Origin of the sequence: uncultured Friedmanniella sp. (genome assembly GCF_964244005.1) — a bacterium.
GTDB lineage: Bacteria > Actinomycetota > Actinomycetes > Propionibacteriales > Propionibacteriaceae > Microlunatus.
In genome coordinates, this window is the sequence record NZ_CAXTHG010000015.1 from 55,647 (window position 1) to 100,067 (window position 44,421).

Genomic DNA, 44,421 nt, shown 5'->3' on the forward strand with positions numbered 1-44,421 from the left:
GGCGGCCGTGCACAGCTACGCCGTGGCGTACGCCTGGGGCGCCAGCTTCTTCGCCTTCGGCGCGGTGCTCGCGGCGTGTCTGTTCCGGCGCCGCGGTCAGGGGCTGTCGCTGGGGAGCCCCGTTGAGCCGGCGGCCGCGCAGGTCGAGCAGCGCGAGCCGGTCGCGGTTCACCAGTAAGCCGGAGAAAGTGCCCACGCGCGCGGCAGTCGACTTGATCTGGCGCAGCGCGTGAGGGACGGTGGAAACCAGCGTCACACCCATCCTCCCGAACACATCTGAGGTCACTCTTCTCCATGTCAGAAAACGAACGCACCGAGCAGGTCGACAACACGACCCGCGAAGCCCACATGAACGACGAGCAGGCGGCCGGCTGCCCGGTCGGCTTCGGCCGGATCAGCCACCCCACCGAGGGCGGCAACAGCAACCAGCGGTGGTGGCCGCGGTCGCTCAACCTGGCGGTGCTGCGCAAGCACGGTGCGTCCTCGGACCCGATGGACGCCGACTACCACTACGGCACGGCGTTCGCGAGCGTCGACCTCGACGAGCTCCGGCGTGACGTCGGCGAGGTGATGACCACCTCCCAGCCCTGGTGGCCCGCCGACTTCGGCCACTACGGCCCCTTCTTCATCCGGATGGCCTGGCACAGCGCCGGTACCTACCGGGTGACCGACGGTCGCGGCGGCGCCGGGGCGGGCATGCAGCGCTTCGCCCCGCTCAACAGCTGGCCCGACAACGCCAGCCTCGACAAGGCCAGGCGGCTGCTGTGGCCGGTCAAGCAGAAGTACGGCGCCCGGCTGTCCTGGGCCGACCTGATCATCTTCACCGGCAACTGTGCGCTGGAGTCGATGGGCCTGCCGACGTTCGGCTTCGCCGGCGGCCGCAAGGACGTGTGGGAGCCCGACCAGGACGTCTACTGGGGCCCTGAGGACACCTGGCTGGGTGACGAGCGCTACACCGGCGACCGCGAGCTCGAGCAGCCGCTCGCCGCGGTCCAGATGGGCCTGATCTACGTCAACCCCGAGGGACCCAACGGCAACCCGGACCCGGCGGCGTCGGCCCACGACATCCGCGACACGTTCGCCCGGATGGCGATGAACGACGAGGAGACCTTCGCCCTGATCGCCGGCGGCCACACGTTCGGCAAGACCCACGGTGCCGCCGACCCGCAGCAGTATGTGGGTCCGGAGCCCGAGGGCGCCGAGATCGAGCAGCAGGGCCTCGGCTGGTTCAACAGCTTTGGCACCGGCCGGGGTCGCGACACCATCACCAGCGGCATCGAGGTCACCTGGACCTCCACCCCGACCCGGTGGAGCAACAGCTACCTGGAGAACCTGTACGGCCTGGCCTGGGAGCTCACCAAGGGCCCGGGCGGCGCCTGGCAGTGGCAGCCCACGAACGGCGCGGCGGCCAACACCGTGCCCGACCCCGAGGACGGCTCGCTGACGCGGTCGCCGACGATGCTCACCACCGACATCGCGCTCAAGGTCGACCCGATCTACGCCGAGATCGGCCAACGGTTCCTGGCCAATCCCGACGTCTTCGCCGACGCGTTCGCGCGGGCCTGGTTCAAGCTCACCCACCGCGACATGGGCCCGATCCAGCGCTACCTCGGCCCTGAGGTGCCGCAGGAGGCGCTGATCTGGCAGGACCGGGTCCCCGACGTCGACCACCCCCTGGTCACCGCCGAGGACGTGGCCGCGCTCAAGCAGCAGGTGCTGGCCACGGGGCTCAGCGTCCCCCGCCTGGTCGCGACCGCGTGGGCGTCGGCCTCGACGTTCCGCAGCAGCGACAAGCGCGGCGGGGCCAACGGCGCCCGGGTGCGGCTCGAGCCGCAGAACGGCTGGGAGGTCAACGAGCCCGAGGAGCTCCACCGGGCCCTGCAGGCGCTCGAGGGGGTGCGGGCCGAGTTCAACGCGGCCGGACCGACGAAGATCTCCCTCGCCGACCTGATCGTCCTGGCCGGCGACGCGGCGGTGGAGAAGGCGGCCGTCGACGGCGGTCACCCGGTCCAGCTGCCGTTCACGCCCGGCCGGACCGACGCGTCGCCGGAGCAGACCGACGTCGAGTCGTTCGTGCCGCTGGAGCCGACGGCGGACGGGTTCCGCAACTTCCTGGGCAAGGGCCACCGGCTGCCGGCGGAGTACCTGTTGGTGGACCGCGCCAACCTGATCGGCCTCAGCGCGCCCGAGATGACCGTCCTGGTGGGCGGGCTGCGGGTGCTCGGCGCCAACTCCGGCGGCTCCACGCATGGTCAGCTGACGACGCGGGTCGGGACCCTGACGAACGACTTCTTCGTCAACCTGCTCGCCTTCGGCACCGACTGGAAGCCGGTCGAGGGCGACCCGGGAACCTACACCGGTCACGACTCCGCCACCGGTGCGGTGAGGTGGACCGGAACCCGGAACGACCTGCTGTTCGGGTCCAACTCCGAGCTGCGCGCCGTGGCCGAGGTCTACGCCAGCGACGACGCCGCGGCGAAGTTCGTCCGGGACTTCGCTGCCGCCTGGACCAAGGTGATGATGGCCGACCGGTACGACCTCGTCTGAGGCCGACCCTCAAGACTTGTGTGGAGAAACCTCTCGACTACGCGGGGTTTCTCCACACACGATCTGAGATCAGTCGGCTCGGAGGTTGCGTTCCCACTTCTCCTCGACCCGTCCCCAACGCCAGACGGCGAGGGCGACGGCCCAGGTGAGGACGAAGAGTCCGACGATGACGAACCCGACCTCGTTGAGGTCGAGGTGGGCCACCGCGGCCAGCGGGCCGGTGGTGATGCCGACCCGGTCCGTCAGGATCGAGAGCAGCTCGATCGTGCCGATGATCAGGGCCACCGCGACCGACAGGCCGGTCACAGTGATGTTGTAGTAGACCTTGCGGACGGGCCGCGAAAAGGCCCAGCCGTACGCGAAGTTCATGAAGCAGCCGTCGATGGTGTCGAGCAGGCTCATCCCGGCCGCGAACAGGACCGGCAGCGTCAAGACGGCGTACCAGGGCAGGCTGAACGCGGCCGCGCCGCCGGCCAGCACGAGCAGCCCCACCTCGGTCGCCGTGTCGAAGCCCAGGCCGAAGAGGACGCCCACCGGGTACATGTGCCACGGCTGCCGGACCGCCTTGGTGACGCCGGAGAGAAAGCGGTTCATCAGGCCACGGTTGGCCAGCTGTGCCTCCAGGGCTGCCTCGTCCAGCTCGCCGTGCCGCATCCGCCGGAACACCTTGACGATGCCGACGAGGATGACCAGGTTGAGGATGCCGATCAGGTAGAGGAACGTGCCCGACACCGCCGTACCGACCACGCCGGTCACCCGCTGCAGGATCGACGAGTCGTCCTCGACCTGACCAGCCAGCGCGCGGACGCCGAGGGCCAGCAGGCCGACGAGCACGAAGACGATCGTGGAGTGGCCGAGGGAGAACCAGAAGCCGACTGACACCGGACGTTTGCCCTCGGCCATCAGTGAACGGGTGGTGTTGTCGATGGCGGCGATGTGGTCGGCGTCGAACGCGTGCCGCATCCCCAGCGTGTACGCGGTGAGGCCCAGTCCGATCCCGAAGACTCCGGTGGTGCTGACCTGGTAGTTCGCCGGGGCGACCAGCCCGACCAGGACGCCCCAGCCGACGACGTGCAGCAGCGCCACGAAACCCGCCATCGCGATCACTGAGCGCCACTCCTGACGGCTCAGCAAGCGCCGGAGCCGGGTCAGCCGGCCGACCGGCAAGCCCTTGCTGCGCTGCTCTGCCATCGGGTCCCCGCTCAGCTGCTTGACTCTTGCCCACGGGCACCTGCCCTAGATGCGACGCTATCGCATCTGGTGCGGCGTCCCGCGAGGCTCCCCCGAGCCGCGCCGGCGGGCGACCGAGCCTTTCGGGTCCGTCGGACCGCCTCGTCGACCGCGGTGAGGTTCCCTTCCGCCCCCGGAGAGCTCACGGGGTGACCACGAGCGGCCGGACCGGCCGCCGCATCCATCGGCCGCCAGCGGTGGGAATGACCTCGTGCCCGTACTCCCCACCCCTCCGGCTGACCTCGACGCCGTCACCGCCTGGGTCGGTGAGCACCTCGGTGACCTGACGCTGGAGGGTCCCGACGCGATCGCGGCCGGCGGCTTCGCGGGCGGTCAGGCCGCGGCGGACGCCGCACTGGCTCAGCTCGACATCACCGGGTACGCCCGCAAGCGCAGCACGGTGCTGCCCGAGTCCCAACGCGGGGCGAGCCGGATGTCGCCGTACATCCGGCACGGACTGCTCACCTTGCCCCAGGTCTGGGCTCGGGTGTCCGACGCCCCCGACCAGGACCGGAAGCGCTACCGGGACGAGCTGCTCTGGCAGGAGTACGCCCGCCACCTCTACGCCCGGACCGGACCGGCGCTCGGTCGGGCCCTGCGCCGCGACCAGCCCCGCTCCTCGACCTGGACGCGTGAGCCGTGGCCGGCCGAGATGGCCTGCCTGGAGTCGGTGGTCAGTGAGCTGCACCACGACGGCTGGGTGGTCAACCAGACCCGGATGTGGCTCGCGTCGCAGTGGGCTGTCCGGGCCGGGGCCGACTGGCGCGACGGTGAGCAGGAGATGTTCGCGCACCTGCTCGACGGGTCGCGGGCGGCCAACCGGCTCGGCTGGCAGTGGACGACGGGGACGGGCAGCGGCAAGGCGTACGGCTTCAGCCGGTGGCAGGTCGAGAAGCGAGCCCCGCAGCTGTGTCGTCGGTGCCCCCTGCGGCAGGCCTGCCCGATCCAGGACTGGCCGGACGCCGACCTCGGGCCGGCGGTCGACGGTCCCGACCTCGGCACTGGTCCGACTCCGGCCGGTCCCGTGGAGGTGGAGGGCGGGGGCGGGGAGGTCACCTGGCTGACGGCGGAGTCGCTGGGGACCGGCGACCCCGCCCTGGCAGCCGAGCCCGACCGGCCCGCGGTGTTCGTCTTCGACGAGCCACTGCTGAGTCGGCTGCGGCTGTCGGGCAAACGGCTGGTCTTCTTGGCCGAGACCCTCGGCGAGCTGGCGCAGGCCCGGCCGCTCGAGGTACGGCGCGGCTCGCCGGTGACCGAGCTGGCGGGATACCGGCTGGCGACGACGTACGCGCCGGTCCCTGGCTGGGCCGCCCGGGCCGCCCAGCTCACCGTGGCCGAGCTGCACCCCTGGCCGTGGCTGCGTCGGCCGGGCAACGCCTCGCTGCGCTCCTACAGCGCGTGGGTCTCCGGCGGTGCGCGCCGCCGCTAGGGGGGTGGTGCACCAGCCCACGCAACCCCTTCGGGGCCCTCGACCATCTCGGGACGCGTAGATCCGGCGTCCGCCGGACAACGCAGGCAGACTGGTCCCATGTCCCAGCAGACCGACGGCAGTGCGCGGGTGGCGGCGGCGGTCGCGCTGCTGCGCAGCCGGCACGAACGGGTGACGCCGGCCCGGCTCGCCGTGCTCGGCGTGCTCGACCGGACCGACGAGCACCTCGGCGCCGAGGACGTCGTCACCCGGGCGGCCGAGCGGGCGCCGCACGTGCACCGGGCGACCGTCTACCGGGCGCTGGCCACCCTCGGCGACCTGGGGCTGGTCGCCCACATCCACCTCGGCGGTACGGCCACCGTCTACCACCTGACGGTCCCAGAGCCCGCAGCCGGCGACGCCAGGCCGCACGTCCACCTGCAGTGCACCCGGTGCGGGACCGTCCTGGACGCCCCAGCCGACACGATGACGGCTCTGCAGCAGCGGCTGGAGGAGGAGTTCCGGTTCCGGCTCGACCCCGGCCACAGCGCGCTGCTCGGAGTCTGTGCCCCCTGTCGCTCCACCGCCGGCTGACCAGCCCTACGATCCGGCTATGCCCACCCCCACCACCGTCCGCCGGACCGGCTCCATCGCCGCCCCGGTCGAAGCGGTCTTCGAGGCGACGCTGTCGTTGCCCCTCCCCCAGCTCTACGCCCGCCGGTACGGCCCGATGCCGCCGATCGTCGAGGTCCGCGACCAGCAGGGTGCGTGGGAGACGATCGGCCAGACCCGGGTCTTCGTCACCGCCGACGGGGGCACGATGCGGGAGGAGATGCTCACCCTCGACCCCCCGCGTGAGTTCAGCAACCGGCTCACCGTGCTGTCCGGACCGTTCAAGCCGGTAGTAAGGGCGATCGAGGAGTCCTGGAGCTTCCGGGCGGTCGGCGCCACGACCGAGGCCACCTGGGAGTGGAACCTCCACGCCCGGTCGGCCCCCGCCCGGCTGCTGGTCCCGCTCGTCGGACGCCTCTGGCGGGGTTACGCCGGCGGGGTGCTCGCCCAGCTGTCGGAGGAGGTCGGCCGGCCGTAGCCACCAACGTGATCAGGCCGGGCGCACCTCGAACGTCGTGCCCAGCTCGGCGGTCGAGTCGCCACCCACCCAGACGTCGAAGGTGGACGGGTCGAGCACGAAGTCGCGGACGGCCGCGTTCCAGTAGCGCCGGTGCTCCGGACCGACCGGGAAGGTGAGGGTGCGGGACTCCCCGGCCGCCAGCGTGACCCGGGAGAAGCCCTTCAGCTCGCGGATCGGCCGGGAGGCGGTGCCGTAGCGCTGGTGCAGGTAGAGCTGCACCACCTCGTCGGCTTCCCGCTCGCCGCTGTTGGTGACCTGGACCGAGACGGTGACCGTCTCCTCCGGACCGACGGTGTCGCGGTCCACGCTGAGGTTGGCGTAGGCGAAGGTCGAGTACGCGAGCCCGTGACCGAAGGGGAACAGGGGCGTGCTCGCCTCGTCCCAGTAGCGCTGGCCCTGCTTCTGCGGGTCGTGGGAGACGGTGTGGCTGTAGATCATCGGCACCTGGCCGACGGTCCGCGGCCACGTGAACGGCAGCTTGCCTCCCGGCGAGACGTCGCCGACGAGCAGGTTCGCGGCGGCGGTCCCGCCCTGGCTGCCGGGGTACCAGAGGTCGAGGATCGCCGGTACGTGCTCGGTGGCCCAGCGGAGGTCGAGCGGGCGGCCGTTCAGCACCACCAGCACCACCGGCGTGCCGGTCGCGACGACGGCCTGCAGCAGCTCGAGCTGGCCGGCCGGCAGGTCGAGTGAGGACCGGGACGAGTTCTCCCCGATCATGTTCTGCCACTCCCCCACCACGACGACGGCCACGTCGGCCGCCCGGGCCAGCTCGACGGCCCGCAGTTGCTCGGCCTCGTCGTCGAAGTCCTCGGGGTCCTCGGGGGCGTTGCCGGGGAACATGTCGAAGAGCGAGGGGAAAGAGCGCTGACCGGGGCGGACGCCCGGCGCGTAGCCGACCGCGACCGAATCGCCCAGCTTGTGCTGCAACCCTTCGAGGACCGTGACCGTCTCCTCGAGGTCGAAGTCGAAGACCCACGGACCGAGGGTGTCCCGCTTGGAGTCCGCCATCGGCCCGATCAGCGCCACCGAGCCCAGGGCGGTGGGGTCGAGCGGCAGCAGCCCGCCCTCGTTGCGCAGCAGCACCGCCGACCGCTCCGCCGCCGTCCGGGCGACCTTGCGGTGCTCAGGGTCGGCGAGCACGGTGCGGGCCCGCTCCTCGTCCACGTAGGGGTCGTCGAGCAGGCCGAGCCGGATCTTGGCCTCGAGGATCCGGCGGACGCTGGTGTCCAGCGCTTCCAGCGCCACTGCGCCCGACTCGACCGCCTCGGGCAGGTGCGCGTACGCCGGGTCGACGATCGCCATCTCCATGTCGACGCCGACGGTCACCGCACGGACGCCCGCGTCGGTCGGGTCGGCGGCAAAGCCGTGCGTGTGCAGGTCGCGGACGGCGTTCGCGTCGCTGACCACGAAACCCGTGAAGCCGAAGGTGTCGCGCAGGATCTCGGTGAAGAGCCAGCGGTTACCGGCCGCCGGCACACCGTTGAGGTCCATGTAGGCGGTCATCACGTTGCGGGCGCCGGCGTCGATGGCCGCCTGGAACGGCGGGAAGACGACGTTCCACAGCTCGGCGTCGGAGATGTTCGACTCGTCGTAGTCACGGCCGCCGAGGGCGTAGCCGTAGCCGGCGAAGTGCTTGGGTCCGGCAATGACGCGGTCGGCGGTGCCGAGCGCCGGGCCCTGGAACCCCCGTACCTGCGCCGCAGCGACCGCGGCCCCCAGGAACGGGTCCTCGCCGGCGCCCTCGATGATCCGGCCCCAGCGCGGGTCGCGGGCGATGTCGACCATCGGCGCGAACGACCAGTGGATGCCGACAGCCCGTGCCTCGCGCGCGGCGACTGCCTGGCCCCGCTCGATGGTCGCGGGGTCCCAGGAGGCCGCCAGCGCGATCGGCACCGGCAGAATGGTCCGCAGCCCGTGGATGACGTCGAAACCGAAGAGCGCCGGGATGCCCAACCGGTGGCCCTCGACGGTCAGCCGCTGCAGCCGGTTGCTCTCAGCCGGGTCGGTGACGAAGAGCAGCGAGCCCACCTCGCCCCGGCTCAGGGCCGACTCGACGATCGCCCCCTGGGCCGGCGTGCCGTCGGCCATCGCCTCGCCCGGTGCTCCGAAGTAGAAGTACTGGGTGAGCTGGCCGGCCTTCTCGGCCGTGGTCAGCTGCGCGAGCAGCTCCTCGACCCGTTCCTTGACCTGCTCGTCACTGATCTGGTCCTGCGCGTCGACCATGGTTCCTCCTCCGGCCACCCTGCCGGTGTGCCTTCTGCCGTGACCGCTCTGACCCGGCCCAGTCTCCCGGACGGGTCCCGGGCCGACGCGGGCGGTCCTCTGTGGCTATCGTGCCGCTGGTGCAGACCGCGTAGCACGCTGCCGATGATGCTGCCGGCGGCAGCTCGGGCTGGCCGGAACTGTCGGAGGGTCCACCTAGCCTGTGCGGATGGCGAAGGTAAAGGCGCAACCCACCCCGGCTCCCCACGACCTCTACCCCGGGCTGCAGCCTGAGCGGGTGCAGCTGCTCAACGACGACCCGGTCCGCGAGGACGGGCACTACGTCCTGTACTGGATGCAGCAGTCCCAGCGGAGCGAGCTCAACCACGCCCTCGAGTACGCCATCCATCGGGCGAACGAGCTCGAGCAGCCCCTGCTCGTGGCGTTCGGTCTGATGGACGGCTATCCCGAGGCGAACCTGCGGCACTACCACTTCCTGCTGCAGGGGCTGGCCGACGTCGAAGCCGCGCTGGCCAAGCGGTCGGTGCCGTTCGTCGTGCAGCGGGGCGCCCCGGACGAGGTGGCGCTGCGGCTCGCCGCCGACGCGGCGCTGGTGGTGTGCGACCGCGGCTATCTGCGGCCGCAGCGACAGTGGCGCGAGCACGTGGCCGCGGCGGCCGGCTGCGCGGTCGTCCAGGTCGAGAGCGACGTGGTGGTGCCGGTCGAGCTGGCCAGCGACCACCAGGAGCACGCCGCCCGCACCATCCGGCCGAAGATCACCCGCCACCTGGACCGCTTTCTCGTCGACCTGCCGCAGACGAAGCTGAAGGACACCGCTGCACCTGAGGTCGAGGGTGAGGATCTGTCCGACCTGGACACGCTGCTCCTTAGTCTTGACCTCGACCACACGGTGCGACCCGTACCGCTGTTCACCGGCGGGACGTCCGCGGCGACGGCGGTGCTGCAGAGATTTCTGCGCGACCAGTTCGCCGACTACGCCGCCAACCGCAACCAGCCGCAGACCGACCACGTGTCGCACATGAGCAAGTACCTGCACTTCGGCCAGATCTCCCCCATCGCCATCGCGCTGGCCATCAGCGAGCAGGGCGAGGACGAGAACGTCTCGACCTACCTCGAGGAGCTGATCGTCCGGCGCGAGCTGCCGATGAACTTCGTCTACCACCAGCCCGACTACGACCAGTACTCGTGCCTGCCGGCCTGGGCGCGGACCACCTTGGCCGAGCACGCGGGCGACCCGCGCGAGCCCGGCTACACCGCCCGCGAGCTCGAGGACGCGGCGACCGACGACCCGTACTGGAACGCGGCCATGACCGAGATGAAGGAGCTCGGCTACCTCCACAACCACATGCGCATGTACTGGGGCAAGAAGATCCTGGAGTGGTCGGCGACCCCGGAAGAGGCGTACGCGACCACGCTGCGGCTCAACAACACCTACTTCCTGGACGGACGCGACGCCAACTCCTTCGCCAACGTCGCCTGGGTCTACGGCCAGCACGACCGCGGCTGGGGCGAGCGCGCCGTCTTCGGCAAGACCCGGTCGATGACCGCCGGCGGGCTCGAACGCAAGACCGACCCGAAGGCGTACGTGGCCAAGGTCGAGCGCGAGGTCGAGGAGGTCCGCCGGGCGGCGAACGCCTGAGCGCGGCGGCGGGCGGGCCGTGGTTGAGCGCGGCCCGGCGACGCCGTTTGCTGTGCGTTGGCCTGGGCAGCGTACGATCACCCATCCGTCCGATCCGTGGCGGGACGTCCCGATCCCGACGGCGGAGGTGAGTCAGCGTGTCTGGTCCGTCCCTCGACCTCACCGCGGTGACCACCCTGCTGTCCGACGCCGACGGCACCCTTTTCGGGTCCGAGGAACCGGCGTTCGACGCGTCGGTGGTCGTGGCCAACCGGTGCCTGGAGCGGCTCGGCGTGTCGAAGCGGTACAGCGCCGACGAGCTGCGGCAGGCGGCGAACGGTCTGAGCTTTCGCGCTTCCATCGTCCGCCTGGCCCAGATGCACGGCGCTGACGTCGTCGCCGAGCCCTTCCGCAGCGACGTCGAGCGCTGGGTCGTCGAGGAGAACGAGGCGGTCATGCGGCACCTCAGCGCCGTGCTGCAGCCCGATCCCGAGGTCAGCGGGCCGTTGCGCCGACTGGCCCGCAGGTTCGGGCTGGCGGTGGTCAGCTCCAGCGCCCGCAGCCGGATCGACGTCAGCCTCGCCAGCACCGGCCTCGCCGACCTGTTCCCCGCCGACCGGCGCTTCAGTGCCCAGGACTCCCTGCCCGTTCCCACCAGCAAGCCCGACCCGGCGGTCTACCGGTGGGCCGTGCACCGGCTTTCGCCGGCGCCCGGGACGGCGATCGCGGTCGAGGACGCCGTACCCGGCGTGCAGTCGGCCGTCGCGGCCGGTCTGGTGACCGTCGGCATGCTGGGCTACGTGCCCGCCGCGGAACGGGCGCAGCGGATCGCTGAGCTCGAGGACGCCGGCGTGTCCGTCCTGGTCGACTCCTGGTCGGAGCTGGAACAGCTGCTCGACCACTCCCAGCCGTCCCCCGTCGGTTCTGGCGTCACCAACCCCACCCCGAGGAGGGCATCATGAAGATCGTCTACGACTCATTCGAAGGCCGATACAGCGACAACCCGCGGGCCCTCTACGAGCGCTGGTCGCGGGCCAACCCCACCGACGAGCACGTCTGGCGCTGCGACCCGCGGCACGCGGACAGCTTCCCGGCCGGCGTCAGCACCGTCCCGGTCAACGGGCCCGAGACCCGCGCCGCGCTGGAGCAGGCCGACCTCATCGTCGCCAACAGCCACCTCGAGCTCGACTGGGACAAGAAGCCGGGCGCGGTCTACCTTCAGACCTGGCACGGCACCCCGTTGAAGCGGATCCACAACGACGTCCTCTGGGCGCCCGAAGGAGTGCTGGCCAACCTCGACCGCGACGTCGCCCGCTGGGACTACCTGCTGTCGCCCAACGCCGAGAGCACCCCGCGGCTGCGTGATGCGTTCGGGTTCACCGGCGAGATCCTGGAGGTCGGCTACCCGCGTAACGACATCCTGTCCTCCCCCGACGCCGACGAGGTCCGGGCCCAGGTCCGGGCCTCCCTCGGCATCGCCGACGACGTCACCGCCGTCCTGTACACCCCCACCTGGCGTGACGACGAGTTCTACGCCGACGGCACGCCCAACGTGGAGCTGGCCCTCGACGTCGACGACTTCATCGCCACCCTGGGACCGACGTTCGCACTGCTGCCGCGGCTGCACTACAAGGTGACGCACCGGGCCGACCCGATGCAGCGGTCCGGCGTCGTCGACGTGTCGCGCTACGCCGACGCCCCCGACCTCTACCTGGCCGCGGACGTCATGATCACCGACTACTCCTCGACGATGTTCGACTTCGCGATCACCGCCAAGCCACTGATCTTCTTCGCCTACGACCTGGAGAGCTATCGGGACTCCCTCCGCGGCTTCTACTTCGACCTCGAGCCGCTCGCCCCCGGCCCCGTGCTGCGGACCAGCCCGGAGGTCATCGCCGCGTTGCAGGACCTCGACGGCCTGGCGCGGCGCTTCGAGCAGCCGCACGCGGAGTTCCGCCGCCTCTTCAGCCACCGCGAGGACGGCCACGCCGGGGACCGCTTGCAGTGGGTCTACGACACGGTCAGCAGCCGGCAGCCGCAGCTGTCTGGTCGGGACTGAGCCGGGCGCCAGCGTCGGGACCGCGTCGTGTACGTCCAGGACCCTGACGAGGACACCAGAGGCCGGCCGGTCAGCCAGCTCGAGAGCTATCGCGGGTAGGTGCCGTCTACGCTCGGGCCATGGCACTCAGCACAGGCGACCTCGTTCACTGGAACACCTCCCAGGGACAGACCACCGGCAAGACGGTCGAGAAGAAGACGAAGAGGTTCACCTTCGACGGGCAGCACTTCAACGCCTCCGAGGACGAGCCCTTCTGGATCGTGGAGTCGGAGAAGTCCGGCTCGAAGGCCGCGCACAAGGAGTCGAGCCTGACCAAGGCCTGAGGGCACCGACATGGGTGCCGCGGGCGGCCTGCTGACGGAGAAAGGCGGGTACCCGAAGTCTGAGCACCGGGTCAGGGTCCTCAGGCATCGGCGGCCGCCCGGTCGCGGTCCGACGGACCGAGCAGCTCCAGCAGCGCGACCAGGTCGGCCTGCTCGAGCTCGCGGGCCCAGGCCAGCGGGGTCGCCCCGTAGCGGTGGTCGCGGACGGCCGGGTCGGCGCCGAGGGTGAGCAGCAGCGCGGCGAGCTCGAGCTTGCCCTCCCCCGCCGCGTGGTGCAGCGCCGTCTCCCACGGCTGCTCGAGCGGCAGGTCCTGGCGGCCTCGCGCGTTCACGTCGAAGCCCAGCCCGACCAGCAGCCGGACCCCCTCGAGCTGGTCGGCCACAGCGGCGCGCAGCACCAACGACGGGTACCGCTGCTGCAGCCGGTCGACGTCGGTCCTGTCGAGCTCGGTCAGGTCCCCCGTCAGCAACCGGCCGAGCTGCCGACTTTCCGCGTCCACCTCCTCAGCGACGCCCAGCTCGGCCAGCAGAGCAGCGACCTCGGTCCGGCCGGACCGACGAGCGAGCGCGAGCGGGGTCCGGCCGAGCGAGGTCGGCAACCAGCTGCCGGTCACCGGTCCGACCAGGTCGACGTCGTAGCCGGCGAGCAGCCGAATCCGCTCCACCAGGCCGTGCACGACGGCCCAGCCCAGCTGGCTGGCGAGCAGCTGGACGGGTGAGTCGGTGAGGTCGGGCAGCAGCCGCCGCCAAGGACCGCCGTCGCCGGTGCCGAGTCCGGCGGCCAGCAGCAGCTCGAGGTGGGAGTCGTCGACGACGAACATCCGGTTGTAGAGCGCCTGGCCGTCGTTCGGGTCCGCTCCGCGGTCCAGCAGCAGCCGGGCCAGGGAGCCAGCGTCGGGGTGCGCCGGCTGCTCGGCCGTGGCGCTGCCGAACACACCGGTCAGCGCGGTGAACGGGGTGGGCAAGCCCTGCCACAGGAAGCCGGCGTCCGGATCCGCACCGGCGTCCAGCAGCAGCTCGGCGCAGCCGACCGGATCACCGGAGCCGAGTCGGGCGTACGTCAGGTAGAGCAGGGGCGGCCAGCCAAACGGCCCACCCTCGCGCCCGGCGGCACTCGGGTCGGCGGCCAGGTGCCGACCCAGCGCACCGAGGTCCGCCGCCGCGGCCGCCACCCAGACGTTCGTGGCGGGCAGTCCGGGCTGCTCAGCCAGCAGCTGCGCCGCGGTAGCCCACCGCGCCGGACCGTCGGGTGGGCCGAAGAGCAGCACGGCGTGCCGGAGCAGGTCCGTGCTGGGCTCGGCTGCCGGATCGTCCAGCCCGGCCAGGGGATCGCGGGCGTACTGCGCCGAGACCTCGTGCGGCACGTCGGGCTTCGCGGCTGCAGACATGCCCTACGGTAGGCCGATGCTGGCTGACGATCGCTACCTGCCCGCCCGCGACGTGGAGATCAGCCACCCGCAGTGGTGCCGGAACGCGACCATCTACCAGGTCAACACCCGTCAGTTCACGGCCGTCGGCACGTTCGCCGCGGCCGCCGAGCACCTGCCGCGGTTGAAAGAGCTGGGCGTCAGCATCCTCTGGCTGATGCCGGTGCACCCCATCGGCGAGAGCCACCGCAAGGGCGGCCTGGGGTCGCCGTACTCGGTCCGCGACTACTACGGCGTCAACCCCGAGCTCGGGACCGCGGACGACCTGCGCGCCTTCGTCGCATCGGCTCACGAGCTGGGCCTCCGCGTGATCCTGGACTGGGTCGCCAACCACACCGCCTGGGACTGCACGCTGCTCGCCGAGCACCCGGAGTGGTACGCCCGCGACTACAAGGGCGACGTCACGCCGACGCCGTGGTGGGACTGGGACGACATCATCGACCTCGACTACCGGGTGCCCGAGCTGCGCCAGTACATGACCGAGGCGATGGTGCACTGGGTACGCGAGTACGACCTCGACGGCTTCCGCTGCGACGTCGCCGGCTTTGTACCGACCGACTTCTGGGAGACGGTCCGTCGCGAGCTGGACCAGGTGAAACCGGTCTTCCTGCTGGCCGAGTGGGAGTCGCGAGACCTGCACCGGGCCGCGTTCGACATGAGCTATGCCTGGAGCTGGAACGAGGCGCTGCACGCGATCGCGATGGGTGAGGCCGACGTGGAGCTGCTGCGCATCTTCTACTCCTGGGACCGCAAAGCCTGGCCGGACGACAGCATCCGGATGATGTTCGTGGCCAACCACGACAAGAACGCCTGGGAAGGCACCGAGTACGAGATGTTCGGCGACGCGCTCGAGGCCGCCATCGTGCTCTCGGTGGTCGGGCGCGGCATGCCGCTGGTGCACAACGGCCAGGAGGCGGGACTACGGCGGCGGCTCAAGTTCTTCGACCGCGACCCGATCGAGTGGCGCAACGACCCGATGGCCGACTTCTACCGGCGGCTGATCGCGCTGCGGCGCGACACCCCCGCGCTGTGGAGCGGCGGCTGGGGCGCCCACATGGTGCCGGTGCCCAACGACGCGCCGAGCCAGGTGCTGAGCTTTGTCCGCAGCGACGAGCGGTACCGGGTGCTGGCCCTGTTCAACTTCTCCGGCTCACCCGTCGAGACGGCCCTGGGCGAGGACCTCTACCCCGGTCACTACCGCGACTTCGCCAGCTCCGAGGTCGTCCAGCTGACCGCCGGTGAGCCCGTCGTCCTGGCGGCCTGGGGCTGGCAGGTCCTGATCGCCACCGGCCCGCCGTACGTCGCCTGAACCCACGATGTTGCGACATCGTGCCGCGAGTACGCGGCACCATGTCGCAACGTCTTTCCTGGTCACGGCTCAGGCCGCGAGGGCCTCGAACCGTTCGGGGTCGCCGGCGCCGACCCGGGTGATCACGGCCGTGCCGTCGGAGAAGTCGACGACCGTGGTCGGCTCCTCGCCGCAGTCGCCAGAGTCGACGACGGCGTCCAGGACGTGGTCGAGGGTGTCCTTGATCTCCCAGCCCTGGGTCATCGGCGCGTCCTCGCCCGGCAGCAGCAGGGTGCTGGAGACGAGCGGCTCACCCAGCGCGCGGACGATCGCGAGCGCGGTGGCGTGCTCGGGGATCCGGACGCCCACGGTCCGCTTCTTCGGGTGCAGCATCCGGCGCGGCACCTCTCGGGTCGCGGGCAGGATGAACGTGTACTGGCCCGGCGTCGCCGCCTTGACCGCCCGGAACACGGCGTTGTCCAGGTGCACGAACTGGCCGAGCTGGGCGAAGTCGGCGCAGACCAGCGTGAAGTGGTGGGAGCTGTCGAGGTGACGGATCGAGCGGATCCGGTCGAGCCCGTCGCGGTTGCCGAGCTGGCAGCCGAGCGCGAAGCAGGAGTCGGTCGGGTAGGCGATCAGGCCGTCGGCCCGCAACAGCTCGACCACCTGGCTGATCGTCCGCGGCTGCGGGTTGACCGGGTGCACGTCGAGGTAGCGGGCCATGGGGCGAGCCTAGTAGTTTGTCGCCGCTAAGCCTTGTGGTTTGGCGGCGTCCAGGTGCGTGCATCGCAAGGCCGACGAGGAAGGGCTACCGGGTCGTAGCACGACGAGGAGAACGCCGCGAGGTGCGTGCCTGGGCGCCGCCAAGCCCAAGACTTAGCGGCGACAGACTACTGGTGTTCGCTCTCCCTTAGGCTCATGACCATGGTCACCAAGGTCGCTCTCCTCACCGCCGGCGGTTTCGCCCCCTGTCTCTCGTCCGCGATCGGAGGGCTGATCGAGCGGTACACCGCCCTCGCCCCGGAGGTCGAGATCATCGCCTACCGCTACGGCTACCAGGGCCTGCTGCAGGGCGACTCGATCGTCGTCACCCCCGAGATCCGGGAAAAGGCTGGTCTGCTGCACGCGTTCGGCGGCTCCCCGATCGGTAACTCGCGGGTCAAGCTCACCAACGCCGCAGACCTGGTCAAGCGTGGTCTGGTGGCCGAGGGCGTCGACCCGTTGCAGGCCGCCGCCGACCGGCTCACCGCCGACGGGGTGGACGTGCTGCACACCATCGGCGGCGACGACACCAACACCACCGCGGCCGACCTGGCCGCCTTCCTCGCCGCGAACGACTACGCCCTTACCGTGGTGGGCCTGCCCAAGACCATCGACAACGACGTGATCCCGATCCGGCAGTCGCTCGGCGCGTGGACCGCGGCCGAGCAGGGCGCCCGGTTCGCCGAGAACGTGGTCGCCGAGCACAACTCGGGGTCGCGGATGGTGATCGTGCACGAGGTGATGGGCCGGCACTGCGGCTGGCTGACCGCCGCCACCGCGCAGGCGTACCGCGACTGGCTGGACACCCGCGAGTGGCTACCCGAGATCGGGCTCAGCCGCGAGGCGTGGGACGTCCACGGGGTCTATGTCCCGGAGGCCGTCTTCGACCTGGAGGCCGAGGCCGAACGGCTGAGCGCGGTGATGGACGCCGTCGGCTCGGTCAACCTGTTCGTCTCCGAGGGGGCCGGGCTGGACACGATCGTCGCCGAGCTCGAGAGCAGCGGCGCGGAGGTCGACCGTGACCCGTTCGGGCACGTCCGGATCGACAAGGTCAACCCGGGTGCCTGGTTTGCGAGCAAGTTCGCCGAGCGCCTCGGCGCGGCCAAGGTGCTCGTGCAGAAGTCCGGCTATTTCTCCCGGTCCGCGGCAGCCAACCAGGCCGACCTCGACCTGATCCGCTCGATGACCGACTTCGCGGTCGACTCGGCTCTGCGCGGCGAGCCGGGCGTGGTCGGTCACGACGAGGAGCGCGGCGACGAGCTGCGGGCGATCGAGTTCGACCGGATCCGCGGTGGGAAGCCGTTCGACATCACCGTGCCTTGGTACGCCGACCTGCTCGCCGGGATCGGCCAGCCGCCCGCGCAGGCCGCGGCCGCTCACTGAGCCTGCGGAGGCAGTGGGGCCAGGCCGGCACCGGCGCCCCGGTCCGGTCCCCATCCCCCCGGTTACCGAGTTGTCAGCGCCGGTGGTCGCCGGGGCGACCATGGACGCTGACAAGTCGGGTTCGGGAGCGGAGGGGGAGAAGCTCGAGGCGCGCCGGAGTCGACCACGGCGGCCTCAGCAGGGGTGTCCGAACCTCGCTTGGGGTGCCTGGTCGTCGAAGACCTCAGCCCGAGACCAGCCAGAGTGCGGTCACCGCGCTGACCAGGAGCAGGGGTACGAGCACCAGGCCGCGCAGGGCGAAGCGACCCCAGGAGACGTCGACGCCGGCGCTGCGGCAGCGGGCGGCCCAGAGCAGCGTGGCCAGGCTCGCCCACGGCGTGACCAGCGGTCCGGCGTTGACGCCGACCAGCAGAGCGGCGAGCCGGACCGGCGAGTCGGCGGCGGCCGGCTCGAGGGCGAGATAGCTGGGCAGGTTGTCGACCACGTTGGCGCCGAGCGCGCCGAGTCCGGCCAGCCGCAGCAGGGCCGTCCAGCCCTCGCCGCGGCCCGCCGCGGCGTCGAGCAGCGTACCGAGCCCGTGGTCGTGGGCGTACTGGACCGCGACGAAGAGCAGGCTGACCCCCAGCACCAGCGGCCAGGGCAGCAGCCGCCAGCGCAGCAGGTCCGGCCGCGACACCGCGCACGCCAGCACGAGCACCCCGGCCGCGACCGCAGATCCGACGAAGACGTCGACCCCGAGCAGGAACGCCGGACCGAGCAGGGTGCAGACCGTCATGCCGAGCACGAGCAGCCGGCGGTCCGCCACGGGCGCAGCCGGCCCCAGTGCGTAGCGCCCCCGCAGCGAACGGCGGTGCAGCAGCGCCAGGACCGCGACCGTGACGACGACCGCCGCCACGGCGGCCGGCCAGGTCAGACCGGCGAACCGGACGGCGTCGTAGCTGGGGAGTCGGCCGACCGCCAGGAGGTTGGTGAGGTTCGAGACCGGCAGCAGCAGCGAGGCGGTGTTGGCCAGCCAGACCGCCGTGTACGCGAACACGGCACGGTCGAGCTGAAGCTGGGCAGCCAGCGCCAGCACCACCGGCGTCAGCAGGACGGCCGTGGTGTCCAGGGACAGGACGGCCGTCGCCAGCACCGCGACGGCGACGACGAGCAGCCACAGGGCGAGGACCGAGCCGCGGGCCAGCCGAGCGGCCCCCCGCGCCAGCGTGGTGAAGACGCCGATCCCGCTGGCCAGCTCGGCGACCACCGTGATGCAGACGACGAAGCCGAGGATCGGACCGACCCGGTCGACCAGCGCCGCGAGGTCCACGCCGCTCACCCTAGCCAGCCCGTCGCGCCCTGAGTCTGCGAGGCCTCGAAGACGTGCCCAAGGCTGTCGAGCCCCTCGAGAACGGGTCCTCGTCCAGCCGCCAAGCTGAGGGTTCGAGCTGCTTCGAGGTCGGCCTAGCGGCTGGTGAAAAGATTGAGAAGACTTGAGCCGTGTAGTCGCGGCTCAAGTCTTCGCGATGATCCCGTACTCAGCGCAGAGCTCGGGTCGCGTGCCTGGTGGGGTGGCTATTCGAAGGCTTCGGGCGGCGGGCAGGTGCAGACCAGGTTGCGGTCGCCGAAGCCGCCGTCGATCCGCCCGACCGGGGGCCAGTACTTGTCGTAGCCGTCGGCGTAGAGCGGACCCGTGTGCAGGCCGGCCGGAAAGGCGGCGGTCCGGCGGCTGTACGGGTGGGTCCACTCGTCGGCGGTGACCACGGCCTGGGTGTGCGGCGCGTGCACCAGCGGGTTGTCCTCGGCCGGCCACTCACCGCTCTGCACCCGGTCGATCTCGGCCCGGATCGCGATCATGGCGTCGCAGAAGCGGTCGATCTCGGCGAGGTCCTCGGACTCGGTCGGCTCCACCATCAAGGTGCCGGGCACCGGGAAGCTCATCGTCGGCGCGTGGAAGCCGTAGTCGACCAGCCGCTTGGCCACGTCGTCGACGGTCACGCCGCTGGCCTTGGTGATCGGCCGCAGGTCGAGGATGCACTCGTGGGCGACCCGGGCGTTACGGCCGGCGTAGAGCACCGGGTAGTGACCACCGAGGCGCTCGGCGACGTAGTTGGCGGCCAGCAGCGCGTGCTTGGTCGCCGCGGTCAGGCCGTCGGCGCCCATCATCGCGATGTAGGCGTAGCTGATCGGCAGGATGCCGGCCGAGCCGTACGGGGCCGCCGAGACCTCGCCGGTGCTGTCGAGGCCGTGCTCATGCAAGAATCCGTGGCCGGGCAGGAACGGCACCAGGTGCTCCCCCACCCCGACCGGACCGACGCCGGGACCGCCGCCGCCGTGGGGGATGCAGAACGTCTTGTGGAGGTTGAGGTGGCTGACGTCGGCACCGAACTTCCCCGGCTGGGCCAGACCCAGCAGCGCGTTCAGGTTGGCGCCGTCGACGTAGACCTGGCCGCCGGCCTCGTGCACGAGGGCGCACAGGTCGGTGATGCCCTCCTCGAAGACGCCGTGCGTGGACGGGTAGGTGACCATGACCGCGGCCAGCGCGTCGCGGTGGGTCTCGATCTTGGCCCGTAGGTCGTCGAGGTCGACCGACCCGTCCTCTTCTGCCCCGACGACCACGACCTTCATCCCGGCCATCACCGCCGAGGCCGCGTTGGTGCCGTGTGCCGAGGACGGGATCAGGCAGACCCGACGGTCGACGTCACCGCGGGATCGGTGGTAGCCGCGGATCGCGAGCAGCCCCGCGAGCTCGCCCTGGCTGCCGGCGTTCGGCTGGAGCGAGACCCGGGCGTAGCCGGTCACCTCGGACAGCCAGCTCTCCAGCTCCTCGATCAAGGTGGCGTAGCCCTGCGCGTCCTCGAGCGGGGCGAACGGGTGCAGGTTGGCGAAGCCGTCGTAGGAGATCGGCTCCATCTCGGTGGTCGCGTTCAGCTTCATGGTGCACGAGCCGAGCGGGATCATGCCGCGGTCGAGGGCGAAGTCCCGGTTGGCCAGCGCGCTCAGGTAGCGCAGCATGGCGGTCTCGCTGTGGTGGGTGTTGAACACCGGGTGGGTCAGGTAGGCGCTCTGCCGCTCGCTGCCGGCCAGGTCACCCGCAGTGCTCGCGCCGGCCGAGGCCCCGAAAGCCCGCCGGACAGCGTCCAGGTCGGCCGCGGTGACGTCCTCACCGACGGCGATCCCGACCTGGTCGGCGTCGACGTGACGCAGGTGGACGCCACCCTCGCGGGCTGCCGCGACGACGGCCGCCGCCCGACTCGGGACCCGGGCGAGCACGGTGTCGAAGAACGAGCGGTGCACGACCTCCACCCCAGCCTCGACCAGGTCCCCGGCCAGGGCCGCGGCCTGGGCGTGCACGGTCCCGGCGATGCCGCGCAGGCCGTCGGGACCGTGGTAGACCGCGTACATGCTGGCGGTCACGGCCAGCAGCACCTGGGCGGTACAGATGTTGGACGTCGCCTTCTCGCGGCGGATGTGCTGCTCACGGGTCTGCAGGGCCAGCCGGAACGCGGGCGTCCCCGCGGCGTCCTTGGAGACCCCGACGAGCCGGCCGGGCAGTGTCCGCTCCAGGCCCTTGCGTACCGACATGAAGCCGGCGTGCGGGCCGCCGTAGAAGAGCGGGACGCCGAACCGCTGGCTGGAGCCGACGGCCACGTCAGCGCCCCACTCCCCCGGCGGCGTGGTCACCGTCAGCGCCAACAGGTCGCAGGCAGCGATCACCAGGGCGCCCTGCGCGTGGGCGGCGTCGGCCACCGCCCGCAGCTCGTCGGTCCCGGCCAGCCGTCCGCTCGCGCCGGGGGTCTGGACGACCACCGCGAACGCGTCGACCTCGGCCAGCGCCTCGAGCAGCGGCCCGGACGCGACGGTCACGTCGAGGCCGAGCGCGGCGGCGCGGGTGGTCACGACGCCGATCGTCTGGGGCAGGCTGTCGGCGTCCAGCAGCAGCGTCTGGCCGGTCTTCACCGAACGGCGGGCCAGCGTCATCGCCTCCGCCACCGCGGTGGCCTCGTCCAGCAGGCTGGCGCCCGCGGTCGGCAGCCCGGTGAGGTCGGAGACGACAGTCTGGAAGTTCAGCAGCGCCTCGAGCCGGCCCTGGCTGATCTCCGGCTGGTAGGGCGTGTACGCGGTGTACCAGGCGGGGTCCTCGAGCACGTTGCGCCGGATCACCGAGGGAGTCACCGTGCCGGCGTAGCCCAGGCCGATCATGGCGGTCCGGGGCTGGTTCTGCGCCGCGAGGTCGCGCAGCACGTTCAGCGTCTCGGACTCCGTCAGCGCCGGCGGCAGGTCGAGCGGGGCCGTCATCCGGATCCGGTCGGGCATCGCCTGCTGGACCAGCTCGTCCATCGTGGTCAGGCCGAGGGCGGCGAGCATCTTGTCGCGCTCGTCGGGCTGCGGGCCGATGTGCCGGCCGACGAACGGGGAGGGGGGAACGGTCGGCGGCGTCGGGACGGTCAACGTAGTGGCGGGCAGCGGTGCGGCGTCGGGCACAGGGAGGGCTTCTTTCGCGCGTCCTGGAGATGCGGCCCACGGCTCGGACGAGCGCGGTCCACTCCCCCTCTGTCACCCGGTGGGTTCCAGAGCTGCCAGGCGGACGCGGTCTGGGTGCCTGAGAGGTTCCGGGGATGTTGCCCCTTCGGCGCCACCGGTCATCGCTGATCCGGCGAGCTCTCCCGCGTCGTCGTTGCGGCGTGTCCGACCTTACCTGGCCGACTGGTCAGAACCCAGTTGTCCCGGGGGTCAACTCACGTCGGGCAGCTCTGGCGGCGGGCAGCTCAGCCGGCAGCGCGGGCGCGGCGGCGCTGGGAGAACTCGTCAGAGGTGGCAGCCATCGGATCTTCCGTGACCGCCTTTTCCGACGGCAGTGCGGCAAGGGTGCCTTCGATGTCGCGCCAGACCCCGCCCAGGGCGATGCCGAAGACGCCTTGGCCGCCGCGGAGCAGGTCGATGACCTGGTCGTCGGAGGTGCACTCGAAGACCGAGACGCCGTCGCTCATCAGCGTCACCTCGGTGATGTCGTCGACGCCGCGGGCGCGCAGGTGGTCGATGGCGGTCCGGATCTGCTGCAGCGAGATGCCGGCGTCGATGAGCCGCTTGATCACCTTGAGGATGAGGATGTCGCGAAAGCTGTAGAGCCGCTGGGTGCCCGAGCCGGTGGCGCCCCGGACCTCGGGCACGACCAGCCCGGTCCGGGCCCAGTAGTCGAGCTGGCGGTAGGTGATGCCGGCGGCGCTGCAGGCCACCGGGCCGCGGAAGCCGAGGTCGCTCGGCATCGGAGAGAAGTCGCCCTCGAAGAGCAGACCCTGGGCAGCGCCGAGCGCCTCCCCGTCCTCGTCGGACCGAGGATGCACCGCCGCGTCGACGGGTCGTTCGGTGCTGCTCACGTCTGGCCTCCGGGTCTCGTGCCGACCGGGCAGATCTTCGCCCGACTTCTCCGTGCGTAATTCCATGGTCGGCATTACCCGGCTGACGCTACGGGCCGCTGCTCGGGCCGGTCAACGACACGCCGCGAGACTCGGGACTTAGGTCCCAACTCTCGACTCCAACCTGAGGTTCGTCGCAGGCAGGCCCGCGGAGACTCTCGACCAGTGGTCGAGGGTCAGGACCTGGGCTCCTCGCCGGTCACGAAGTCGTCCGGGTTGACCTGGTCGAGGAACTCGCGGAACTTCTCCACCTCGTCCTCCTCGGCTTCGGGGATCTCGATGCCAGCCTCGTCGAGGACGTCGTCGGCGCAGTAGATGTCCGAACCGACGCGCAGGGCAAGGGCGATCGCGTCGGAGGGCCGGGCGCTGACCTCGACCCCGTCGACCAGCAGCACGGCGTAGAAGGTGCCGCCCTCGAGCTCGGTGATGTGCACCTCGGTCAGCCGGTGACCCAAGGTGGACAGTGTGTCGACCATCAGGTCGTGGGTGAGCGGACGCGGTGGGACGACGCCCTCCTGGGCGTTCGCGATGGCCGAGGCCTCGCTCGCGCCGATCCAGATCGGCAGGTAACGGCTACCGCCCACCTCGCGCAGCAGCACCATCGGCGCATTCGACGGCATCTCCACCCGGACACCCACCACATCGAGCTCGCGCATGCTTCTCACCCTACGTCCCAGATCCTCCAGGAACCGTCGGGGCCAACGACCAGACTCGGGTGGCACGGATCGCGCGCCTCTGTCGAAAGGAGGAGCCGGTGAACACGCTTTTCGTTCACCGGCGATGACGTCGACGGAGGGCCAGAGCGCGATCCACGCCCGAGCGGAGCGAGGGCAAAAGGCACAGTTACCTCTCCATCGCCGTACGGACCAGGGCGGCGTGGAAGCTGATCACCAGCTGGGTGACCTCGCCCTGGACGTCTCGGTTGCCGCCGGCGCGACGGACGTGCGGCGCGATGGCTTGCTCAACCAGGCCGACCTCGCGGTCGGCGGACATCTTGAAGGCTCGGAGGTGCCGGCCGTCGATCCCGTACTCAGCCATCCGGCGGGCGGCGATGGCGATGGTCAGGGCGTCGCGGCCGTAGTGCACGGTGCCGCGGCGCGGCTGCACGATCTGGGTGCGTTCGAGCTCCGACAACGCGGCGTCGCTGAGGCCGCTGGCCTCCAGCAGGTCGGACCGGGTCATCCGGACCGGAGCGCGCGGTGGGGTCGGGGCCGGAGCCGGCGGGGTCGGGGCGGGGCGTGTCTCGGTCTCGTCCTCGACTCCGTTCCGGGCCACCGCGGGCAGCGAGGGAGCCGGCTGGCCGCTGTCGATCAGGGCCAGGTGCTCCTTGATCACCCGGAGCGGCAGGTAGTGGTCGCGCTGGACGCTGAGCACGTAGCGCAGCCGGTCGAGGTCGTGGCCGGAGTAGCGGCGGTAGCCCGACGGGGCGCGCTGCGGGGCGATCAGCCCCTCAGACTCCAGGAACCGGATCTTGGAGATGGAGATGTCGGGGAACTCGCCCTTGAGCGTCGCCAGGATCTGGCCGATGCTGCGGGTCACCGAGGAGGCGGGCCCGGCAGGAGCGGGACTCAGCTCGGGTTGGTTCGACACGGGAGGGTTCGTCATCGGGGTCGGTGGCCGCTCGCGCTCAGGCCTGCGTGCTCCCGTAGTAGACCAGCCGGAACTTGCCGATCTGCACCTCGTCACCGGGCTGCAGCAGCATCTCATCGACCAGGTCGCGGTTGACGTAGGTGCCGTTCAGGCTGCCGGAGTCGCGGACCAGGGTGCCCCGCGAGGTCCGTTCGAAAGTGGCGTGGCGCCGCGAGACGGAGATGTCGTCCAGAAAGATCTCCGACTCCGGGTGGCGGCCCACGGTCGAGCTCTCGGTGTTGAGCAGGAAGCGACTTCCGGCGTTCGAGCCACGCTGCACGATCAGTAGGGCCGACCCGGCCGGCAGCGCGCGGACGGCGGCCTCCTCGTCGGCCGACAGCAGGGTGTCGGGGTCCCCGCCCTCGACGACGGCCGCCATCGTCTTGGTGGTGTCACCGGCGGACGGCCGGTCGGCCTCGACCCGGGCGGTCTCGCTCGGTCCCGGCGTGGGGACCGACACCGGGGACGGGGCCACGGCGGCGGCCGCCGGGACGTTCAGCGCGGACCCGCACTGGCCACAGAAGTTGGAGCCTTCTGGGTTGTCGTGGCCACAGTTGGTGCAGAACGGCATGAGCGTCGGCTTTCGGTTGAGACTCGGCGGTCGGCGGCGCGGTCGGGCGGGGGTCGATCAAAGGTCGAGGCTGAGGGTATGGCGCTACTGTAGCCGCGCCGTGGGACGGCCAGAACCCCTGGTCAACCCCCAATACCGCTAGCCGGCGGCCTGTTCGGCGTATGCGTCTGCGTCGAGCAGCGCGTCGAGGTCGGCGTCGGGATCCAGCTCGAGCTCGAAGAGCCAGCCGTCGCCGTACGGGTCGCTGTTGATCGTCTCGGGGCTGGTCTCGAGCAGCGGGTTGACCGCCGACACGACGCCCGGGACCGGGGAGAACAGGTCCGACACGCTCTTGGTCGACTCCAGCTCACCGCACGCGTCACCGGCAGCGACGGACTCCCCGACCGCGGGCAGCGAGACGAAGACGATGTCGCCCAGCTGGTCGGCGGCGTACTCGGTGATGCCGACGCGCACGAGCGCCGCGTTGCCCTTGCGCACCCACTCGTGCTCGAGGGAGTACTTGAGGTCTTCGGGATAGTCCGACACGGATCTCCTGGTTGGTGGTGGTCGGGCGGCCCGCGCGATCGCGCACCGGACCCGGTCGAGCGGTGCTCAGCGCGGGGTGGGCGGCACCGATGAGGGCTGAGCGTACTGAGTGTCTCGCGCAGGGTGCAAGGACTCCACCACCACCCTGTCCGCCTGGTCGATCTGGACCTGGCCGCCGATCGTCGGGCCGGTGATCTCGCTGACGATCCCGCCACGGAACTGGGCCGCCTCCTCGAGGCTGTGCGGGTCGCCGACGACCTCGAGGGTGATCGGCCGACGGACCGGCAACCCGTCGATGACCAGGGACTTCGCGTCCCCACCGAACCAGCTGCTGCCGACCACCCGGATCGTGTCGTTCACCTCGATCACCTCGGCGCCGGCGTCACGCATCTCCTCGACGGCGTCGAGCAGCACGTCGGGGCCCACCTTGGCCTGCGGGTCAGCGATCCGCAGCCGGATCCCTGGCCCCTCCGCGGGCGCGGTGCCGGCGAGGATCGCGAGCTCGGAGGCCCGCTGCTCGGCCTCCTCCCGCGCCACCCGCTGGGTGTCGGCGCCCGACTGCAGCTCGCTGCGGGTTCGTTCCAGGTCGGCGATCTCGCTCTCCAGCCGGCGCGACTCCGAGCCAAGACCGTCGAGCAGCTGGATCAGGTCCTCGCGCCGAGCGTTGGTGTAGGTGTCGTCGGCGTGGTTGACCCGGATCTGCATCACCCCGCCCATCCCGACCACGAACAACATCACCGCGGCGATCACCTGGCCGCGTCCCGGGTTGACCAGCGAGCGCCAGACCCGCCGCCAGCCGGTGGCGCCTGGATGGGCCGTAGGCGCAAGCTCGTCGAGGCCTTCGGCAGGCTCAGGGCGCGTTGCTCCGCCCTCGGCAGGCTCAGCACGCGTCGTGCTGAGGCGGGCTTGGCTGCGGCGGAGCGCGCTGAGCCGCCGGCGCGAGGGGGCGTCCGGCGTCCGGGCTGCGCCGCGGCGGAACGGTTCAGGCACGGAACAGGACCCGCCGGATGGCCGCGACGTTGGTGAAGATCCGGATCGCCAGCACCACCACCACGCCGGTCGACAGCTGCGACCCGACGCCGATCTGGTCGCCGACGTAGACGATCGCGGCGGAGATCAGCACGTTGGACACGAACGAGACCACGAAGACCCGGTCGCTGAAGCTGCCCTCGAGATAGGCCCGGAACGCGCCGAACAGCGCGTCCATGGCCGCGACGATCGCGATCGGCAGGTAGGGCTGCAGCACGAGCGGGATGCTCGGTTCGAGCACCAAGCCGACCACGATCCCGGCCAGCAGTCCGAGCAGGGGGATCATCGCGCCTCCTTGGCGTAGCGGAGGGTCAGCCCGGGGTCGGCCGGCAGCACGAGGTCGTCGGCGCCGGCCATGGTGAACCGCATGCCGCGGTTCTGGGCGAGGTCGTGCCACCAGGGGCCGGCCGCGGTCTCGGCGAAAGCAGCCGGCAGGGTCTTCGGGTTGCCGATCGCCTCGACCCGGTACGGCGGGGTCAGCGAGCGGTAGTCGACGGTGACGGCGTCCCCGGCGCTGCGGATGGCGGTGAGGGCGCTCAGCCGGTGGCCGTTGATCGCCACCGCCTCCGCACCCGCCTGCCAGAGCCCGTTCGCCAGGATCTGGAGGTCGACGTCCAACACCCGGTCCCGCTCGTCGTCGGCGGTACCGGGCGCGTCGTCGACGACCACGTCGACCCCGGGACCCCGGACAGCGACGAGACCGACGACCGGGTCGAGCCGGTTGATCCGGCTCTGCAGCTCCTGGGAACCGGCGTCGCTACCGAGCGCGGCCGCCCGCAACGTCGCGTTCTCGGCCGACAGTGCGGTGGCGCGGTCCCGCAGCTGGTCCTGGGCGGTCTCAGCGTTCTGCACCCGGGCGATCAGCCCGCGGCGTTCGGACTCCAGCGCGGGCGCCGACCGGGTGGTTTGCAGCGCAGCCACGGCGAACAGCGCCCCGACCAGTACAGCCGCCGCGGCGAGCAGCCAGTGCCGGCGCGACGACCGGACGCCGTCGCGGGCGTCGCGGGCGGCGACGATCGCGTAGTCGGGGTCGATCGGCTGACGGATGATCTGCAGCAGCAGGTCCATGCTCGCGTCGGGCGGACGTGACGACCGCACCGGGGCGGCAGCAGGGCTGGTGCTGGCTGGGCTGGTGGTGGCTGGGCTGGGGGTGGCAGGCATGGTCGCGGTCAGCCGACGAGGCGGTGGGTCTGGGGGACGGTACGCATCAGCTGCAGCGTCTGGACGAGGTAGAGGAGGCCGGCCCACCAGTAGAGGCCGGTCCCCCACAGGGCGAACGCCCAGCCGAGCACCCGGGTGGCGGCCAGGTCCATCCCGTCCGGAGCGCCGAGCAGGATCAGCGGAAAGGCGTAGAGCAGGTTGAAGGTGGCGGCCTTGCCCAGGAAGTGCACCGGCAGCGAGGAGTAGCCGCGGGTGCGCAGCAGCGGCACCAGCAAGAAGATCAGCACGTCGCGCGCGACCAGCACCGCGACGAGCCACCACGGGATCACCGCCCGCAGCGCGAGGCAGACGACGACCGCCAGGATGTAGAGCCGGTCGGCGATGGGGTCGAGCATCTGGCCGACCCGGGAGGTCTGGTGCCAGCGGCGGGCGAGGAAGCCGTCCAGCCAGTCGGTGAACCCGGCGGCGGCCAGCACCACCACGGCGAGGAAGTCGGAGTGCGGCACCAGGATCAGCCACACCATCAACGGCACCCCGGCCAGCCGGCCGAAGCTCAAGATGTTGGGGACGGTCCACACCTTGTCGGTGTCGTAGCTCGCGACCACGGCGGGCAGCGCCGGCGGCGGGGCAGGCCCCGCACTCCCCCGCTGGTCGCCGATCACCCGTCCAGGTTAGATGCCGTGAGCCCCGGCCTCCTACGTCGCGGGGGCGTGTCCGGCCCCGACGGGCAGCCGGGGCGGTGGGTCGGCCCCGTGCGGGGAGAGCACGTCCCGGTAGACCGACACGACCTGCGGTCCCACCTCGGCCCAGTCGAAACGGCGGGCGTGCTGCAGCCCGCGTTGCACCCGGACGGGGTCCGGCCCGGCCAGGACGGTGCGGACCGCCGCGGCCAGGGCAGGGGCGTCCCCCGCGGGAAAGATCTCGCCGAGCGCTCGGCCGGGCGCGTCCGGGTCGTGCTGCAGCAGCGCCGTGAACGCGGGCAGGTCGCTGGCGACGACGGGGGCCCCGCTGGCCATCGCCTCGAGCAGCACGATGCCGAAGCTCTCCCGCTCGGTGTGCGGCGCGACGAAGACGTCCGCCCCGGCCAGCAACGCGGCCTTGTCGGCGTCGCGGACGTCGGCCTCGCGCCGGATCCCGGCGGGCAGCGCCCGGTGGCCGTGCCCAGCCACCACCACCTCGAGCCCAGGGACGGCGGCGCGGATGGCGGGCAGCGCGGCGAGCAGCACGTCCAGCCCCTTGCGCGGCTCCTCGACCCGGCCCAGGAACACCAGCCGCGGTCGCGCCCCGCCCCGCCACGGTCCGCCGGAGCGCTGGGCCGGGGAGAAGTCGGCCACCCGGAAGCCGTTGGGGATCAGTCGGGCGTCGCGGTCGAGGTACTGCCGGACGACCTGCCGAGCCGGTGCGGACACTGCGATCCCGGCGTCGATCTTGGCCACCGTGCCGCGCATCGTGCCGCCGGCCAGCCGCATCGACCGCGACCGCGGGGTGGCGGTGTGGAAGGTGGCCACCACCGGCACCGAGGCTGCCCAGAGCGCGAGGACGGAGACGCTCGGGGTCATCGGCTCGTGCACGTGCAGCAGGTCGAGGTCGTGTTCAGCCAGCCAGCGCCGGACCCGGCGGGCGCTGCCGGGCCCGAAGGTCAGCCGGGCGACCGAGCCGTTGTAGCGCACCGGCCAGGCCCGACCGGCGGAGGTGAAGCGCCGACGGAGGTCGTCGTCGGCCAGGTCGACCCCGGCCAGCGCCGCCGGGTCGCCGCAGCCCAGCACGTACGGGTCGTGGCCGGCGTCGCGCAGGTGGGCGGCGAGCCCCAGCACGTGGTTCTGCACGCCGCCCGGTCGCTCGAAGGAATAGGGGCAGACCAGCCCGACGCGCAGCCCGTCGCTGCTCATCGTCGCGCTCCGGCGTGCGGGTTGGCGTAGGGGGCGGCGTCGAAGAAGGGCTGCATCAGGTGCCAGTCCTGCGGCTGCTCGGCGATCCGGGCGGCGAAGAAGTCCGCCACCTCCTGGGTCATCGCCACCAGTCCGGCCCGGCCCGGCCGGTGGGCGATGGGCGTCCCGAAGCGGATCACCATCTGCTGGGCTTCGTAGGAACAGACGGCCGGCAGCAGCACGGCGCCGGTGCGGCGAGCCACCATCGCCGGTCCCGCCGGCATCGTGACCGCACGCCCAGCCCACCTGATCGGTACGCCGGTGCCGTCGAGGTCGCGGTCGGCAACGAGGCAGACCAGCCGGCCCTGACGCAGCGCCCCCGCCAGGCCTGAGATCACGCCGGGGTCGCCGTGGGCGAGCACCTCCATGCCGAGCGACTCGCGGAACGCGACGAAGGCCTGGTACTCGGCCTCGGAGAGCCGCTCGGCCACCGTGGTCACCGGCATCCCGGTCCGGCAGGCCCAGGCCCCGGCGAGGTCCCAGTTGCCGCTGTGCGGCAGCGCGACCACCGCACCCGGCCCGGCGTACGCGTCCCGCAGCGCCTGCTCCCCCACCGTCTGGACCCGTCCGACCGTGGCGGTCGCCGACCAGCCCGGCAAGGCCAGCACCTCCCAGAAGGTCCGCAGGTAGGACGCGACTCCCCTGGCCAGCAGCCCGTCGGGCACGGTCGTGCCGGTGGCCGCCGCGAGGTTGTGCCGCAGCTGCCGGACGTGCCGGCCGGGCCGTACGACCGCGAGCCGGCCGAGAGCCCCGACGAGCACCCGGACGAGCGATTCCGGCAGCCGGGAGGCCGTACGCCAGCCGAGGCGGTAGAGCCCGCGCAGCACCGCGTCCCGGGCCCGGTCCGCCCAAGCCCCCTCAGACAGGCCGGACATCGAGCACGACCGCCTGCCGACGGACCTGGGCGATCCGCTGCAGCACGGTGATCATGCTGGTCACCGCAAGCACCAGCACCGCGATCTGCAGCACGTACGGGACGCCGAAGCCGGCGAGCAGCGCGCCGGCCAGGATGATCACCAGCCGGTCGGCCCGGGCCGCCAGCCCGCCCGAGCAGGTGAAGCCGAGGCTCTCGGCGCGAGCCTTGACGTAGGAGGTCCACTGCCCGAAGACCAGGCCGGCCAGGGCGACCGCCGTCCACAGCGTCGAGTGGTCCTCGTAGGTGAAGTAGAGGAGGATCCCGCCGAAGACGGCGGCGTCACCGAGCCGGTCGGAGCTGGAGTCGAGGAACGCCCCCCAGTTGCTGGCCGACCCGCTGACCTTGGCCATCTGGCCGTCGAGCATGTCCGACAGCACGAAGAACGTGACGATCAGGGCGCCCTGCCAGAGCCAGCCCTGGGGGAAGCAGATCAGGGCGGAGGCAACCACACCGACCGTGCCGAGGACGGTGACCAGGTCAGGTGAGACGCCGAGCCGCAGCAGGAGCCGGACCAGGGGGCCCAGCACCGCCGCGGAGAGGCCGCGGAACCGCTCCAGCATCAGCTGTGTCCTGAGCCTGTCGAAGGGGCTGGTCCTGAGCCGGTCGAAGGGCTCTGTCCTGAGCCGGTCGAAGGGGCCAACCCGTCCCAGGCCGCCCGGACGACCTGCCAGGTGTCGTCGAGCAGCTGCGGCATCGCCTTGGTCTGGCCCACGACGGGCAGGAAGTTCGCGTCGCCGGCCCAGCGCGGCACGACGTGCTGGTGCAGGTGGGCGGCGATGCCGGCGCCGGCGACCGCGCCCTGGTTGAGGCCGAGGTTGAAGCCGTGCGGCGCGCTCGCGGCCCGGACGACCCGCATCGCCTGCTGGGTCATGGCGGCGACCTCGGCCGTCTCGGCCAGGGTCAGGTCGGTGTAGTCGGCGACGTGCCGGTACGGGCACACGAGCAGGTGCCCGGGCGAGTACGGGTAAAGGTTCAGCACACTGAACGTCAGCGGGCCGCGGTGGACGATCAGGCCGTCGCGGTCGTCGCGCTGCGGGATGGTGCAGAACGGGCACTCCGCCGCGTCGGAGGTCGTCGGCTTGTCCTGGCCGCCGATGTAGACCATCCGGTGCGGCGTCCAGAGACGCTCGAAGCCGTCCGGACCGCCGGGGAGCGCGGCTGCGTCGTCTGTCGGCTGGGGGTCGTTCGGCTCGCTCACGCGCTCAGACCTGGACCCGCCGGGCGATGGCGTCGGTGATCTCAGCGACCGCCTCCGCGACCGGGACGGCGTTCTTCTGGGTGCCGTCGCGGTAGCGGAACGAGACCGCACCGGCCGCCGCGTCGTCGCCGCCGGCGATCAGCATGTACGGCACCTTGGCCTTCTGCGCGGTCCGGATCTTTTTCTGCATCCGGTCGTCGGAGGTGTCGACCTCGGCCCGCACCCCGGCGGCGCGCAGCTGCTGCACGACCTCGCCGAGATAACCGTCGTACTCCCCCGCGACGGGGATGCCGACGACCTGGACCGGAGCCAGCCAGGGCGGGAAGGCGCCGGCGTAGTGCTCGACCAGCACGCCCAGGAAGCGCTCGATCGAGCCGAACAGTGCGCGGTGGATCATCACGGGGCGCTGCCGGGTGCCGTCGGCGGCGGTGATCTCCAGTCCGAACCGCTCAGGCAGCATCAGGTCGACCTGGATGGTGGAGAGCTGCCAGCTGCGTCCGATCGCGTCCCGCGCCTGGACGCTGATCTTGGGGGCGTAGAACGCGGCCCCACCAGGGTCGAGCACCAGGTCGAGCCCCGTGCTCTCGGCCGCGTCGCGGAGCGCCTGGGTCGCCTGCTCCCACTCCTCGTCGCTCCCGATCGACTTCTCGGGGTTACGGGTGGACAGCTCGAGGTAGAAGTCGTTGAGGCCGTAGTCGGCGAGCAGGTCGAGGACGAACTGCAGCAGGCTCTTGATCTCGGTCTGCAGCTGGTCGGGCGTGCAGTAGATGTGGGCGTCGTCCTGGGTCATCCCGCGGACTCGGGTCAGCCCGTGCACCACGCCGGACATCTCGTAGCGGTAGACGCTGCCGAACTCGAACAGCCGCAGCGGCAGCTCGCGGTAGGAACGGCCCCGGGCCCGGAAGATCAGGCAGTGCATCGGGCAGTTCATGGGCTTGAGGTAGTAGTCCTGGCCCTGCCGCTTGACGGTGCCGTCGGCGTGCCGCTCCTCGTCGACGTGCATCGGCGGGAACATGCCCTCGGCGTAGAAGCCAAGGTGGCCGGAGATGTCGAAGAGGTCGGCCTTCGTGATGTGCGGGGTGTTGACGAACTCATAGCCCGCGTCGACGTGCCGAGCCCGCGAGTAGTCCTCCATCACCTTGCGCAGGATGCCGCCCTTGGGGTGGAAGACGGCCAGTCCGGAGCCGATCTCCTCGGGGAAGGAGAAGAGGTCCAGCTCGCGGCCGAGGGTCCGGTGGTCCCGCTTGGCCGCCTCCTCCAGCCGGGTCTGGTACGCCTTGAGCGCCTCCCGGCTCGGCCAGGCCGTGCCGTAGAGGCGCTGGAGCTGGGCGTTCGCCTGGTCGCCGCGCCAGTAGGCGGCGGAGTTGCGGGTCAACGCAAAGGCGGGGATGTAGCCCGTGTGGGGCAGGTGCGGGCCGCGGCAGAGGTCGCGCCAGGCCACCGAGTCGTCACGGCGCAGGTTGTCGTAGATCGTGAGCTGGCCGGCGCCGACCTCGACGTTGGCTGCGTCCTCCCCACCGGCGGCGGAGCCCTTGTCGGCGATCAGCTCCAGCTTGTACGGCTCGTCCGCCAGCTCGGCGCGGGCCTCGTCGTCGCTGACCTCGCGGCGCCGGAAGCGCTGCCGCTCCTTGACGATCCGGTTCATCAGCTTGTCGAGCTCACGCAGGCTTTCGGGCGTGAACGGCTCGGCGAGGGCGAAGTCGTAGTAGAAACCGTCGACGATCGGCGGACCGATGCCGAGCTTGGCTTCGGGGTGCAGCGCCTGCACGGCCTGGGCGGCGACGTGCGCGGCGGAGTGGCGCAGCACGTTCAGGCCCTCAGGTGAGTCGATGAGCACCGCTTCGACGACGTCGCCGTCGGCCAGCTCACGGCTCAGGTCCACCAGCTCGCCGCCGATCCGGCCGGCGACGACGGTGCGGTCACTGCCCCAGACGTCCAGCGCAGTCGTCCCGGTCTCGACCACCTGCTGCTCACGAGCGTCGTCGCGGACGAGGGTGATCGAGATGCTGGGCACGTTCAGGGGACCTTCCCAGAGTGACGGATCGGAGCTGAGGGCCCCGGCCCAGCCTAAACCGCCGGGCGCCGACGCTCCGCACCGTCCGCTCCGGCCCCGTCGCGGGTCGGCGTCAGCGAGATCTCTACAGGCGAAGGGCTGTCCCCGCACCCCTCAGCACTGGTTTCATGTATCAGGCCCCCGCCCGGACCATCTGTCCTGATGTCGAGCGCAGCCGGCGCCCGAGGAAACAGGAGTGGGACGTGGATGATGACGACGTCACCGTTTCTTCGCTGGTGCGCGCCGCGGCGGCCGGGGACCGCACCGCGTGGGACGATCTCGTCCGCCGCTTCATGCCGCTGGTGCTGTCGGTGGCGTCGCGCTACCGGCTGGGTTCGGCCGACGTCGCCGACGTCACCCAGACGGTGTGGTTACGGCTCTTGCAGCACCTCGACCGGCTCCGTGAACCGGCCGCCCTGCCGGGTTGGCTGGTGACCACGACCCGGCACGAGTGCCTGCGACTGCTCGCGTCATCCAAACGGGTCACCAGCCTGGAGCCGATCCTGGACCGTGGCGTCTCGTCCGGTCCGACCTGGCAGCCATGGTCCGACGACTTCACCGACGGCCTCGTCCAGACCGAGCGGCACGAGGCGCTGCTGACCGCGTTCGCGGGTCTGTCCGAACGCGACCGGCAGCTGCTGTCGCTGCTGATCGAGGACCCGCCGCCCTCCTACGCTGAGATCAGCGACCGGCTGCAGATCCCGATCGGCAGCATCGGCCCCACCCGTGCCCGTGCCCTCGACCGCCTGCGACGCAGCCCCGCCATCGCCGCGCTGCGCACCACCGACGACACCTGAGAAACGAGATAGGAGGCACTGGAGATGGAACCCGAGATCTACCGCGACGACGACGCGCTGCTCGCCGCGCTCAAGGAAGCAATGGGCGCCGCCCGGCACGGGCAGGAGGAGCTGCTGCTGGCGAACGCCTCTGACGCCTTCTCCTACGCCTCGCTCGACGAGGAGCTGGCCAGCCTGGTCTATGACTCCCTGCTCGAACGCGACCTCGCCGGCACCCGCGAGGTGGATGACACCCGCACCGTCGTGTTCGAGTCTGAAGCGCTGTCGATGGAGATCGAGATCACCGGCGAGACGCTCTTCGGCCAGATCGTGCCCGAGGGGGTGCGCGAGGTGACCGTCGAGGGGCCGAACGGACTGTCGCTCCAGGTCGTGACCGACGACCTCGGCTGCTTCACCCTGCAGCTGCCGGTCGAGGGGGCCTTCCGGTTCCGGATCAGCCGCACCGGCAGCACCACCGTCACCGAGTGGACCTACGTCAAGCCGGAGGGCTGAGCGTCGAGGCCGGTCGCGCCGTCCCCGGAACCCATGCAGATGAAGGCGGCGGCGCTGATCCGCTCCCGGACGGTGCCGCCCGCGAACTCCTGCTGCGTCGCGGCCAGCGCGGCCGCCGGACCGAGCCCTTGGCGGCGGTGCCGGTGGTAGGACGTCATCACCGGCGTGGTCTCCGCGTCGGGCACCGGCACGACCGGCGCCACCAACGAGGCGGTCTGGCGCATCAGCAGGGCGCTCGCCAGCCCGAGGATCTCCTGGCCGACCGTGACCTTCGACAGGGCGGTGCTGCAGGCAGCGAGCACCACCTCGTACGGGGTGTCGGTCAGCTGTTCGAGGTCGTAGACCGTGAACGGGCCGTCCCCCAGCATCAAGGCCGAGAAGAGCGGGTTGTCCGAGCGCAACCGACCGTGCGCGGCGACGTGGACCAGCCGGGCTCCGCTGAAACCGGCGGCGGTGACGGCCGCGGACGCCTCGGCGGGCAGCAACAGCTGAGCGCCGGGGTAGAGCGCCGCCACGGCCTGCGCCTCGGTGACCGCGCCGGCCAGGCCCGGTCCGGCCACCACCAGCCGGCGTTCGCTCGCCGGCCGTCGGTGCCGGGATCCCGACCAGAGGGTCGCTGACGGCGCGACGCTGACCGGACGCCCGGTGCAGAACGGGATGGCCGCCCACGGCACCGACTGCAGCCAACCGGTCGGCACGACCACCAGGGCTCGGTCGCCCAGCACGCCGGCCAGCGGCGCGAGCAGCACCTGGTGCAGGGTGTCGGCCGCCCGCCGCCACACCTGCTCGGCCGCACTCAGCTGTGAGGCCCGGGTGGTCGGGGAGGCGAGCCGGTGGAACGCGAACGGCAGGTGGTCGAGGCAGTGCCGGACGTAGGAGTCGTCGCCCAGCGGATGCAGCCGGGCCCGGCCGTCGACAAGGGTCACGGCGTGCAGCCGGCCGTCGAGGTCGACGTACTCGACCAGCGCCGTCGAGCCGAGCTCGGCCGCCAGCTGCCGGAACCGGGGCACGGTACTGCGCCGCGGCCGGGTCGCGTCGCCGTCGGCGTGATCACCGTCGGACCGCAGGGTGTGTTCGCGGATCTGCCGCTCCAACGCCATCTGTCGGGCGACCAGGGCGCCGGTCGGCTCCCGCTCGCCCCGGGCCTCCTCGATCTCGGCCATGGTGGTCCGCAGGTCGCCGAGGCTCTGGCTCAACGCGGGATCGGCAGGCGGCCGTACGGGGCGCAGCACGTCCGCGCTGGCGCGTCCCCGTTCGCCCCACTCGTGCACGGCGGCCGGGTCGGCGTCCTGCAGGGCCATCCGCAGACCGGCGCGCGCGATCGCGCCGCGGTGGGCGGACACGTGGGCGCGCAGCTCGGTCGCACCCAGCGACTCGCGGTACTCCTCGACGATCCGGTAGCCGGCCCGCAACGCCGACCGGGCGCCGCGTCGGGACCCTTCGGCCTCGCGCAGCAACGCCTCCCCCAGCCAGGCGCGCACCCGCACCTCAGCAGGTCCCCAGCGACGAGCCCGGGCAGCGATGGCGAAGTCCTGCCGGGCGGCCGCCGGCTGGCCGCGGCCGAGGGCGAGCAGGCCCGCGAGGATGCGCGCTTCCATCGCGGGCACGGTCCAGCCGGCTCGTTCGAGGTCGTCCGCGACCGACCGGACGTGGGCCAGCCGGACCGACGTCCGGCCCGCCTCCCGCCGGACGTCACCGCCGTCACCGGCCACCGCGCCCACCTGAGCCTGCACCTCGGCGTACCGGGCCAGCGTCCGCCACTCGGGCCGACCGAGCCGACCGAACGCCGCAGCGGCGGACTTGGCGGCGGCGGCAGCGGTCAGGTAGTCACCCGCCAGGAGTGCCGCCGTCGAGACCAGCAGCTGAGCCTCGGGCAGGTGCACCCGCCGCTTCTGGTCGGCGAAGACTCGTACGGCTGCCTCGGCCGCCGCCTGCGCCTCAGTGACCAGCCGGACCGACAGCAGCACCTTGGCCCGGTCGACGAGGAGCGATCCCTCCTGGGTGCCGGTGGCGGCGTACAGCTCGGCCGCCGCGTCGAAGTGGCTGAGGGCGCGAGGCACGTCACCGCGGTCAGTGTGGAGACAACCCAGATTTTGCTCCACGTACGCGGCCGGACTCACCAGCCCATGCTCGGCGCAGAGCGCGCGAGCCCGCAGCAGATCCGCCTCAGCAGCCGAGAACTGTCGCCGAGTCATCAGCAGCAAGCTCCGGTTGGACAGCGCTCGATTTTCCCACTGCACATCCTGAGCGTGGCGTAGCACCGGCAACGCCACCCGGAGGTCGTCAAGCGCTCGGTCGACCTCCCCGAGTTCTTGCAGGATGGCTGCGCGTTGCACCCGAGCTCGCGCAGCGGCGAGACCAGTCAGGACGCTCAGTGCTGCGTCGATCTCGGTGAAGGCTTGCGCCGGTTGACCCCGCTGGACCAGGGCCGAGGCCAGACTGCCGCGCGCCTCGCCGACCAGGGTCTGGTCATCAGCTCGACTGGCCGCCGTGATGGCGCCGCGAAAGTGCAGCACGGCATCGTCGAGTCGGCCCAGGTGCAGTGCCGCGATGCCTCGCGCCCGGCGGGTGATGCCGACCGCCGCCCAGTCATGCTCCTCCGCGGCCCGCCGCTCGAGCGCGCTTCCGAGCTCCTCCGCCCGCGCCGGCTCCGCGGCCGCCAGTCGAAGCACCTCCAGCGCGCTGTCCTGGCTCACGTCTAGCTTGGCAGCAACCAGCGGTGGCGGGGAGAGCACAGCGTCAGATCTGGGCCAGCTTCAAGACCTTGGCCCCGCTCCAAGCCAGCGCCGGTTGCGCGGTCTCGGGAAGCGACGCGAGCAGGTCCTCGGCAGCAGAGCGGGCCGAGACCCGTCCAGGCTCGGTGCTGGCCGCAACCACGCCGCTCACCGTCGCTGCCGCGAAGGAAGTACCGCTCCAGGTGGCCCACCCGTCGGGGAATTCGACCGCCGGGCTGCTCTCATCCGGCCGGGCCCGGGGCAGGTAGGTGCTGGTCACATCAACCCCTGGCGCGAGTACGTCGATCCATGGAGCATCAGGTGAGAATGATGCGCTCGTAGCCAGGTCAGGTTCGAGCGCACCCACAGCCACCACGTCGTCGAGGGCCGCAGGCCAGCCCGGCTTAGTCGCCTGCCCAGCTCGCAGCGGCCGGCCCTCGGGGTCGGCCACGCCGCCGTGATTACCGGCCGCGGCCACGACCAGCAGGTCGGGAGGCAGCCGGTCGATCGCGGTGCTCAGGACCAGCGGCGGGTTACCGTCCTCTGTGTAGCAGACAAATGACAGGTTCAGGACGTCGAGTCCGCTGCGCCCGAAGTCAACGATGGCCTCCGCGACGCTCCAGGAGTCGGCACTCCCGTTGGTCGCTGCTACACCGGTGGACTGCAGCACTCGCCGGACCTCGACCGTTGCCCCGGGGGCCTCGCGCAGGATGAGGCCCGAGATGAAGGTGGCGTGCCCGTCCGCGTAAAGAGCGGTGTCGACAGCGCCGGTCAGGTCGGAGTAGCGCGCCGCCCAGCCGCCGGCTAGCCACGGCTGCGGGTAGAGACCGGTGTCCAGCACGCCCACCCGTGTCCCACGGCCCGGGCCGGTGGCTCGCGTACTCCAGCCCGGCGCCGTTGCCCGGATCGGGTCGCCGCCGCCGCTGTGGTTGACCCGACCCACACCTTGGACCTGACCCACGAGACGGTTCTTCCCGATCGTCGGGCTCCACTGGGCATACCGGCGGCCGCTCAACGTGCGCAGCGCCCAGAGGACCTGGTCCAACGGCTGGTCTGGTTCGGGGCGGCCCTCGGCCTCGCCGACTAGCGCCACCATCGCCGCGGCTGCGGCCTCGACGTCCTCGAGCTGCAGCAGCGTCAGCCCGAGCAGCTCGCTCGCCTTGACCTCGTCAACCGTGACCCCGGCTTCGCCCAGCAGCCCGGTGACCAGGGCGGCGTGCTGGCTGGCGACCACGATGTCGCGCTGTCGGTACGCGTACGGCCCGCCGAGGAGGTCGACCGTTGGATTGATCTCCTCGTCGAGTGCAGACATGGCTGAATGCTAGTGATCGGGGGTCGCCGGCGGAACCGCCTTTTCCAGCAAATGTCCAGTTGTTCGCGAGTTGTGCCTTTACCGGAAATCTTTTCGATCGACTCGAGCCCTGTATCAGCCGTGCGCCGGGAACGTCCTCCTTCCATACACCCGAGCGGCCACGCCGGCGCCTCGACCAGGAGGGCACCCAGCATGAGCACCCTGACCTCGCAGGAGACGGCCGACGTCGCCACCCTGCCCGACACCGAGCACTTCCAGACCCCGGTCCCCGATCCGAGCGACCTCTTCGAGGTGACGTTCACTCCCGAGGACACCGCTCAGCCAGAGGCCGCTGACGACCCGGTGCCGGTACCGGCCGTCGCGATGGCCGCGTTCGCCGCGGTCCCGGCCGACCCCGACCGCTTTCCGGGGCGCAAGGCTTTCACGCTGGGGCACAGCGACCCGGCCGTCACCCGGCTGGGCACGATGCTCATCGCCCGCGGCGCCAAGCGTTTCTACGCTGTCGGGGCCAGCCCCGACTTCGGGGTCGTCGACCGCAACGCCTGTGCGGCGTTCCAGCGGGCGCAGGGCTGGACCGGTCCGAACGCCGACGGCTATCCGGGCCCCCGCACCTGGGAGCTGTTGGTCAGCGGCAAGGGCCACGACATCCCGGCTGCTGGCGGTGGCGGCAACCTCAAAAGCCCGGTGCCCGGCTTTCGGCCGACGTACCCGTTCGGGATCAAGGACCGCCGCTACGCCGCCGGGTTCCACACCGGCTGCGACTACGCAGCGCCCAACGGCTCAGCCATCGTCGCCGTCGTCTCGGGCAAGGTCGTCCGGGCCGACTGGGGCGGCGCCTACGGCAACTGGACCCAGATCGCCGGCGAGGACGGGCACGTGTGGATGTACGCCCACCAGTCCCGCCGTACGGTCACGGTCGGGCAGCGCGTCAAGGCCGGCGAAGTGATCGGCTACGTCGGTTCGACCGGCAACGTCACCGGACCGCACCTGCACCTGGAGAAGTCGCGCGAGGGCCGCTGGGCCTACGCCAAGGTGGTGAACCCGCAATGGTGAGCCGCCGCTTCTACCCGCCGGCCGACCTGCGGAGCCAATGGTTCGGCGAGGGCGCCATCACCATGCCCCGGATCGACAAGCTCGTCCTGCACACCACCGAGTCCGCGGGCGGCTGGCCGGGCTACCAGGGTGGCGCCATCACCCCGACCCTGACGTACGAGCCCTGGCGGCACGCCTGGCGCCAGCACCTGCCGGTCAACGGGTCGGCACGCGCACTCGTCGACGGCAGCGGGACCGCGGTCCGCGAGAACCGGGACAACGTGGCCCAGCTGGAGATCTCCTGCTACTGCGACCCGCGGCACGCCGACTCCGGCCGCTTCGTCACCGACCTCGACGACCAGGCGTTGCACGACCTGGGCGCGTTCGTCGGTTGGCTGCACGAGCACTGGGAGCTGCCGCTCGCGCTCGCTCCGGCTTGGCTGCCGTACCCGCAGTCGGCGGGAGCGAGCCCGGTCCGGATGAGCGGACCTGAGTACGACCGCTTCCGGGGCGTACTCGGCCACCAGCACGTCAGCATCAACGACCACGGCGATCCCGGCGCGCTGAACGTCGAGCAGATCCTGGCGTACGCGGGCGGACAACCCACCCCACCCCGGGCCGTGGCTCACTGGTCGTTGGCTGACTGGGAGGCCGGGGACCCGGCGACGGTCGCGGCCACCGATGCGGAGCTGCTCCGGCGCGGCTTCCTCCGGCGAGCCTCCCGGTCGCACCCCGGCGAACGCGGCCTCGCCCGGGTCGCCGCCGTCCGCCGTTGGCAGCGCTCGATCGGCAACGCGGCCGAGTTCAGCGACGGTGTCTTCGGATCGCGGCAGTGGACGCGGTTCTGGGCGCAGTCCGCTGCGGGGCAGGCTGCCCGCACGTCGGCCGGGGAGCACTGAGACTGCGGCTGCGGGCGAGTCGATGACCTCCTCGCTCGCGGCCGTCATCAAGACCGTCTAACGCATGTCGAGGGCCAGGATGGTCAGCTGCGGGGTGACCCGGAGAGATCCAGCCACGCCACCTGCTCAGGGCTGAGCTCGATACCGAGACCGGCCATCGAGGAGCGGCACTCGCTGATCGTGCGCGGACCGAAGAGCGGGAAGGTCGGAAAGGGCTGGCAGAGCACGAAGGCGAGGGCGATCGCCGTGGGTGCGACCCCGTGCTCGGCGCCGAGCTGCCTCGCGCGTCGCAGTCGTTCGAAGTTGCCGTCGCTGTAGTAGCAGCGCACCAGCTCGGCATCGGTACGGTCCTCGGGTCGGGCGCGGCCAGTGAAGAAGCCGCGCGCCTGCGACGACCAGGGCAGCAGCGGAATCTGCCGTTCCGCCAGCCAGCGCTTGGACGCCGGGTCGGTGGCGTGCACGCACCCGGCCCACGGCACGTCGTACGCCTCGGCTAGGCCGAAGTGGTTGCTCAGCACCGTGAAGCCCTGCTTGCCGTGGGCGGCGGCGTACGCGTTGGCCTCGTCCATCCGCGCGGGGGTCCAGTTCGACCCGCCGAAGACGTGGATCCGGCCGGCCCGGTAGTGCTCGTCGAGCACGTCCACGAACTCACCGACCGGTATCTCGGGGTTGTCGCGATGCATCATGTAGATGTCGGCGTAGTCGGTGCCTTGGCGCTCCAGGCTCTCCAGCAGCTGGCGGGTGATCGACTCCGGGTCGCAGTGCGGGGTATGAGCGCCCTTGGTGATCACCACGACGTCGTCGCGGAGGCCCCGGTTGGCGATCCAGCGGCCGAGCCGCCCCTCGAGCAGCCCGCGGCCATACATGTACCCGGTATCGAAGGTGTTGCCGCCCTGACTGAAGAAATGGTCGAAGATCGCCGACGCGTGGGCCAGGTCGGGCTGGTTGTCCACGCCCATCACCAGCCGGGAGACCGGCTTGCCGACGCCCGCGATCTCGCCGTAGGTCATGGGGTGCTGCGGGTCGACGGTCAGCGGAGCGCCCGAGACCGTGGGGATGTTGGCGTCCTCGGCCTCGAACGGGTAGCGCAGGCCGATCGCCGCGCGCCACTGGTCGAGCACGAGGGCGTTGCCGAGCGAGTCGTCCAGGCTGAGCTGCGGGGCCTCGCCCACGCCGACGCTGGCGGCGAGGGCGTCCGCCTCGAGCGCGTACGGTCGGGCGTCACCGAAGCGGAGCTCCTGCGGCTCTTCACCCACGACGGCAAGGGTGAGCACGGGGTCGTCGCCCAGGGTCCACGGGTCGTTCAGGTGGATGGTGCCGCGGGACCCGTAGATCGACACGGTGTTGGCGCCCTGTTGCCGGACTCCGGTGCGGACCGACGCGGTGACCCCGCCGCCGAAGGTGAGGTGGGCGACACTCCACTCGTCGACGCCGGTGGCCCCGATCGTCCCGGTTGCGGTCAGGCCGATCGGCTCGGCGAACCGACGACCCTCGGCGGCGCCGACTACCGCGCGGGCCATCGAGACCGGATAGCCGCCCACGTCGAGGATGCCGCCACCCGCGAGGTCGACGTCGAAGAGCCGGCCGGTGGTCCCGCCGGTGCGGAAGGCGAAGGAGGCGTCGATGTGGGCGAGATCGCCGATCGCGCCGGCCCCGACCAGCTCGAGCACCTTCGTCGTCTGCGGGTGGAAGCGGTACATGTACGCCTCGACCAGGCTCCGACCGCTGGTTCGGGCCGCGTCCACCAGAGCCATCACCGTGCCCCGGTTGGGCGCCAGCGGCTTCTCGCAGAGGACGTGCTTGCCCGCGGCCAGCGCCTGCAGGGTGAGGTGGGCGTGACCGGTGTGCACGGTGGAGACGTAGACGGCGTCGACGCCCGGGTCGGCCAGCACCTCGGCGTAGGTCCCGGTGCGGGCGGACGCGGCGTCGAACTGCCGAGCGAACGCCGCCGCCCGGTCCGGGTCGGAGCTTCCCACCGCCACCAGCGCTCCGCGGGCGCTGAACGGGAGCTGGGAGACGAAGCGCCTGGCGATGCTGCCCGGACCGAGAACGGCCCAGCCGAAGCGACCGGAAACGGATGCTGACGGTGCAGTGGGAACGCTCACAACTGGCAACCTATACGCCTCTTCCCGACCAAAGGGCCGGCAGATGGTCACGACCAGGAGTGCTGAGGGTGGGCGATACTGGGTTCGAACCAGTGACCTCTTCGGTGTGAACGAAGCGCGCTACCACTGCGCCAATCGCCCTCATACCCCTCGCGGGGCGTCGACAACCCTAACCCACGCTGTGCTCGGCTGCCCAATTCGGTCGGCGTCACCGCGGTCCGGGCTCAGGGGTCGAGGTCGGCGCCCGAACGCTCGGCGAAGGCCGCGGCGATCCGCTCGGTCACCGGATGAGCGCCGTAGGTGATGTCGTCCCATCGGCCGACCGGCTGGACGTCGCGCAACGAGCTGGTCAGCAAGACCTCGTCGGCGCCCATCGCTTCGGCCAGCGTCAGGTCTCGCTCCTGCACAGGCCACCACTCCAGCACCAGCTCGCGGGTGACCCCGGCGAGCGGTCCGGAGCTCAGCGGCGGGGTGACGACGGTGCCGTCGAGCACGGCGAACAGGTTCGAGCCAGTGCCCTCGCAGACGTGGCCGGCGGTGTTGAGCAGCAGCGCCTCGCTGCCGCCCCGGTCGACGGCGAAGGCCAGGGTGCGGACGTTCTCGGCGTAGGAGGTGGACTTCACCCCGGCCAGTGCGCCGTGCTCGTTCCGGCTCCACGGGGCCGTGACCACGGTGGCCGACGGGCCGGCCGGCTCGGCGCCGTCGAGCGCGACCACCAGGGTCTGCGGCCCGTACGCGGCGCCGGACCCGAGCGGGCCGCGGCCGCCGGTGTAGGTGATCCGGATCTTGGCCAGCGACACCGACTGGCCGTCGAGCAGGTCGTCGATCGCTGCGCGGATGGTCCGGTGGTCAGGCGCAGGTAGAGCCAGCGCGGCGGCGGACCGGTCGAGCCGCTCCAGGTGCCGCCGGACGGCGAACGGTCCGGCCGCGGTGACCTTGAGGGCCTCGAACACGCCATCCCCGACGACCAGGCCGTGGTCGGTGACCGGTACGCGCGCTTCGGCGGGATCCGCGTACAGCCGTCCGTCGGCCCAGACCCTCAGCGTCGCGGTCGGCAGCGGGCGGTCCGAGGTGGCGAGCGGCACCGAGCCAGCCTAGCGGCGACGCGCTGGCGCCCATCGGTTTGGACTCCCGTCGCGCCCTCGGCTAATGTCGTACCTCGCACCGGGGAGGACGCACTCGAACCCGGAGCATGCGGACGTGGCGCAGTGGTAGCGCATCACCTTGCCAAGGTGAGGGTCGCGGGTTCGAATCCCGTCGTCCG

The 44,421-nt window shown here is 71.6% G+C and carries 39 protein-coding genes, 1 tRNA gene and 1 riboswitch (1 of these 41 cut by a window edge); of the genes, 15 read left to right on the forward strand and 25 right to left on the reverse strand.

Annotated elements, in window-relative coordinates; translation table 11 throughout:
* Both ACFE76_RS11365 and katG read left to right on the forward strand, forming a co-directional pair.
* Nucleotides 1-178, forward strand: partial view of a DHA2 family efflux MFS transporter permease subunit gene (locus ACFE76_RS11365; protein WP_375431867.1) — the final stretch only. The gene continues 1,355 nt to the left of window position 1, outside the view; 178 of the gene's 1,533 nt are visible here — the last part of the coding sequence; its start codon lies beyond the left edge, outside the window; its stop codon occupies nt 176-178.
* A 116-nt stretch (nt 179-294) separates the two neighbouring features.
* Entirely contained in the window at nt 295-2,547 is a 2,253-nt protein-coding gene (gene katG, locus ACFE76_RS11370; protein WP_375431868.1) for a catalase/peroxidase HPI, read from the forward strand.
* A 69-nt stretch (nt 2,548-2,616) separates the two neighbouring features.
* Here katG and ACFE76_RS11375 read toward each other — a convergent pair whose 3' ends face one another.
* Entirely contained in the window at nt 2,617-3,738 is a 1,122-nt protein-coding gene (locus ACFE76_RS11375) for a HoxN/HupN/NixA family nickel/cobalt transporter (protein ID WP_375431869.1), read from the reverse strand.
* A 250-nt stretch (nt 3,739-3,988) separates the two neighbouring features.
* On the opposite strand from ACFE76_RS11375, the gene ACFE76_RS11380 reads away from it, so the two are divergent.
* The 3 genes from ACFE76_RS11380 to ACFE76_RS11390 all read left to right on the forward strand — a co-directional run bounded on the left by ACFE76_RS11380 (nt 3,989) and on the right by ACFE76_RS11390 (nt 6,275).
* Nucleotides 3,989-5,206, forward strand: a complete 1,218-nt coding sequence (locus ACFE76_RS11380) for an FAD-binding domain-containing protein (RefSeq protein ID WP_375431870.1) — start codon at nt 3,989-3,991, stop codon at nt 5,204-5,206.
* Nucleotides 5,207-5,305: 99 nt separating this feature from the next.
* Complete coding sequence (locus tag ACFE76_RS11385; RefSeq protein WP_375431871.1) at nt 5,306-5,779, forward strand: Fur family transcriptional regulator; 474 nt, start codon at nt 5,306-5,308, stop codon at nt 5,777-5,779.
* Nucleotides 5,780-5,798: 19 nt separating this feature from the next.
* Nucleotides 5,799-6,275, forward strand: a complete 477-nt coding sequence (locus ACFE76_RS11390) for an SRPBCC family protein (protein ID WP_375431872.1) — start codon at nt 5,799-5,801, stop codon at nt 6,273-6,275.
* A 12-nt stretch (nt 6,276-6,287) separates the two neighbouring features.
* Here ACFE76_RS11390 and ACFE76_RS11395 read toward each other — a convergent pair whose 3' ends face one another.
* On the reverse strand, nt 6,288-8,540 hold the full coding sequence (locus ACFE76_RS11395; RefSeq protein ID WP_375431873.1) for a glycoside hydrolase family 3 N-terminal domain-containing protein: 2,253 nt from the start codon (nt 8,538-8,540) through the stop codon (nt 6,288-6,290).
* A 208-nt stretch (nt 8,541-8,748) separates the two neighbouring features.
* Here ACFE76_RS11395 and ACFE76_RS11400 point away from each other — a divergent pair, with 208 nt between their 5' ends.
* From ACFE76_RS11400 to ACFE76_RS11415, 4 genes are all read left to right on the forward strand, one after another.
* Nucleotides 8,749-10,179, forward strand: coding sequence for a deoxyribodipyrimidine photo-lyase (locus tag ACFE76_RS11400; RefSeq protein ID WP_375431874.1), 1,431 nt, complete (start codon nt 8,749-8,751; stop codon nt 10,177-10,179).
* A gap of 137 nt (nt 10,180-10,316) precedes the next feature.
* Complete coding sequence (locus tag ACFE76_RS11405) at nt 10,317-11,120, forward strand: HAD family hydrolase (protein ID WP_375431875.1); 804 nt, start codon at nt 10,317-10,319, stop codon at nt 11,118-11,120.
* Nucleotides 11,117-12,217 carry a CDP-glycerol glycerophosphotransferase family protein gene (locus tag ACFE76_RS11410; protein WP_375431876.1) on the forward strand — a complete coding sequence of 367 codons (1,101 nt, stop codon included), beginning with the start codon at nt 11,117-11,119 and terminating at the stop codon, nt 12,215-12,217. The genes ACFE76_RS11405 and ACFE76_RS11410 overlap by 4 nt, the downstream gene beginning before the upstream one ends.
* A 119-nt stretch (nt 12,218-12,336) precedes the next feature.
* Nucleotides 12,337-12,540 (forward strand): DUF2945 domain-containing protein, encoded by a 204-nt coding sequence (locus ACFE76_RS11415; protein WP_375431877.1) that lies wholly within the window; start codon nt 12,337-12,339, stop codon nt 12,538-12,540.
* 80 nt (nt 12,541-12,620) lie between these two features.
* On the opposite strand, the gene ACFE76_RS11420 is transcribed toward ACFE76_RS11415, so the two are convergent.
* Nucleotides 12,621-13,928: an ankyrin repeat domain-containing protein gene (locus ACFE76_RS11420; protein WP_375431878.1), complete on the reverse strand. Its 1,308-nt coding sequence runs from the start codon at nt 13,926-13,928 to the stop codon at nt 12,621-12,623.
* Between the two features lie 16 nt (nt 13,929-13,944).
* Between ACFE76_RS11420 and ACFE76_RS11425 the strand changes: the two genes are divergently transcribed.
* Complete coding sequence (locus ACFE76_RS11425; RefSeq protein ID WP_375431879.1) at nt 13,945-15,276, forward strand: alpha-amylase family glycosyl hydrolase; 1,332 nt, start codon at nt 13,945-13,947, stop codon at nt 15,274-15,276.
* A gap of 69 nt (nt 15,277-15,345) precedes the next feature.
* Here ACFE76_RS11425 and ACFE76_RS11430 read toward each other — a convergent pair whose 3' ends face one another.
* Nucleotides 15,346-15,978 (reverse strand): L-threonylcarbamoyladenylate synthase, encoded by a 633-nt coding sequence (locus ACFE76_RS11430; protein WP_375431880.1) that lies wholly within the window; start codon nt 15,976-15,978, stop codon nt 15,346-15,348.
* Nucleotides 15,979-16,179: 201 nt separating this feature from the next.
* Here ACFE76_RS11430 and ACFE76_RS11435 point away from each other — a divergent pair, with 201 nt between their 5' ends.
* On the forward strand, nt 16,180-17,400 hold the full coding sequence (locus tag ACFE76_RS11435; protein ID WP_375431881.1) for a pyrophosphate--fructose-6-phosphate 1-phosphotransferase: 1,221 nt from the start codon (nt 16,180-16,182) through the stop codon (nt 17,398-17,400).
* A 223-nt stretch (nt 17,401-17,623) separates the two neighbouring features.
* Here the strand turns inward: ACFE76_RS11435 and ACFE76_RS11440 are convergent, their stop codons facing one another.
* The 16 genes from ACFE76_RS11440 to thrS all read right to left on the reverse strand — a co-directional run bounded on the left by ACFE76_RS11440 (nt 17,624) and on the right by thrS (nt 33,767).
* On the reverse strand, nt 17,624-18,709 hold the full coding sequence (locus tag ACFE76_RS11440) for an SLC13 family permease (RefSeq protein ID WP_375431882.1): 1,086 nt from the start codon (nt 18,707-18,709) through the stop codon (nt 17,624-17,626).
* A gap of 245 nt (nt 18,710-18,954) precedes the next feature.
* Nucleotides 18,955-21,831: an aminomethyl-transferring glycine dehydrogenase gene (gcvP, locus tag ACFE76_RS11445; protein WP_375431908.1), complete on the reverse strand. Its 2,877-nt coding sequence runs from the start codon at nt 21,829-21,831 to the stop codon at nt 18,955-18,957.
* Nucleotides 21,832-21,960: 129 nt separating this feature from the next.
* Nucleotides 21,961-22,059: riboswitch (glycine riboswitch) on the reverse strand.
* An 89-nt stretch (nt 22,060-22,148) separates the two neighbouring features.
* Complete coding sequence (locus ACFE76_RS11450) at nt 22,149-22,757, reverse strand: MerR family transcriptional regulator (RefSeq protein ID WP_375431883.1); 609 nt, start codon at nt 22,755-22,757, stop codon at nt 22,149-22,151.
* A gap of 215 nt (nt 22,758-22,972) precedes the next feature.
* Complete coding sequence (locus ACFE76_RS11455) at nt 22,973-23,452, reverse strand: bifunctional nuclease family protein (RefSeq protein WP_375431884.1); 480 nt, start codon at nt 23,450-23,452, stop codon at nt 22,973-22,975.
* A 187-nt stretch (nt 23,453-23,639) separates the two neighbouring features.
* A complete protein-coding gene (locus ACFE76_RS11460) occupies nt 23,640-24,386 on the reverse strand; it encodes a MerR family transcriptional regulator (protein ID WP_375431885.1) in 747 nt (248 codons plus the stop codon).
* 37 nt (nt 24,387-24,423) lie between these two features.
* Nucleotides 24,424-24,996: an FHA domain-containing protein gene (locus ACFE76_RS11465; RefSeq protein ID WP_375431886.1), complete on the reverse strand. Its 573-nt coding sequence runs from the start codon at nt 24,994-24,996 to the stop codon at nt 24,424-24,426.
* Between the two features lie 138 nt (nt 24,997-25,134).
* Entirely contained in the window at nt 25,135-25,521 is a 387-nt protein-coding gene (gcvH, locus tag ACFE76_RS11470; RefSeq protein WP_375431887.1) for a glycine cleavage system protein GcvH, read from the reverse strand.
* Nucleotides 25,522-25,587: 66 nt separating this feature from the next.
* On the reverse strand, nt 25,588-26,511 hold the full coding sequence (locus ACFE76_RS11475) for a DUF881 domain-containing protein (RefSeq protein WP_375431888.1): 924 nt from the start codon (nt 26,509-26,511) through the stop codon (nt 25,588-25,590).
* Nucleotides 26,504-26,836, reverse strand: coding sequence for a small basic family protein (locus ACFE76_RS11480; protein ID WP_375431889.1), 333 nt, complete (start codon nt 26,834-26,836; stop codon nt 26,504-26,506). The genes ACFE76_RS11475 and ACFE76_RS11480 overlap by 8 nt, the downstream gene beginning before the upstream one ends.
* Nucleotides 26,833-27,711, reverse strand: a complete 879-nt coding sequence (locus tag ACFE76_RS11485) for a DUF881 domain-containing protein (RefSeq protein ID WP_375431890.1) — start codon at nt 27,709-27,711, stop codon at nt 26,833-26,835. The genes ACFE76_RS11480 and ACFE76_RS11485 overlap by 4 nt, the downstream gene beginning before the upstream one ends.
* A gap of 8 nt (nt 27,712-27,719) precedes the next feature.
* A complete protein-coding gene (locus ACFE76_RS11490) occupies nt 27,720-28,373 on the reverse strand; it encodes a CDP-alcohol phosphatidyltransferase family protein (RefSeq protein ID WP_375431891.1) in 654 nt (217 codons plus the stop codon).
* A gap of 33 nt (nt 28,374-28,406) precedes the next feature.
* On the reverse strand, nt 28,407-29,600 hold the full coding sequence (locus tag ACFE76_RS11495) for a glycosyltransferase family 4 protein (protein WP_375431892.1): 1,194 nt from the start codon (nt 29,598-29,600) through the stop codon (nt 28,407-28,409).
* Entirely contained in the window at nt 29,597-30,514 is a 918-nt protein-coding gene (locus ACFE76_RS11500) for a phosphatidylinositol mannoside acyltransferase (RefSeq protein WP_375431893.1), read from the reverse strand. Before ACFE76_RS11500 ends, ACFE76_RS11495 begins: the two co-directional genes overlap by 4 nt.
* On the reverse strand, nt 30,498-31,115 hold the full coding sequence (gene pgsA, locus ACFE76_RS11505; RefSeq protein WP_375431894.1) for a phosphatidylinositol phosphate synthase: 618 nt from the start codon (nt 31,113-31,115) through the stop codon (nt 30,498-30,500). The genes ACFE76_RS11500 and pgsA overlap by 17 nt, the downstream gene beginning before the upstream one ends.
* Nucleotides 31,115-31,753, reverse strand: coding sequence for an HIT domain-containing protein (locus tag ACFE76_RS11510; RefSeq protein WP_375431895.1), 639 nt, complete (start codon nt 31,751-31,753; stop codon nt 31,115-31,117). Before ACFE76_RS11510 ends, pgsA begins: the two co-directional genes overlap by 1 nt.
* Before the next feature lie 4 nt (nt 31,754-31,757).
* Nucleotides 31,758-33,767 carry a threonine--tRNA ligase gene (thrS, locus tag ACFE76_RS11515; protein ID WP_375431896.1) on the reverse strand — a complete coding sequence of 670 codons (2,010 nt, stop codon included), beginning with the start codon at nt 33,765-33,767 and terminating at the stop codon, nt 31,758-31,760.
* A gap of 242 nt (nt 33,768-34,009) precedes the next feature.
* Here thrS and ACFE76_RS11520 point away from each other — a divergent pair, with 242 nt between their 5' ends.
* Nucleotides 34,010-34,603: an RNA polymerase sigma factor gene (locus ACFE76_RS11520; RefSeq protein WP_375431897.1), complete on the forward strand. Its 594-nt coding sequence runs from the start codon at nt 34,010-34,012 to the stop codon at nt 34,601-34,603.
* A 24-nt stretch (nt 34,604-34,627) separates the two neighbouring features.
* Complete coding sequence (locus ACFE76_RS11525) at nt 34,628-35,095, forward strand: hypothetical protein (protein WP_375431898.1); 468 nt, start codon at nt 34,628-34,630, stop codon at nt 35,093-35,095.
* Here the strand turns inward: ACFE76_RS11525 and ACFE76_RS11530 are convergent.
* Both ACFE76_RS11530 and ACFE76_RS11535 read right to left on the reverse strand, forming a co-directional pair.
* On the reverse strand, nt 35,074-37,791 hold the full coding sequence (locus ACFE76_RS11530) for a CHAT domain-containing protein (protein WP_375431899.1): 2,718 nt from the start codon (nt 37,789-37,791) through the stop codon (nt 35,074-35,076). The genes ACFE76_RS11525 and ACFE76_RS11530 overlap by 22 nt on opposite strands.
* Nucleotides 37,792-37,834: 43 nt before the next feature.
* Nucleotides 37,835-39,121, reverse strand: coding sequence for a S8 family serine peptidase (locus tag ACFE76_RS11535; RefSeq protein WP_375431900.1), 1,287 nt, complete (start codon nt 39,119-39,121; stop codon nt 37,835-37,837).
* A 192-nt stretch (nt 39,122-39,313) separates the two neighbouring features.
* Here ACFE76_RS11535 and ACFE76_RS11540 point away from each other — a divergent pair, with 192 nt between their 5' ends.
* Nucleotides 39,314-40,174, forward strand: a complete 861-nt coding sequence (locus ACFE76_RS11540; RefSeq protein ID WP_375431901.1) for a peptidoglycan-binding protein — start codon at nt 39,314-39,316, stop codon at nt 40,172-40,174.
* The gene (locus tag ACFE76_RS11545) at nt 40,168-41,052 is read left to right on the forward strand and encodes a hypothetical protein (protein ID WP_375431902.1); all 885 of its coding nucleotides are present in this window, start codon (nt 40,168-40,170) and stop codon (nt 41,050-41,052) included. The genes ACFE76_RS11540 and ACFE76_RS11545 overlap by 7 nt, the downstream gene beginning before the upstream one ends.
* Before the next feature lie 83 nt (nt 41,053-41,135).
* Here the strand turns inward: ACFE76_RS11545 and ACFE76_RS11550 are convergent, their stop codons facing one another.
* The 3 genes from ACFE76_RS11550 to ACFE76_RS11560 form a co-directional block, all read right to left on the reverse strand.
* A complete protein-coding gene (locus ACFE76_RS11550) occupies nt 41,136-43,157 on the reverse strand; it encodes an aldo/keto reductase (RefSeq protein ID WP_375431903.1) in 2,022 nt (673 codons plus the stop codon).
* Between the two features lie 69 nt (nt 43,158-43,226).
* A tRNA-Val gene (locus tag ACFE76_RS11555) sits at nt 43,227-43,298 on the reverse strand.
* 83 nt (nt 43,299-43,381) lie between these two features.
* Nucleotides 43,382-44,242: an aminotransferase class IV gene (locus tag ACFE76_RS11560; protein WP_375431904.1), complete on the reverse strand. Its 861-nt coding sequence runs from the start codon at nt 44,240-44,242 to the stop codon at nt 43,382-43,384.
* Between the last annotated feature and the right edge of the window lie 179 nt (nt 44,243-44,421).

Excerpts from the sequence above, each read along its gene's own strand:
- katG (WP_375431868.1), top strand. The coding sequence starts at position 295 with ATGTCAGAAAACGAACGCACCGAGCAGGTCGACAACACGACCCGCGAA.
- ACFE76_RS11375 (WP_375431869.1), bottom strand. The coding sequence starts at position 3,738 with ATGGCAGAGCAGCGCAGCAAGGGCTTGCCGGTCGGCCGGCTGACCCGG.
- ACFE76_RS11385 (WP_375431871.1), top strand. The coding sequence starts at position 5,306 with ATGTCCCAGCAGACCGACGGCAGTGCGCGGGTGGCGGCGGCGGTCGCG.
- ACFE76_RS11390 (WP_375431872.1), top strand. The coding sequence starts at position 5,799 with ATGCCCACCCCCACCACCGTCCGCCGGACCGGCTCCATCGCCGCCCCG.
- ACFE76_RS11395 (WP_375431873.1), bottom strand. The coding sequence starts at position 8,540 with ATGGTCGACGCGCAGGACCAGATCAGTGACGAGCAGGTCAAGGAACGG.
- ACFE76_RS11400 (WP_375431874.1), top strand. The coding sequence starts at position 8,749 with ATGGCGAAGGTAAAGGCGCAACCCACCCCGGCTCCCCACGACCTCTAC.
- ACFE76_RS11410 (WP_375431876.1), top strand. The coding sequence starts at position 11,117 with ATGAAGATCGTCTACGACTCATTCGAAGGCCGATACAGCGACAACCCG.
- ACFE76_RS11415 (WP_375431877.1), top strand. The coding sequence starts at position 12,337 with ATGGCACTCAGCACAGGCGACCTCGTTCACTGGAACACCTCCCAGGGA.
- ACFE76_RS11420 (WP_375431878.1), bottom strand. The coding sequence starts at position 13,928 with ATGTCTGCAGCCGCGAAGCCCGACGTGCCGCACGAGGTCTCGGCGCAG.
- ACFE76_RS11425 (WP_375431879.1), top strand. The coding sequence starts at position 13,945 with ATGCTGGCTGACGATCGCTACCTGCCCGCCCGCGACGTGGAGATCAGC.
- ACFE76_RS11430 (WP_375431880.1), bottom strand. The coding sequence starts at position 15,978 with ATGGCCCGCTACCTCGACGTGCACCCGGTCAACCCGCAGCCGCGGACG.
- ACFE76_RS11435 (WP_375431881.1), top strand. The coding sequence starts at position 16,180 with ATGGTCACCAAGGTCGCTCTCCTCACCGCCGGCGGTTTCGCCCCCTGT.
- ACFE76_RS11455 (WP_375431884.1), bottom strand. The coding sequence starts at position 23,452 with ATGCGCGAGCTCGATGTGGTGGGTGTCCGGGTGGAGATGCCGTCGAAT.
- ACFE76_RS11465 (WP_375431886.1), bottom strand. The coding sequence starts at position 24,996 with ATGCCGTTCTGCACCAACTGTGGCCACGACAACCCAGAAGGCTCCAAC.
- ACFE76_RS11480 (WP_375431889.1), bottom strand. The coding sequence starts at position 26,836 with ATGATCCCCCTGCTCGGACTGCTGGCCGGGATCGTGGTCGGCTTGGTG.
- ACFE76_RS11485 (WP_375431890.1), bottom strand. The coding sequence starts at position 27,711 with ATGCCTGCCACCCCCAGCCCAGCCACCACCAGCCCAGCCAGCACCAGC.
- ACFE76_RS11495 (WP_375431892.1), bottom strand. The coding sequence starts at position 29,600 with ATGAGCAGCGACGGGCTGCGCGTCGGGCTGGTCTGCCCCTATTCCTTC.
- ACFE76_RS11500 (WP_375431893.1), bottom strand. The coding sequence starts at position 30,514 with ATGTCCGGCCTGTCTGAGGGGGCTTGGGCGGACCGGGCCCGGGACGCG.
- pgsA (WP_375431894.1), bottom strand. The coding sequence starts at position 31,115 with ATGCTGGAGCGGTTCCGCGGCCTCTCCGCGGCGGTGCTGGGCCCCCTG.
- ACFE76_RS11525 (WP_375431898.1), top strand. The coding sequence starts at position 34,628 with ATGGAACCCGAGATCTACCGCGACGACGACGCGCTGCTCGCCGCGCTC.
- ACFE76_RS11535 (WP_375431900.1), bottom strand. The coding sequence starts at position 39,121 with ATGTCTGCACTCGACGAGGAGATCAATCCAACGGTCGACCTCCTCGGC.
- ACFE76_RS11540 (WP_375431901.1), top strand. The coding sequence starts at position 39,314 with ATGAGCACCCTGACCTCGCAGGAGACGGCCGACGTCGCCACCCTGCCC.
- ACFE76_RS11545 (WP_375431902.1), top strand. The coding sequence starts at position 40,168 with ATGGTGAGCCGCCGCTTCTACCCGCCGGCCGACCTGCGGAGCCAATGG.